At 60.2% G+C, this 57,671-nt stretch carries 48 protein-coding genes, 1 tRNA gene and 1 riboswitch (1 of these 50 running past the window's edge); of the genes, 27 read left to right on the top strand and 22 right to left on the bottom strand.

Features of this window, described 5'->3' with window-relative positions:
- From bioD to BUA15_RS13360, 6 genes are all read left to right on the top strand, one after another.
- Positions 1-351 carry the 3' portion of a dethiobiotin synthase gene (gene bioD, locus BUA15_RS13385; RefSeq protein WP_072716498.1) on the top strand. It extends 375 nt beyond the left edge of the window, so 351 of the gene's 726 nt are visible here — the last part of the coding sequence; its start codon lies off the left edge, out of view; its stop codon occupies positions 349-351.
- Between the two features lie 74 nt (positions 352-425).
- Positions 426-1,595 carry a serine hydrolase gene (locus BUA15_RS13380; RefSeq protein WP_072716497.1) on the top strand — a complete coding sequence of 390 codons (1,170 nt, stop codon included), beginning with the start codon at positions 426-428 and terminating at the stop codon, positions 1,593-1,595.
- A 226-nt stretch (positions 1,596-1,821) separates the two neighbouring features.
- Positions 1,822-2,742, top strand: a complete 921-nt coding sequence (gene prpB, locus BUA15_RS13375; protein ID WP_072716496.1) for a methylisocitrate lyase — start codon at positions 1,822-1,824, stop codon at positions 2,740-2,742.
- A gap of 13 nt (positions 2,743-2,755) precedes the next feature.
- Positions 2,756-3,889 carry a bifunctional 2-methylcitrate synthase/citrate synthase gene (locus tag BUA15_RS13370; protein ID WP_072716495.1) on the top strand — a complete coding sequence of 378 codons (1,134 nt, stop codon included), beginning with the start codon at positions 2,756-2,758 and terminating at the stop codon, positions 3,887-3,889.
- Positions 3,890-4,537: 648 nt separating this feature from the next.
- Complete coding sequence (locus BUA15_RS13935) at positions 4,538-6,523, top strand: M12 family metallo-peptidase (protein WP_072716494.1); 1,986 nt, start codon at positions 4,538-4,540, stop codon at positions 6,521-6,523.
- Between the two features lie 78 nt (positions 6,524-6,601).
- The gene (locus BUA15_RS13360; protein ID WP_072716493.1) at positions 6,602-7,309 is read left to right on the top strand and encodes a hypothetical protein; all 708 of its coding nucleotides are present in this window, start codon (positions 6,602-6,604) and stop codon (positions 7,307-7,309) included.
- A gap of 128 nt (positions 7,310-7,437) precedes the next feature.
- Here BUA15_RS13360 and BUA15_RS13355 read toward each other — a convergent pair whose 3' ends face one another.
- From BUA15_RS13355 to BUA15_RS13320, 8 genes are all read right to left on the bottom strand, one after another.
- Positions 7,438-7,905, bottom strand: coding sequence for a DUF2938 family protein (locus BUA15_RS13355; protein ID WP_072716492.1), 468 nt, complete (start codon positions 7,903-7,905; stop codon positions 7,438-7,440).
- A gap of 158 nt (positions 7,906-8,063) precedes the next feature.
- Complete coding sequence (locus BUA15_RS13350) at positions 8,064-9,317, bottom strand: hemolysin family protein (protein ID WP_072716491.1); 1,254 nt, start codon at positions 9,315-9,317, stop codon at positions 8,064-8,066.
- Complete coding sequence (locus BUA15_RS13345) at positions 9,317-10,114, bottom strand: enoyl-CoA hydratase/isomerase family protein (RefSeq protein ID WP_072716490.1); 798 nt, start codon at positions 10,112-10,114, stop codon at positions 9,317-9,319. Before BUA15_RS13345 ends, BUA15_RS13350 begins: the two co-directional genes overlap by 1 nt.
- A gap of 104 nt (positions 10,115-10,218) precedes the next feature.
- Positions 10,219-11,124 carry a hypothetical protein gene (locus BUA15_RS13340; protein WP_245772056.1) on the bottom strand — a complete coding sequence of 302 codons (906 nt, stop codon included), beginning with the start codon at positions 11,122-11,124 and terminating at the stop codon, positions 10,219-10,221.
- 14 nt (positions 11,125-11,138) lie between these two features.
- Positions 11,139-11,546 carry a hypothetical protein gene (locus BUA15_RS13335; protein ID WP_072716488.1) on the bottom strand — a complete coding sequence of 136 codons (408 nt, stop codon included), beginning with the start codon at positions 11,544-11,546 and terminating at the stop codon, positions 11,139-11,141.
- Positions 11,547-11,657: 111 nt separating this feature from the next.
- Positions 11,658-12,443: a PspA/IM30 family protein gene (locus BUA15_RS13330; protein WP_072716487.1), complete on the bottom strand. Its 786-nt coding sequence runs from the start codon at positions 12,441-12,443 to the stop codon at positions 11,658-11,660.
- 111 nt (positions 12,444-12,554) lie between these two features.
- A complete protein-coding gene (locus BUA15_RS13325; RefSeq protein WP_072716486.1) occupies positions 12,555-15,323 on the bottom strand; it encodes a M16 family metallopeptidase in 2,769 nt (922 codons plus the stop codon).
- Between the two features lie 105 nt (positions 15,324-15,428).
- Positions 15,429-15,617, bottom strand: coding sequence for a hypothetical protein (locus tag BUA15_RS13320; protein WP_072716507.1), 189 nt, complete (start codon positions 15,615-15,617; stop codon positions 15,429-15,431).
- Positions 15,618-15,724: 107 nt separating this feature from the next.
- On the opposite strand from BUA15_RS13320, the gene BUA15_RS13315 reads away from it, so the two are divergent.
- The gene (locus tag BUA15_RS13315) at positions 15,725-16,636 is read left to right on the top strand and encodes a 3-methyladenine DNA glycosylase (protein WP_072716485.1); all 912 of its coding nucleotides are present in this window, start codon (positions 15,725-15,727) and stop codon (positions 16,634-16,636) included.
- A gap of 62 nt (positions 16,637-16,698) precedes the next feature.
- A complete protein-coding gene (locus BUA15_RS13310; RefSeq protein ID WP_072716484.1) occupies positions 16,699-17,697 on the top strand; it encodes a potassium channel beta subunit family protein in 999 nt (332 codons plus the stop codon).
- Positions 17,698-18,082: 385 nt separating this feature from the next.
- Here BUA15_RS13310 and BUA15_RS13305 read toward each other — a convergent pair whose 3' ends face one another.
- The gene (locus tag BUA15_RS13305; RefSeq protein ID WP_072716483.1) at positions 18,083-18,400 is read right to left on the bottom strand and encodes a DNA-directed RNA polymerase subunit omega; all 318 of its coding nucleotides are present in this window, start codon (positions 18,398-18,400) and stop codon (positions 18,083-18,085) included.
- A 72-nt stretch (positions 18,401-18,472) separates the two neighbouring features.
- Positions 18,473-19,066, bottom strand: coding sequence for a MarC family protein (locus BUA15_RS13300; RefSeq protein WP_072716482.1), 594 nt, complete (start codon positions 19,064-19,066; stop codon positions 18,473-18,475).
- A gap of 169 nt (positions 19,067-19,235) precedes the next feature.
- Here BUA15_RS13300 and uvrA point away from each other — a divergent pair, with 169 nt between their 5' ends.
- Complete coding sequence (uvrA, locus tag BUA15_RS13295) at positions 19,236-22,184, top strand: excinuclease ABC subunit UvrA (protein WP_072716481.1); 2,949 nt, start codon at positions 19,236-19,238, stop codon at positions 22,182-22,184.
- Positions 22,185-22,362: 178 nt separating this feature from the next.
- On the opposite strand, the gene BUA15_RS13290 is transcribed toward uvrA, so the two are convergent.
- A complete protein-coding gene (locus BUA15_RS13290) occupies positions 22,363-23,415 on the bottom strand; it encodes an NHL repeat-containing protein (protein ID WP_072716480.1) in 1,053 nt (350 codons plus the stop codon).
- Between the two features lie 338 nt (positions 23,416-23,753).
- Positions 23,754-24,275 carry a hypothetical protein gene (locus tag BUA15_RS13285; RefSeq protein WP_072716479.1) on the bottom strand — a complete coding sequence of 174 codons (522 nt, stop codon included), beginning with the start codon at positions 24,273-24,275 and terminating at the stop codon, positions 23,754-23,756.
- A gap of 184 nt (positions 24,276-24,459) precedes the next feature.
- A riboswitch (TPP riboswitch) is annotated at positions 24,460-24,565 on the top strand.
- Between the two features lie 82 nt (positions 24,566-24,647).
- Here BUA15_RS13285 and thiC point away from each other — a divergent pair.
- The 3 genes from thiC (at position 24,648) to BUA15_RS13270 (ending at position 28,309) form a co-directional block, all read left to right on the top strand.
- Entirely contained in the window at positions 24,648-26,531 is a 1,884-nt protein-coding gene (gene thiC / locus BUA15_RS13280; RefSeq protein WP_072716478.1) for a phosphomethylpyrimidine synthase ThiC, read from the top strand.
- Positions 26,532-26,607: 76 nt separating this feature from the next.
- Entirely contained in the window at positions 26,608-26,862 is a 255-nt protein-coding gene (gene rpmE, locus BUA15_RS13275; protein WP_072716477.1) for a 50S ribosomal protein L31, read from the top strand.
- A gap of 88 nt (positions 26,863-26,950) precedes the next feature.
- On the top strand, positions 26,951-28,309 hold the full coding sequence (locus BUA15_RS13270; RefSeq protein WP_072716476.1) for a thymidine phosphorylase: 1,359 nt from the start codon (positions 26,951-26,953) through the stop codon (positions 28,307-28,309).
- A 300-nt stretch (positions 28,310-28,609) separates the two neighbouring features.
- Here the strand turns inward: BUA15_RS13270 and BUA15_RS13265 are convergent, their stop codons facing one another.
- On the bottom strand, positions 28,610-29,818 hold the full coding sequence (locus BUA15_RS13265; protein WP_072716475.1) for a threonine synthase: 1,209 nt from the start codon (positions 29,816-29,818) through the stop codon (positions 28,610-28,612).
- A gap of 98 nt (positions 29,819-29,916) precedes the next feature.
- Here BUA15_RS13265 and BUA15_RS13260 point away from each other — a divergent pair, with 98 nt between their 5' ends.
- From BUA15_RS13260 to BUA15_RS13215, 9 genes are all read left to right on the top strand, one after another.
- The gene (locus BUA15_RS13260; RefSeq protein ID WP_072716474.1) at positions 29,917-30,423 is read left to right on the top strand and encodes a PadR family transcriptional regulator; all 507 of its coding nucleotides are present in this window, start codon (positions 29,917-29,919) and stop codon (positions 30,421-30,423) included.
- Complete coding sequence (gene modA, locus BUA15_RS13255) at positions 30,401-31,198, top strand: molybdate ABC transporter substrate-binding protein (RefSeq protein ID WP_072716473.1); 798 nt, start codon at positions 30,401-30,403, stop codon at positions 31,196-31,198. The genes BUA15_RS13260 and modA overlap by 23 nt, the downstream gene beginning before the upstream one ends.
- A gap of 5 nt (positions 31,199-31,203) precedes the next feature.
- Positions 31,204-31,866: a molybdate ABC transporter permease subunit gene (gene modB / locus BUA15_RS13250; RefSeq protein ID WP_072716472.1), complete on the top strand. Its 663-nt coding sequence runs from the start codon at positions 31,204-31,206 to the stop codon at positions 31,864-31,866.
- On the top strand, positions 31,863-32,948 hold the full coding sequence (gene modC, locus BUA15_RS13245; RefSeq protein WP_072716471.1) for a molybdenum ABC transporter ATP-binding protein: 1,086 nt from the start codon (positions 31,863-31,865) through the stop codon (positions 32,946-32,948). The genes modB and modC overlap by 4 nt, the downstream gene beginning before the upstream one ends.
- A gap of 153 nt (positions 32,949-33,101) precedes the next feature.
- On the top strand, positions 33,102-34,217 hold the full coding sequence (locus BUA15_RS13240) for a 6-bladed beta-propeller (RefSeq protein ID WP_143149627.1): 1,116 nt from the start codon (positions 33,102-33,104) through the stop codon (positions 34,215-34,217).
- 545 nt (positions 34,218-34,762) lie between these two features.
- Positions 34,763-35,365 carry a hypothetical protein gene (locus BUA15_RS13235; protein WP_072716469.1) on the top strand — a complete coding sequence of 201 codons (603 nt, stop codon included), beginning with the start codon at positions 34,763-34,765 and terminating at the stop codon, positions 35,363-35,365.
- 1,298 nt (positions 35,366-36,663) lie between these two features.
- A complete protein-coding gene (locus BUA15_RS13225) occupies positions 36,664-39,042 on the top strand; it encodes a T9SS type A sorting domain-containing protein (RefSeq protein ID WP_072716506.1) in 2,379 nt (792 codons plus the stop codon).
- Positions 39,043-39,211: 169 nt separating this feature from the next.
- Positions 39,212-39,907, top strand: coding sequence for a class I SAM-dependent methyltransferase (locus BUA15_RS13220; protein ID WP_084660605.1), 696 nt, complete (start codon positions 39,212-39,214; stop codon positions 39,905-39,907).
- Positions 39,886-39,972, top strand: a tRNA-Ser gene (locus BUA15_RS13215). The genes BUA15_RS13220 and BUA15_RS13215 overlap by 22 nt, the downstream gene beginning before the upstream one ends.
- Positions 39,973-40,281: 309 nt before the next feature.
- Here BUA15_RS13215 and fsa read toward each other — a convergent pair.
- The 3 genes from fsa to BUA15_RS13200 form a co-directional block, all read right to left on the bottom strand.
- On the bottom strand, positions 40,282-40,950 hold the full coding sequence (gene fsa, locus BUA15_RS13210) for a fructose-6-phosphate aldolase (protein WP_072716467.1): 669 nt from the start codon (positions 40,948-40,950) through the stop codon (positions 40,282-40,284).
- A gap of 69 nt (positions 40,951-41,019) precedes the next feature.
- On the bottom strand, positions 41,020-43,068 hold the full coding sequence (gene tkt / locus BUA15_RS13205; RefSeq protein ID WP_072716466.1) for a transketolase: 2,049 nt from the start codon (positions 43,066-43,068) through the stop codon (positions 41,020-41,022).
- 15 nt (positions 43,069-43,083) lie between these two features.
- Entirely contained in the window at positions 43,084-44,757 is a 1,674-nt protein-coding gene (locus BUA15_RS13200; RefSeq protein ID WP_072716465.1) for a sodium:solute symporter, read from the bottom strand.
- Between the two features lie 647 nt (positions 44,758-45,404).
- Between BUA15_RS13200 and BUA15_RS13195 the strand changes: the two genes are divergently transcribed.
- A complete protein-coding gene (locus BUA15_RS13195; RefSeq protein WP_072716464.1) occupies positions 45,405-46,448 on the top strand; it encodes a LacI family DNA-binding transcriptional regulator in 1,044 nt (347 codons plus the stop codon).
- Here the strand turns inward: BUA15_RS13195 and BUA15_RS13190 are convergent.
- Together BUA15_RS13190 and BUA15_RS13185 are read right to left on the bottom strand one after the other, a co-directional pair.
- Positions 46,445-47,665, bottom strand: coding sequence for an alanine dehydrogenase (locus BUA15_RS13190; RefSeq protein WP_072716463.1), 1,221 nt, complete (start codon positions 47,663-47,665; stop codon positions 46,445-46,447). The genes BUA15_RS13195 and BUA15_RS13190 overlap by 4 nt on opposite strands.
- A gap of 124 nt (positions 47,666-47,789) precedes the next feature.
- Complete coding sequence (locus tag BUA15_RS13185) at positions 47,790-48,569, bottom strand: TrmH family RNA methyltransferase (protein ID WP_072716462.1); 780 nt, start codon at positions 48,567-48,569, stop codon at positions 47,790-47,792.
- Positions 48,570-48,666: 97 nt separating this feature from the next.
- Here BUA15_RS13185 and BUA15_RS13180 point away from each other — a divergent pair, with 97 nt between their 5' ends.
- From BUA15_RS13180 to BUA15_RS13160, 5 genes are all read left to right on the top strand, one after another.
- Positions 48,667-49,257: a hypothetical protein gene (locus tag BUA15_RS13180; RefSeq protein ID WP_072716461.1), complete on the top strand. Its 591-nt coding sequence runs from the start codon at positions 48,667-48,669 to the stop codon at positions 49,255-49,257.
- Entirely contained in the window at positions 49,241-50,899 is a 1,659-nt protein-coding gene (locus tag BUA15_RS13175) for an Ig-like domain-containing protein (RefSeq protein ID WP_072716460.1), read from the top strand. Before BUA15_RS13180 ends, BUA15_RS13175 begins: the two co-directional genes overlap by 17 nt.
- A 47-nt stretch (positions 50,900-50,946) precedes the next feature.
- Complete coding sequence (locus BUA15_RS13170) at positions 50,947-52,542, top strand: bifunctional ADP-dependent NAD(P)H-hydrate dehydratase/NAD(P)H-hydrate epimerase (RefSeq protein WP_072716459.1); 1,596 nt, start codon at positions 50,947-50,949, stop codon at positions 52,540-52,542.
- A 2-nt stretch (positions 52,543-52,544) separates the two neighbouring features.
- A complete protein-coding gene (locus BUA15_RS13165) occupies positions 52,545-52,895 on the top strand; it encodes a VanZ family protein (RefSeq protein ID WP_072716505.1) in 351 nt (116 codons plus the stop codon).
- Between the two features lie 95 nt (positions 52,896-52,990).
- Complete coding sequence (locus BUA15_RS13160) at positions 52,991-53,656, top strand: energy transducer TonB (protein ID WP_072716458.1); 666 nt, start codon at positions 52,991-52,993, stop codon at positions 53,654-53,656.
- Between the two features lie 77 nt (positions 53,657-53,733).
- Here the strand turns inward: BUA15_RS13160 and rpiA are convergent, their stop codons facing one another.
- The 4 genes from rpiA to BUA15_RS13140 all read right to left on the bottom strand — a co-directional run bounded on the left by rpiA (position 53,734) and on the right by BUA15_RS13140 (position 57,492).
- Positions 53,734-54,438 (bottom strand): ribose-5-phosphate isomerase RpiA, encoded by a 705-nt coding sequence (rpiA, locus tag BUA15_RS13155; RefSeq protein WP_072716457.1) that lies wholly within the window; start codon positions 54,436-54,438, stop codon positions 53,734-53,736.
- 3 nt (positions 54,439-54,441) lie between these two features.
- Positions 54,442-55,665, bottom strand: coding sequence for an ABC transporter permease (locus BUA15_RS13150; RefSeq protein ID WP_072716456.1), 1,224 nt, complete (start codon positions 55,663-55,665; stop codon positions 54,442-54,444).
- 3 nt (positions 55,666-55,668) lie between these two features.
- A complete protein-coding gene (locus BUA15_RS13145; RefSeq protein ID WP_072716455.1) occupies positions 55,669-56,907 on the bottom strand; it encodes an ABC transporter permease in 1,239 nt (412 codons plus the stop codon).
- 66 nt (positions 56,908-56,973) lie between these two features.
- The gene (locus BUA15_RS13140) at positions 56,974-57,492 is read right to left on the bottom strand and encodes a DinB family protein (protein ID WP_072716454.1); all 519 of its coding nucleotides are present in this window, start codon (positions 57,490-57,492) and stop codon (positions 56,974-56,976) included.
- Between the last annotated feature and the right edge of the window lie 179 nt (positions 57,493-57,671).

The raw sequence follows: 57,671 nt of genomic DNA, 5'->3' as shown, positions 1-57,671 counted from the left end.
CTGGACTATGCCGGTCTGGCCGCCCGCTGGAGGCTGCCCGTGCTGGTGGTTGCGCGTCCGGGACTGGGCACGCTCAACCATACCTTTCTGACCGTGCACTATGCCCGGAGCCAGGGCCTGCCGGTGGTGGGCGTGGTGCTCTGCGGCTATCCTGAGCATCCCGATGTGGCTACCCGGACCAACCCGGCTATGATCGAGGAGCTGTGTCATGTGCCCGTGCTGGGCCGTATTCCGCGTCGGCCGGCTATCCGCTCGGCCGACGAGGCCGCCTCGGCCGTGGCGGAAGGGATGACGCTCGACGCGCTGCTTACGCGTTACCGAACGCTACAACAGCGTATCGCCCACAATTGAGGAGACAGCGCGCGTAACCTTGCAGATACCTGTTCGTATCCCACGAAAAGCGCTTTCTAAGCTGCCAACCAACCATGCGACGCCTGGCCCTCCTGGGAGCCCTGCTATTGCTCCCGCAAGTGGCACTGACTCAGACGCCGACCGACTGGCTGCGGCTGCTGTTCACGCGAGATACCCTTGCCACCGAATGGTTCACGCCGCAGTTTCTGGAGCAGGTTTCAGCCCAACAGGTAGCCCGGATCGTTGCGCAGCTCAAGCAACAGCATGGATCCCTGTTGAGCGTTACGGGACATGGCCTCGAATACAAAGTGATCCTTGAACGGGCGCAGATTCCTACCCGGATTGTACTGGACGCTCAGGGGCGTATTGCCGGCCTCTTTTTCGGTCCGCCGGTGCCTCAGATCGTCAGCCTTGAAGCCCTGCTGGATTCTCTTCGGCAACTTCCCGGGACCGTCAGTCTGTTTGTGCAGAAGAACGGCCAGCCATTGCTGACCCTCCGAGCCGATACACCGCTAGCGGTCGGCTCCGCCTTCAAGCTGGCGGTTTTGCGGGCACTCCGAGAGGCGATCGAAGCCGGGCACCACCGATGGGACGACGTGGTTCGCCTGCGTCCCGAATGGAAAAGCCTGCCTTCGGGTTTTCTGCATACCTGGCCTGACGAGGCGCCCCTGACGCTGCACACGCTGGCAGCCTTGATGATCTCGCGCAGCGACAACACAGCCACCGACGCGTTGATTCATCTGCTGGGCCGCCCGGCCATTGAAGCCTACAGTCCCCGCAACCGGCCCTTCCTGACGACCCGCGAAGCCTTTTTGCTGAAGAATCCGGCCAACCAGGCCTGGGCGCGCCGATTTCTGGCGGCCGACACGGCAGATCGCCGCATGCTGCTGCCTCAACTGCAGTCCCTTCCCCTGCCGGACGAAGCCCTGTTTGCCGGTGGTCCCGTCCTGCTGGAAGTCGAGTGGTTCTTCACCACCCGCGAACTCTGTGAGCTGATAGCGACCGTTTACGATCTGCCCCTTACCCAAATCAATCCTGGACTGGCTCGCCGTGAAGACTGGCAGCTTGTTGCCTATAAAGGCGGCTCGGAGCCCGGCGTGCTGAACTTCACCACGTACCTGATTGACCATCAGAATCAGCACTATTGCGTCAGTGCTACCTGGAACCATTCGGAGCGTCTGGACCGCGCGCGCTTTATCGGACTGTATCAGCGACTGCTCCAACAGCTACGTTCCCATCCCTGAAGCAATCCGGGTCGGCTCAGCGCTGCGCCTAACCCGATAACGCCCGACCAGCCAGCAATCCGACTTGCCTGACAATTGAATTGTGTGTCGCTTCCGCTAATACCTGTTCCGGCCGCGCTGAAAACGCTTTTCTGAAAAGTTTCAGCGTTCGACTCCCTGTTCGGGAAGCATTTCTGCGACGCGTCGTTTAGCTTAACGATATCCAGGAACGCTCTCTGGACCAACCATGCTATTTGCCACCACATCGCCTGCCGAAAAACGGCGTGCCCTGCGCGAAGCGCTCCAGCGTGGACGATTGCTCCGTTTCCCCGGAGCGTTCTCGCCCCTGGTAGCCATGCTGATCGAGCGGCTGGGGTTTGATGGTGTTTATATTTCCGGTGCCGTGCTATCGGCCGATCTGGGATTGCCGGACGTGGGGCTTACCACGTTGACCGAAGTAGCCGGGCGAAGTCGCCAGATTGCCCGCGTCACCCGGCTGCCGGCCATTGTGGACATCGACACCGGTTTTGGCGAGGTGCTGAACGTTGCCCGCACTGTGCAGGAACTGGAAGAAATGGGGCTGGCCGGCTGTCACCTGGAGGATCAGGTCAACCCCAAACGATGCGGCCACCTGGACCACAAGGCGTTGGTCCCTGTCGAAGAAATGGAGCGTAAGGTGCGGGCGGCGGTGCAGGCCCGGCGCGACCCGAACTTTCTGATCATTGCGCGCACGGATGCCCGGGGCGTTGAAGGGCTGGAGGCCGCCATTGAACGCGCCCGGGCTTATGTAGCGGCAGGTGCCGACATGATCTTTCCGGAGGCGCTTCAGTCTGCCGAGGAGTTTGCAGCCTTCCGAAAGGCCCTGCCCGACGTGCCGCTGCTGGCCAACATGACTGAGTTTGGCAAATCGCCCCTGCTTTCGGCCGAGCAGTTGCAAGCGCTGGGCTACAATCTGGTGATCTATCCAGTCACCGGGCTGCGACTGGCCATGAAAGCCGTCGAGGACGGCCTGCGGCACCTGCTGGAGGCAGGTACCCAGCAAGCTCTGCTCGACCGCATGCAAACCCGCAAAGAACTCTACGAACTGCTGCAATACGAACGCTATACGGTCTTTGACCAGAACGTGTACAATTTCCGTCTGGAAGACGCACCCTCCGACCATCACTAACCGCAGCAAACCTATGGCTGAAACAACCGAAGTAAAGAAAGGGCTGGCAGGCGTTGTGGCCGACGAGTCGGCCATTTCGAACGTTATTCCAGAAAAGCGAGCCCTCTACTACCGAGGCTATCCGGTGCATGAGCTGGCCGAGCAATGCCGCTTTGAAGAGGTGGCCTACCTGCTGCTCTACGGCGAGCTGCCCACGCGCGCCCAACTTGAGGCTTTCGAGCAAGAGGAACGCCGCCAGCGCGAACTGGATGAGACGGTCCACCACCTGCTGCGCCTGATTCACACGGATGCCGCGCCGATGGATGTGCTCCGCACGGCCGTTAGTCTGATCGGCGCAAATGATCCGGAAGCGACCGGTGCGGACCTCGACACGATCCGACGTAAGGCTATTGGTCTGTTGGCCAAACTGCCCACCATTGTGGCTGCCGACCGCCGCCGCCGACATGGGCTGGATTTCATTCCTCCCCGCGAAGACCTGACCTTTGCCGAAAACTTCTTTCACATGTACTTCGGCGAGGTGCCGGATCCCGAGGTAGTCAAGGCCTTCGATGTTTCGTTGATCCTGTATGCCGAACATAGCTTCAACGCTTCCACGTTCACGGCCCGCGTGATCACGTCGACGCTCTCGGACTACTACAGCGCGATCACGGGCGCTATCGGCGCGCTCAAAGGCCCACTGCACGGCGGAGCGAACGAAGAAGTTATGCGCATGCTCAAACCGTTCCGCTCGCCTGACGAAGCGCGGCAATGGGTGCAGGACGCCCTGGCCCGCAAGCAGAAGATCATGGGCTTCGGGCACCGGGTCTACCGCTACGGCGACTCCCGCGTGCCCATCATGGAACGCTATACGCGTCGGCTGGCCGAACGCCTGGGCTATCAGGAACTGATGGCCATCTACGATGCCATCCAGGAAGTCGTCGTCCAGCAAAAGGGAATCCATCCGAACCTGGATTATCCGACCGGCCCGGCCTATTACATGATGGGCTTCGACATTGAGACGTACACGCCCATTTTCGTGATAAGCCGCATCACGGGCTGGTCGGCGCACGTGATGGAGCAGCTGGCCGACAACCGGATCATCCGGCCACTGAGCCGCTACGTGGGTCCGCCCGAGCGATCGGTTCCCCCGCTGGATGCACGAGGATAGGGGGCCGGTACACCTTTTCGTGTTCGTTGCAATACGGATAACGTCTCGCTCAAAACCGCCTCATGAAGGCGGTGTGGTTTTTCCTTACAGCAGGCACGCTCCGGAGAGAAAACCGCGCGCGGTCCGCCCACAAGTCCTTCCCCGCAGGGCTTTCTTCTGTTTCCCCCTCCCCTCCGGGGAGGGGGCAGGGGGAGGGGCCAACCTACCTGCCATGCCGACCCGGCCGCCAAGCCCTCTCCAACGATAACACCGCCTCCCAACAAACACCCCCTCAGCCCTCCGGGCTGCTCCCCCTCAAGGGGGAGCAGGTTCTTTTGTCTCCCCCTGCCAGACGCGCTATTGAACAGCACCGGCAGCCGCACCGAACCCCTACAGACTGCCAGAGCTTTCTTCTATTTTTTCCCCTCCCCAGAGGGGAGGGGGAAGGGGCCCAAACCCATGGAGACAAATTCTGGACTTGACAATCAAACCTTTGTTTTATTTAATATTATCCAAACCACGGCGACGTGGTGACCCTCTCCGTCACCAGCCGTTCTCGGTTGACTCGGAAGCCCTTTTCTCCCCAACCGAAAACGGAAGAAGCCATGAGACGCACACGGCTTACCCCCCCTTCTACTCCTGGGACTCTGGCTGGCGCTGAGCCCGGCGATGCTGCTGGGACAACCGATTACGCTATTTGAGGAGCCGGCCGTGTCGGTGGAGGCGCTGGGCACCCAGGCCCAACAACGCTGGCAGGTGTTGCAACGGCTGCCGATGGCGGTGCACCTGCAACTGGTGCGGCTGCCCGAAGAGCTCTGGCGTTATCGTTCCTTTACGCTGGCGGTGAACGCGGCGGGTCGGTTGGTGCCGGGCCGGGGCCAGGGCCTTGGCACATTGACGGTGCGGCGTGGGGAACTTTCGGTGCTTTCGGAGGAGGCGGTGGCCTGGAACGGGCGGATCTATGTGGGGGCGGACACCTCGGCAGTGGTGGGCGAGGTGTCGCTGGTGGTGTTGCGGACGGGTGCGGTGACGGGCCACGTGTTGTTGGGGGATTGGGAGTACTGGGTACGGCCGCTGGGGGGTGGGTTGCACGCTTTGGTGACGATCGACCCGCGGAAGTATCCGCGGGAGCGGCCGGCAAGTCCGTATTACGACGGGGGCGGTGTTTTTCGTGAGGCGGGCGTGAGCAATGCGGTGGGTTGGGGGCAGCCTGAGCAACCCGTGGAGCAAGCGAGGCAGGCGTCGGCGGCGGGAAGGTGCGTCCAGGAGGGTGCCGCGGTGGCGCGTGCGATGGATCAGGATCGATGCAGTCCGGAGGTGGTGCGGGTGTTGGTGCTGTACACGCCGAAGGCGGCGCAGGGTCGGGACATCGATGGGATCATCTACGCGGCCCTCAACGATGCGAACCAGGCTTATCGCAACAGCGCCATCAACAACCTCGAACTTCGCCTGGCTCATAAGCAACTGTTTAATTTTGAGGTAATGGGATATTATCCCGAAGATGATGTCAAAGCTCTTTCGCAGGATTCTCAGGCGCGGCTGTTGCGGGATCAGTATCAGGCCGACGTGGTGGTGTTGTTGATTGACTCGGATACCTTGTGGTGGGGGCAGGGTGTGTATGGATCGGTTGCGGACGAGTCGATTCCGCATGGGAGTTCGGGCGAGGCGGTGGTCAACGCGAGCCAGGTGAACCAGTACGCCTATGCGATTGTGCAGGTCGATTATGCCAGCGCAGGGCGTTACACGTTTGTCCATGAGCTTGGCCACATTCAGGGGGCGCAGCATCACCCGGCCGATGGGATTGACCCGCAGGGCATTCCCTATGCGCGAGGCCATCGGTTTTCGGCGTACAGTTGCGCGCCGGACTGTCGCACGCGCTACTATGCTACGGTCATGGCCTACACGCCCTGGCCGTATGTGCGCATCAAGCAATTTTCGGATCCGAACGTGACCTACCAGGGGGTGGCCACAGGGCAGCCGGACCGGCACAATGCGCGCGTATTGCGGGAGACAGCCGACATGGTGGCCGACTTTCGGTACTCGAACGATCTACGGGCGCGTTTTACCTACTCGTCGGCCAGTTTTCCGTTTGCGGGTCTTTATACGTTTGTGGCCATGCCCTGCGGTGGGGTAGCGCCTTTGAGCTACCAGTGGCGCAGCTGCTCGAGTCCGTTCAGTTGCGGTCCGGTGCTGAGCACGGGCGAGACGTTCACGACTTACCTGGAGGCTGGATCGCACTACATTCGGTTGACGGTGCAGAGCAGCGACGGGCAGGAGCACACGGTCACGCAGGAGGTGTATGTGCTGGATCCGGGATGTGAGGATGAGCTGGGGGGCTTTTGCAAGCGGGCTTTGGAGGATTCGGTGCGGGTGGTGCGGGGTCGGTTGCCGGAGGCGGTGGTGTTGGCGGAGGTGTATCCGAACCCGGCGCAGGATCAGGTGGTGGTGCGTTTTGGGTTGCCGGCGGCGCAGGAGGTGGAGCTCAGGGTGTATGATGTGCTGGGCCGGGAGGTGGTGCGTCGGCGGTTGGGTCGCATGGAGGCGGGCTGGCACCGGGAGGTGTTGTCGACGGGCCACTGGTCGGCGGGTCGTTATGTGGTGGTGTTGCGGGCTGGTGGTCGCACGTTGACGCAGTCGATCACGCGGGTTCGGTAGGTAGGGGCTGCGGAGGAGCCGGCGTGGGTTCCTCCGCGCTCGGTTTCGTCTGTTCTGAAGCCAAAGCTGAAGGAAGCGATGCGGAAGGGTTGGTTGCTGGTCGTGGTGATGGTTGGGGGGTGTAGCTTGCTGGAGGCGCAAAGTCCGGAGGATTTGCGCTGTCGCCGGCCGGAGCTGGTGGTGCCGCCGGAGGGACCTGTGCCCTATGCGTTCATCTGTCTGGACGGTCGGCCCTGGCGGCCAGATTCGGTGCTCGGCTTTATGTTCGACGCCGACAAGCGCTATATCTATCTTGGAACCAACTTTATTTTAAGCAATCCCACTGCCGATCTTCCCTTCTATGAAGCCCGACTCAGACTTGACCTCTACGAAAAACCCCTACAGACCACCACGATTTATTATCTGTTCAATTCCAACCCTTTTGAACGGGAGAAAGTGACGAATGGTGAACTACCAGAAATTTTTCTGGGACGTTCAGGAAGTTTAAGCGAGATCGATGGGGATTTAGGGATCAGTTCGTACTGGATTGCGCGGGAGGATTCGTTGCGGAGCTGGGTGCGCTTCAGCCGGATCGACACGGTGCAGACCGAGCCGTTTCTGCTGGTGTTTTACGAGGGGCGGTTTGAGATGGTGCTTTCGCCGTTTCACCGTTCCATTCGGAGTCGGTATCCGGACGCGAAGTTGCATTTTCAGGGGCGGTTTCGGGTGCCGGCCGTGACGTGGAACTATTTCCGTCGCTGCTGGCGGGAACGCAACTGCCTGCGCGTAGAGGTGCGCACCCTTTAGAACCTCCGGGAGATATCGGTCGGTGGGGGTGCCGCCATTCGTGCAGCCGTTTTTCTGAGAGAGAAAATGCCGCCTAAAAAGCCCGATCGTCCGGGCGATCGGGCTTTTTTAGGCGGGGTAGCATTTATTCAGGAGGCCGCCGACGGAGCGGCATCAGAGGCCGGTAGGCTGACCGATATCGGGATGAACAGGGCCAGTCCAATGGCGTAGACCCAGTGGCGCACCAGCGAGATCACGGCAAACAGGGTGCCCATCGGTCCGTTTACGCCGGCAATGCCCATCCCCAGCAGGGGAGCCATAAACAGCCACACCCCCAGCACGGTCTCAACGGTGATGTACGTCAGGGCCCGCATCCACTTTGAACCCCAGAGAAACGGAGCTACGGCTGCATAGATCACGGCCAGCACGATTCCGTTCAGGTAATGGGCCAGTACGCCGAAAAAGAGGGGCAGGCCTAGCTTTCCGGCCAGCAGGGCTGGAATGTCCCACCATGCGGGGTTGCCCATTATGGCGGAGACCATCAGTCCGAACACATCGAAAAACAGGGTGCCGGTTACTCCGGCCAGCAACGCACGCTTAATCGGGAAAGCTTTCATGGTGATCTCCTGTTAGATGGAGGGTGCTGCTACCGTTGTCGAACGCGCGATTCGGTTGGCTTTTAGTCCGTTTGCATACGGTCTGCCTGACGACAGGAGCGTCCGTGCCACAGATTTTTGATCGGCGTTGCCTGTATGTAACAGGAAGCGGGAAAACGTTACAGGCGCGTGATGCGGATGAGCGTAATGCGGTTTTGAGCTGCTTTTAGAATGGTAAAGCGGTAGCCATCCAGCTCGAACTCTTCCTGAGGGGCCGGGATCGTTCCCAGTTTTTCGAGTAGATAGCCGGCCACCGTGTCGTAGTCACCTTCTGGCAGTTTCAGACCGGCTTCCTGCAGTTCTTCGATTTCCACCCGTCCACTGACCAGCCAGGTACGGTCGTCGAGCCGTCGCAGCAGGTATTCTTCATCTCGGTCCACATCAAATTCGTCCTGAATATCTCCGATAAGTTCTTCCAGCAAGTCTTCCTGCGTGACGAGCCCGGCCGTTCCCCCATACTCATCAATGACGATAGCAATCGACGTGTTGGTTTGCAAAAATTCTTTTAGCAGCGCATGCGCGGGTTTCGACTCTGGAACAAAGCGTACTGGCCGAATCATCTGGGTCAGCGATTGCGGCTGACGAAACAGATCATAGGCAAAGACGACCCCGACGATCTGATCGATATGCTCCCGGTAGACAGGCAGGCGAGAGTAGCCGCTTTCGATAAAGCGCTGGCGTAGCGTTTCAAGGTCGGCCTGTTCTTCGATGGCTACGATGTCGGTGCGGGGCACCATGCAGTCCCGCACGCGCAGTTTCTCAAAGGCCAATGCATTGGCCAGCAATCGGCTTTCCGTCTCGTCCAGGTCCCGTGCAGGCGCTGTTTCCGTTTCGGCGGCCTGCACTTGCCAGGACAGTTCCCGCTGCATGAAGGCGGCAACTGTGTCGGTTTCTATAGTCAGTCGATGCGCCAGCCGCTCAGAAACAGCCTGGGCGGGCCGCACCAGTGGCCACAGCAGGTAAGAAGCAATGCGCAGCAGCGCTGCACCCGGTTGCACCAGGCGATTGGCCTGTTCTCGAGCGACCGCGGCAGGCACCAGCAATCCCCCCAGGTAAAAAGCGAAGCCCCCACCGAGTACCAGCAGCAACACTTGTCCCCAGACTACTCCTGGGGGCGAGAAGGCGTTGTCTGCAGACAGCAGCGGCCTACTGAGCCCGAGTGCCAGCAGCACCTGCGCCAGTGTCAGGCCGGCCAGGGTGGTTGTCAGCGGCCGGGCGGGTGCGGCCAGCAAAGCCTGCGCCAGGCGAGCTGTCCGGATCCCCTGTCGGGCCAGCACTTCCAGCCGGAGCCGGTTCGCTGCCACCAGGGCAGCTTCGGCTCCGGCCACCAGCATAGCCAGCACAAAGGCTCCGGTCAATAGCAGCACCGTCATCAACGTCCCTTGAAGGAAGGTTTGCGCCGATTCAGAAACGCGTCTACCCCTTCCTGGAAGTCTTCGGTACCGCAGGCCTGCCCGAACAGTGCAGCTTCCAGACGCAGTCCCTGTCGGAGGGGCAGGTCGCTCTGGCGCAAGGCTTCAAGCGCCAGCGCGACCGCCACCGGAGCCTTGGCCGTGATTTTGCGGAGCAGCTCCCGTGTGGCTTCCAGCAGATGCTCGATAGGCACCACGCGATTTACGAGTCCTATTTCAAAGGCCCGGCGGGCGCTAATGCGCTCTCCGGTTAGAATCAGCTCGGTAGCCAGTCCGCGTCCGACCAGGCGCGGCAGGCGTTGCGTGCCTCCGTAGCCCGGAATCAATCCTAAATTTACTTCTGGCTGCCCGAACACGGCGTGGTCGGCTGCTACGCGAAGATGACAGGCGATGGCCAGCTCGCAGCCGCCCCCCAGAGCATAGCCATTCACGGCTGCGACGACCGGTTTGGGCATCTCCTCAATTCGATTAAAAACCGCCTGTCCATACAACGCAAAGCGGTGGCCGCTATAGGCATCAAGTTCTTTGAACTGCTGAATGTCGGCGCCTGCACAAAAGCTCTTTTCGCCAGCGCCCGTAATGATAACCCCCTTTACTGCTTCGTCCTGCCGGGCCTGCCGCATGCACCAATCCAGCTCGGCCAACACCTGGCGGTTCAGCGCGTTGTGCTTATCGGGACGGTTAATGGTAACCAGCGCGATTCCGTCGCTGTCCACTTCGTAGCGGACGGTTTGCAACGCTGTCGTTTCGGTACTCATGGAGGCTCTGGCGTTTGGTTGCCGATTGTTTTTTTCAGACTCAGGCCAACGGATGCGTCCCCGGCAGGGTTTCAGGCTTCCGGGGTCGTGCGCGCTGACGGACGTCAGGAACGCTGCCGCTGGCGCCGAATGGCTTCCGGTTCGGTCTTTTCAGAGGATTCCGGCAACTCGGATTCCATGCGGGGTGGTTCCAGCTCAGTTGTTGAAAGTTCGCCCAGCAAGGCCGATGGTGAGGCAAAGACATCTTCAATTTCGGCCACGGCCGCTTCGGTTTCTTCCACTTCGCTAAGGAGCGTATCAAGCTGAAAGGTAATTTCTTCGGGGTTGCGCAGCGTCAGCGACTGCTCGTGGATGTAGCGTATCACATCATCGATGGTGTCCAACTGCGCCTCAATGATTTCCAGATTTTCCCGCACTTTTTTGATGCGTCCAAGCCGTTGCTCCAGGATGCGCCGGCGGCGTTCTTTGATGGCGCGCACTCGAGGCGTGTCGTCAGCCATGTCTTCCTGCAGGGCCTGCAGCGCTTCGACCAGCTCGTCCTCGGAAGTCTGCGTCAGATAAAACTCATAGCGCTCTTTCTGATAAAGCAGATTCAGGTAAGAGCGGAGCAGCTCATCAATCTTCTGAAGATGGCTTTCGAGCAGGCCCTGGGAAGCGTAGCTGAGTTTTTGATAGTTAGCGCGGATCTGTTTTTCCAGATTGCGAAGTCGCACGTAACGGCGCTGGCTGCTTCGGCTCAGCCACTGAAACAGTTCTTTCTGGGAGGGAGGGCGGGCATGTTCAGCTGCGCGGCGCGCCCGCACGGCGCGCCGGAATCGCTCCTGGCGCGGCATAATACCCAGGTAGAGCAATTCCAGCGCGGCTGTAAAGAGCAGTACGGCGTCGAACAGCCAGGGGGGATTATCCGTAAAGCTAATGCCCAGGGCGGTGATCAGGGCCGCGATCAGGAACGTGAGGTTCCAGGGATGTAGAAAGGCTTCGCGCGTGTAATTGATCGGTCGGTCGTTCATGCCCGTGGTTTCCATCACGATCCAGGAGGGCGGAGCCGTCCCAGTGTCTTTTCGGGGCGCTCTTTGCTTTGTGGAGACGAATCGGGTGCGGCTGAAGTTTCGGTTTCCTCGCGGAGCTGACGCAGCAGCTCCTGAGCCCGACGGCGAGTCTGCACAGGATCCACCTCTTCCGCAGACGGAGGCACGCGTCCAGCAAGCGCTAATTCCAACCGAGCCTCCTGGTAGGCCGTCTCCAGCGCCAAGCGCGCCAGGGCCTCATCGTGCGCTGTCAGCGTCTTCTCCGTCTGGCGTTCCAGGCGCGCCAGCGCCTCGTCAATAGCACGCCGGCGCCGAAGCATTCGCACGGCCTGCTTTAACTGACGCAACGCGCGCAGGTGTTCTTTTTCTGCCTCTTTAAGCCGCTGATAGTCTTCCGGATGCATATTTGAGCCCGTCTGGTCTGCTGCGCTCCTGGCGACAACGCCCAGCAGGCTGCCCGACGCACCAGCTGCCTCCCTGTTGTTTCAGGATTGCTTCATCGGGTGCGGTTGAAATCAACGCGTGCGCTGGCGGCCGATGGTTTTTGTCTCTTCCGTTTCACGGGCCTGCTCCGTTGCTTTCTGCTCTGACGCCTGCGCTGGAGCTTCCAGTGCCGGCTTCTGTTCGGGCTCCAGCAGTCCCATTTCCAGTTTGAACTGGCGCACCAGCTCGGCTGCTCGAAGCGCTTCGGCATCTGCCTCAATTTTCAGGGCATCGGCATCGACACTATCCAGCGCCAGTTCCAGGCGTGCTTCGCTCCGGGCCGTCTCTTCGCGCAGGCGCTGCACCATTTCCTCGTGCGTCTGGTCCAGGCCCCCTACTTCAAACTGCTCCAGCGCATCGGCCACCCGGGCCTGCCACTTGGCTCGCTCATGCGCCCGTAAGGCTTCTTTTGCTTCCTGGATTTTCCGTTCCTTCTCCCGAAGGAACGCCTGCTTTACCTGAAGCGCTTTTTCGTACGCTGCCTCGGCATACTGCAGTTGTTCTCGGGTGCGCGCTAGCGTTTCACGGGCTTTCTGGAGCTGGATGGCGTACTGCTGGGCAATATCGTCGCGGCCCGCTTGAATCGCCGCTTTAATGCGCGCCACCAGCCGTTCAATTTCCTGCTCGTTGCGCCGCACCTCTTTCTGGAGCAGCAGTACGTTCGCCTTTACCGTGGCAATATTCTCATTCATCTTCGGGATCTGATCGTTCAGCTCCCGAATGTTCTGCTCCAGAATGAGTCGAGGATCTTCGAGCGCAGCGATGGCTCCCCCGAAGATTGAGCGGATCCACCGTTTAAATCGGGCCCAGAGCGACATAGCATCGGGTCATTTTTAGTGAAAAAATCCTGTTTCTGTTCATTTTACCCCGTTAGTGGGGCCGGGTGCCCGCTTGATTACCGAGCGGGCACCCGGTCTGTTTACGCTGTTTTATTCGGAAAGGGAGGCTAGCAGGTTGCCTTCGGTGTCAATCAGATACACCGGTCCCAGACCGAGCTGGCGGATTTCCGCTTCGATCCGGCTGCGGTCGCCCACCACAACCCACACCAGCCGATCTGGATGGAGGATTTCGCGTGCGGCTGCGTTGACCTCGTCAAGGGTAAGGGCTTGAACCGCTTCCGGATAGGTCCGCCAGTAGTCCAGCGGCCATCCAAACTGCACCACATAGCTCAGGTCATTGAGGATGGCGTTAGCGGTCTCCCAGCGGCCGGGCAGCCGGAGCGTCAGGTTGCGCTGCGCCTTGTCCAGTTCTTCCGGCGTGATAGGTTTCTGGCCACTGACGATCCCATCCAGCTCCTTTTTGATCTCCAGCATAGCAGACGCCGTCTTATCAGTTTGCACAGGTGCATAGACGATAAACGGCCGCGGTCCCCGGGCGCTCATCAGCAGCGTTCGAGCGCCATACGACCATCCTTTATCCTCGCGCAGATTCATGTTGATGCGCGAGGTAAAGGCGCCACCCAGCACCCGGTTCATCACTTTGATGGCCAGTTCGCGCGGATTGGCCTCCGGCGGCGCGACATGTCCGGCAAAAATGATAGACTGCTCCGATCCTGGTCGGTCGATCAGATATACCACTGCCTGTTCCTTGTGCGGCACGTCCTGGATATTTTTTTCCGGGACTTCGCCTGGCTTCCAGTCGGCAAACAGGCGCTCCAGCCGGGGCAACAGTTCATCCATGGTAATGGCCCCTACCACGATCAGCGTGGCATGGTTTGGCTTGAACCAGGTCTGGTGAAAGCGCACCAGATCGTCGCGCGTAATCTGCTGGACCGATTCCAGCGTGCCTGACCCCGTAAGCGGCAAGCCGTAGGCGTGGCCTTCTCCATAAAGCAGACGGGGAAAGACGCGCAGGGCCATTTGCAGCGGCGAAACCTGCTCGCGCTGAATGGCGATGAGCTGTTGCTGCTTGAGTCGCTGGAAATCAGCCTCTGGAAAAGCGGGGCGCAGCACGACGTCGGCGAACAGCTCCAGCGAAGGATCCAGCCGGTCCCGAAGCGTCGAAAAATAGACGGTAGAGACATCCAGATCGGAGCCGGTTCCCAGCCGAGCCCCTAAACGATCCAGTTCGTCGCTGATCTCCAGGGCAGTCCGGCTGGTGGTACCCTCGTCCAGCATATTCATGGCAAGCGTGGCCGTACCGGGCCGAGCGAACTGGTCGGCTGCATAGCCAGCATCCAGAATGAGCTGGAAATTGACCACCGGTACGGCATGCCGCTCGACAAGCAGTACCTTCAGGCCATTCGACAGCGTAGCCTGCTGGACTTCAGGAAAAGACACTTCCGGGGGTGGACCGACCGGCGGCAATTGGGAGCGGTCCACATCCTCCCCGCTTGCCTGGAGTTTTGGATAAGGGTGCACTTCTAATACAAAGACGCCATCGCTCAGCCACTTGCGGGCGGCCTCCAGCACCTGCTGGGGGGTAGCCTGCTGCATGCGCCGCAGCGTTACCTTGTAGAGCCCGGGATCCCCACCGTACACCTCATACTGCGCCAGGATGTCGCTTTTGCCGCCAAAGCCCCCGATGCGTTCGACGCCGCGCACAAAACCCGCAATGAAATCGGCCTTCACCCGTTCCAGCTCGTCGGCGGTAGGTCCTTCCTGCAGAAAGCGCGTCAGCTCTTCATCGATCGCCTGCTCTACCTGCGCCAGGGGCACGCCAGGCCTGGCTGAGGCAATGATCATAAACTGACTGCCAATTTCCCCGGTGAAAACAAAGGCCCGGACGTCCGTGGCTATTTGGTCGGTATAGACAAGGCGGCGATACAGACGCGACGTTTTGCCGCTGGCAAGCACATCGGCCGCCAGATCCAGATAATCCCGTTCTGGATGGCCCCATTCTGGCACGTTCCATACCTTGTAGATTCGGGCCTGCGGCACGCGGTCTTCCATCCGCATGCGCTGCTCTCCGGTACGCTTGGCTACCCAGGTCCGTGGCTTGGCCAACGGCGGTCCGGGTGGAATCGCGCCAAAGTACTTTTTAACCTTTTCCAGCGCCGTCTGGGGATCAATGGCCCCGGCAATCACGATGGTGGCATTGTTAGGGCCGTAGTAGGTCTTGAACCACTCATGGACATCCTCCAGCGTGGCTGCTTCCAGGTCTTCCATGTATCCAATTACCGGCCACGAATAGGGATGCCCTTCCGGATACGTGTGCTTTGCAATAATATTCCAGACTTTGCCGTACGGTTGGTTTTCACCCTGGCGTTTCTCATTCTGCACCACGCCGCGCTGCTCGTCGAGCTTCGCCTGGTCAATAGCGCCGAGCAGGTGGCCCATACGGTCCGACTCCAGCCAGAGCACCAGATCGAGCGCGTTAACCGGTACGGTCTGGAAGTAGTTTGTTCGGTCACGGTTGGTCGTACCATTCAGGTCGGTAGCGCCCACGCGTTCCAGCGCCTGAAACCAATCATCGTTGAAGTGCTCCGAACCGTTGAACATCAGGTGCTCGAACAGATGCGCAAAGCCCGTGCGCCCGGGCTTTTCGTTCTTCGAGCCGACATGATACCAGATGTTCACGGCGACAATAGGCGCCTTGTAGTCTTCGCTGACAATGAGCGTCAGACCATTATCGAGCACAAACTTTTTATAGGGAATCTCGACAGGCAGCGTGGACGTGTCGGCGGGGGTCTGTCCGACGGCCGGCTGCATGCCCAACAAGAGAAGCATGCCGGCCAGGAGCAGTTGCAACGCCTTCATGGCTGAATCTCCGGTCTGGTTCTGGGAGGATGATCGGTTTACGGAAAAGCAGACGCTCGGTTGTAGCCTGCTCAGGCAAAGTAAGAAATCGACGCGTGCAAAATGCTATAGCATCCGCTCCAGCTCATCCAGAAGCCGTTCCTGCTCTTCGGGCGGCAACTGGTCGGCTTCTATTTCCAACGCAGTGCCGTTCGAACCACGCGGCTTTTTCCACAGCCCCCATCGCTGTAGTAACCAGGCGAAAACCCCGGTAGCCAGCGTCGAAAGCAAAAGTGCGCGGAGTATGCGGGTCATGGTTGTTGCGATGGCTTGTTTTTTAGGGCCAACGCCGGGATCCGAATCGAGTTCATGCCGCTTAAAGACGCCGAACGCATCCCCGAAACGCCTGCCAAGCATCTGAGATGCCTCCCATTCATACGACGCTGACGGAGGCAGAAGCCCGAGAGCGAGCCGCTGCCCACGAAGCGCGGCTGCGTCCGGTGCTCGATCCATATCTGGCCGCCCGCCGTCGCGGGGTGAAGCAGCCCGTCATGGATTTTCTGTTTGAATACTATACGTTTCGGCCGGGCCGGCTGCTGCGCTGGCGTCCCGGCCTGGGCATAGCGGTGCAGGGCGACGAAGCCCGCCGGTGGCTACGCGAACCGGGCTTTGTAGAGACGCCAGAAGGGGTTACGGTCGATCCTGCCCGCTTCCCTGCCCACCGCATTCCATCGCTGCGCTGGGTCGTAACCCTGCTGGAACGGACAGCCGCTCGTCGCCCCCATCTGGGCTGCTACGGCCTGCACGAATGGGCCATGCTCTATCGCACTGCCTGTCCTCGCCATGCTCATGTGCCGCTGCGCGTGAAGCCCGAGGCGCTGGCGCGCCTTGTGGAATCCCATCCGATCACCTGCACGCATTTCGACGCGTTTCGCTTTTTTACCGAAGCGGCCCGTCCCCTGAACCGCTTTCAACCCACCCGCGAAACCATCCACGAACTGGAGCAACCCGGCTGCCTCCACGCCAACATGGACCTCTATCGCTGGGCCTACAAGTTCTATCCCTGGGTAGGCAGTGATCTGATTGCCGACGCCTTCCTGCTGGCCTACCGCATTCGCATGCTTGATATGCAGGCCAGTCCCTACGATCTGCGCGCCTATGGCCTGGAACCCATTCCCATCGAAACACCCGAAGGCCGCCGCCACTATCGGCAACGCCAGGCGCAGTTTTACCAGGAAGCCCAACCCCTCCGCCAACGCCTGCTGCAGACGCTCCGCACGCTTCTTGAACTTGCTGTTATAAACGCACCGGAAACTACCGAACGGGTTGCATAAGTGGCAGCGCCGTTGCAAACTGGCTCAATCAGACCGTGGATTCATCAGCCCAGCAGAAAACAATGGAATACCGGCATCTGGGGCGCTCCGGACTGAAAGTGTCAGCGCTTTCCTACGGCGCCTGGGTAACCTTCGGCGATCAGATTGACGAAGGACGCGCCGAAGCATGCATGCACGCGGCCTACGAAGCAGGCGTAAACTTCTTCGACAATGCCGAGGTCTATGCCCATGGCAAGGCCGAAATCATCATGGGCAACATCCTGAAGCGCTCGGGCTGGAAACGCTCGGACCTGGTCATCTCTACGAAAATTTTCTGGGGCGGCCCAGGCCCCAACGACGTGGGCCTCTCCCGCAAGCATATCATCGAAGGCACCCAGGCCGCCCTGGAGCGGCTGCAACTTGACTACGTGGATCTGATCTTCTGCCACCGGCCCGATCCGGAAACTCCAATCGAAGAAACGGTCTGGGCCATGAATTACGTGCTCGACCGGGGCTGGGCCTTTTACTGGGGCACGAGCGAATGGAGCGCCGAACAGCTCCGCTATGCCTACGAATTCGCCCGGCGTGAACACCTGATTCCTCCCACAATGGAACAGCCCCAGTACAACATGTTCCATCGCACCCGCGTAGAGCGTGAATATGCACCGCTCTACCGCGACTATGGACTGGGCCTGACTACCTGGAGCCCGCTGGCCAGCGGTATCCTGACCGGCAAGTACAACGAAGGTATTCCGCCAGGCAGCCGCATGAGCCTGCCCGGCTACGAGTGGCTGCGCAAGCGCCTGGAAAGCGAAGAAGGGCGGCGGCAGATTGAAAAAGTGCGGCAGCTCATGCCAATTGCGAAGGAGCTGGACTGCACGATGGCCCAACTGGCTATCGCCTGGTGCCTGAAAAATCCGAACGTCAGCACCGTCATTACAGGCGCTTCTCGCCCCGAGCAGGTGCAGGAAAATATGGAGGCGCTGGAGGTAGCCCAGCGCCTGACGCCCGAAGTCATGGCCCGTATCGAGGCCATTCTCGATAACAAGCCTGAACCGGAAATCAACTGGCGTGAGCGATAATCTGTCTGACAGAGGCTTCCAGCAGCAGGAAAGGACCTGACGGCTCCAGAGAAAGTCGGGGGAACATCACGCTCTTTTCTAGATCAGATTGTCCGCAGACGGGAACGCATGGCGCCGCTTCCCCCGCACTCCTATCCGGAAAAACCGCCAGCGAAACGGCGGGGTCGGTTTTTTCGGAAAGCAGCTCTCTGCAGGCGGAAACGTTTTTTGCCTGCAATAATTGCACACGTGGCGCGTCGATTCTTTAATTCATCCAGCGTCATGCTCCGCTATTCAATCAGCCTGTTAGCGCCACGCCTTTATCAAGCCTCCGGCTAAAGAGGCTACAGAATAAAAAAAACGGGCATCCCTGAGGGATGCCCGCCCTGTGGCCGACGGGTATGGGTTAGCGAAGTTCTTCTTCTTCTTCAGCGCGCTCTTTCGAAGCGTCGCGGTAATAGATTTCGTCCCGCAAAAACTCCTCTACGGCAATCTCCGTGGGCTCCGGCTTCAGTTCGTACTCAATGGAAATGCGCCGCTGCTCTTCCTGATGCCGCGGGTCATCCTCCAGCCCCAGCCCTTCAAAGTAGGAAAGCTTTTCATCCAGTTCCTGCTTTACCTGGGTAGCAATCTGGCGGGCACGCTTTGAGAGGATGGCAACGGTCTCGTATAGATTGCCGGTCTTGGCAGCCAATGTGTCGATATCCAGGGTCTTCAGGGCCATGGCAAAAATTATTGATTGGTGCGGCCATACGCGATACCAAGTAAATGCAGGGTTTCGGGGAAGGTTCCGGTCTTATCCGCCCAGCATGCCGACCACACCTGCCCGAATCATGGCCACAGCAATGGCTGCCAGAAACAGGCTGGCTACCTTGGCCATGGCGCGCACAGCCACAGGTCCCAGCCTCCGCATCACCCCATGCCCTATGCTGAACGCCACGGTCACCAACAGCAGATTGGCGATCAGAGCCACAAGGGTAGGCAGATAGCCATAGGTCTGCTGCGCCACCAGAATCGTAGTGATCGCTGCCGGCCCAATGATTAGCGGAATGCCAAGGGGCACCACGCCCACATCGGCCGCATCAGCCCCATCGCGAGGGTCGCGCCGACGGTAGTCCGCAAACACCAGGTCGGCGATGCTCAGCACAAGCAGAATCAGTCCCCCACCCACCCGCAGATCGTTCAGCGTAATGCCCAGCGTCTGAAAGATGAGTTGCCCGGCAAACAGAATCAGCACGGCCACCACAAAGGCTGTCGCGACCGCCCGCACGAGCAGACGCCGCCGATCGGCTGCCGGCAATCCTTGCGTCAGGGCTATAAAAAATGGCAGGATTCCCGGCAGGTTAATGGCCACAAACAGGGGCAAAAAGGTTTCTAAATAGGCATGCATGGCTGGTGCCGACGCAAATATCGGCAGCGGTCAAAGCCCAACTATCCGTTTCGTTCCGTGCCATCTGCAACGCTCTTGCGAAAAAACCGGCGGAACGAACCCCGGCGGTCGCTGTTGGAACACGCTTGAACCTTCTGAGGCGCAACGCGTGGTCGGGCCTGGTCGCCGTATGCAGGAGTGTATTGTCATCCGGGGCGCACGAGAGCACAACCTGAAAAACATTGACCTGGACATCCCCCGGGAGCAATTGGTGGTCATTACCGGCCTTTCGGGATCCGGCAAATCGAGCCTGGCCTTCGATACGATCTATGCAGAAGGACAACGGCGCTACCTGGAAAGCCTCTCAGCCTACGCCCGTCAGTTCCTGGGCATGCTTGAGCGGCCCGATGTAGATTTTATTGATGGCCTCTCGCCGGTCATCGCCATCGAGCAGAAGACCGTCAGTCAGAATCCTCGCTCGACCGTTGGCACGGTCACCGAAGTGTACGACTTTCTCCGACTGCTCTACGCGCGCGTGGCAACCGCCTATTCGCATATCTCGGGCCGGCCTATGCGCCGCCAGACCGATGACGAAATCATCGACCAACTGCTGCGTTTTCCGGAAGGTACCCGGCTGCTGATACTGGCTCCTGTCGTACGGGGACGCAAAGGGCATTACCGCGAACTTTTCGAACAGATCGCCCGGCAGGGGTTCACGCGCGTGCGGGTAGACGGCGAGCTGCGTGAGATCACAGCAGGCATGAAGCTGGACCGCTACAGGACGCACGACATCGAAGTGGTGGTGGACCGCCTGGTGGTGCGACCCGACCTCCGCTCCCGCGTGCACGACTCGGTCCAGATCGCCTTGGGCATGGGAGGCGGGGTGCTCATTGCGCACGAGCTCCATCCCGACGGGACCGGCACCGATCATGTCTTCAGCCGCCATCTCTACTGCCCGGAAGATGGTGTCTCCTACGACGATCCCTCGCCCAATACCTTTTCCTTCAACTCGCCCTACGGGGCCTGCCCGGCCTGCAACGGCCTGGGCACCCGGCTAGAGATCGATCCGGCGCTCGTCATCCCGGACCCTGCGAAATCCATCAACGAAGGGGGCCTGGCTCCGCTGGGCAAACCCCGCGACGGATGGATCTTCAGCCAGCTTCGCGCTGTGGCCACCGCTTATGGCTTCGACTTCGATACGCCGCTGGGCAAGCTGACCGACAGGCAGCGACGCGTACTGCTCGAAGGCGCCGGCGATCAAGAGTTCGAGATCGAATACCGCTACAAAGACCGCACGCTGCACTACCGCCATCGCTTCGGGGGGCTCTACGAGTACCTGCACCACATGCGCGAACATGCCGGGTCGGTTTCTCAGCGGCGCTGGGCCGAATCGTTCATGCGCGAGATGACCTGCCGCGCCTGCGGCGGGGCTCGCCTGAAGCCCGAAAGCTTGGCCTTCCGCATCGCCGGCAAGAACATCGCCGAGCTGGCCCGCATGGACCTGGTCTCGCTGCGACGCTTCCTATCCACCGTAAAGTTCGATGGTCAGAAGGCCCTCATTGCCCGCCCGATCCTTAAAGAAATTCTGGAGCGCCTCGGCTTTCTGATTGACGTGGGCGTGGGATACCTGACGCTGGACCGCCCCGCCCGCACCCTCTCGGGCGGCGAAAGCCAACGCATCCGCCTGGCCGCGCAGCTTGGCTCTCAACTGACCGGTGTGCTCTACGTGCTTGATGAGCCCTCCATCGGCCTGCATCCCCGCGACCATCACCGCCTCATCGACGCGCTCAAGCTACTGCGTGATCTGGGCAACTCGATCCTGGTCGTCGAACATGACCGCGAAATGATCGAGGCAGCCGACTATGTGATCGATCTGGGACCCGGCGCAGGCGAACAGGGCGGCTATGTCGTGGCCACAGGCCCCCCCGACCGCCTGGAGCCCCGAAACGGTCATTCCAGCCTGACGGCGGCCTACCTGAAAGGCGAACGCTACATTCCGATCCCTCGCACGCGGCGCCGTGGCAACGGTCACCGGCTGGTGCTTCGCGGCGCCCGCGGCCACAACCTGAAGGGCGACCCGCTCGTGCTCCCGCTGGGCACGTTCATCTGCGTCACGGGCGTCTCGGGTTCGGGCAAATCAAGCCTGATCAACCAGACGCTGTATCCCATCCTCGCCCGCCACTTTCACAACGCCCGCCTGGTACCGCTGCCTTACGAACGCATCGAAGGCCTGGAGCATCTGGACAAAGTGATCGACATCGACCAGAAGCCCATCGGCCGCACGCCGCGCTCGAACCCGGCCACCTATACCGGCCTGTTCAGCTACATCCGGGACCTGTTCGCCCAGCTTCCAGAAGCCCAGCTGCGCGGCTACAAACCTGGCCGATTCTCCTTCAACGTAAAAGGCGGCCGCTGCGAGACCTGCAAAGGGGCCGGGGTTGTCAGACTGGAAATGAACTTCCTGCCCGACGTCCATGTCACCTGCGAGACCTGCAAAGGCCGCCGCTACAACGCCGAAACGCTGGAGGTGCGCTATAAGGGCCGGAGCATCGCCGACGTCCTGGAAATGACGGTAGAGGAAGCTCTGGTCTTTTTCGAGCACCTGCCGCGCATCGCCCGCAAGCTGCGCACGCTGCAGGCCGTTGGGCTCGGCTACATCCGGCTGGGGCAGCCGGCCACCACGCTCTCCGGGGGCGAAGCCCAGCGCATCAAGCTGGCCCGCGAACTGTCGCGTCCGGGCACCGGCAACACCCTCTACATCCTGGACGAACCCACCACGGGCCTGCACTTCGAAGACATCCGTCACCTGCTGGCCGTGCTCCGGGCGCTCGTGCGCAAAGGCAACACGGTGCTGGTGATCGAACACAACCTGGACGTGATCAAGACGGCCGACCATGTGATCGAGCTGGGCCCCGAAGGCGGCGACGCCGGAGGGCACATTTTGTTTGCCGGCACGCCGGAGGAACTGGCCCAGCAGGATACGCACACCGGCCGCTTCCTGCGCAAGGAACTGGCGCGTACGACCGCCCTGACCGACGGGGCCGACGAAGAATGGATCGACCTCGACCAGCTCGCCATCGAGGAGGAATCAACCGAAGAACTCCTGGAAGACGAACTGCTCGACGAAGAAGAAAGCTGAACGTCCTCACCGCCGCACTGCCACCCGGTAGCGCCCGATCAACCGACGATTCCGACACCAATCCGCCCAATCAGAAAAAAATGGCCGGACAATCCCACGGACTGCCACCGAACAGAAAAACCCTGGGGATTATGCGAGCTCCGGACGCCGCAATTCCCTCTGTCTCCGAAAAGCACGCTTACGGCCACAGATCGGCCGCTCGAAGCACTTCAGGCTTCAGGCGGCCGACCATCCAGTAGTTTTCCGTCTCATGAGCCGGGTGGCTGAAAAACATTTCGCCACGCTGCCCGTCCACAGCAAAAAGGCGAGGCGTATCACGCAGATCAAAGAGGAGCTTTCCCTCCAGGGTCACGGCCGCCAGATTCCATCGCACTGCTCTTCGCTGTAAGTCAATGGTGTCCGTATACTGAATCAAGATGACCTTTTCATTCAACCAGAATATATCGTTCATAGTAGAAAACGTTTTAAGAAACTCAAACCATTCTTCTCGTGACGCAATCTCTTTTTCAGGCTGCTTCACCTTGCGGAAGTGCGGTAACGATAGTAAAATTTTTTTCTTTAAGTTACCATTTAGATCGAAAAAGTATAACTCATCGAATAGCGCAAAAGCAGCCACAATCGTGCGATCCCGCACATCAGCCACAGCCAGAGGTGCTATCGTATAAAGCAAGCCTCCGTAGTCACCCAGGGCAACAGGGGCACTAAAGAAGCTCTGTACAATGCGCCCCTGTTCAATCTCAAATACGTGCAACAATCGAGGACGCGTACCACGGTTTATCTCCACAAGGCCGATCACCAATACCTTGTTTTCCAGCGGCAGATTGCGAAGGAAAACGGGACCCTGGATGATCCGAGAGTATCTTTTTACAAAATTTCCCTCGCTATCAAAAACGCTCACATTGCCGGTTGTTACTTCTGGAACCAAAATGTGCCCAGAGCTGACGCGCACCGGTTCATCAGGAGATTGGAGAGTCCCGGGCGCTCCCGGCGCCCCAGATTCTCCAAAACATACTTTCATCTTTCCTGAACGAGTATATGCACAGACTCTATCCCGATCGGCTACCAGAAATCCCCCCTCAGGATCGATGGTGACGTAAGGATTAATAATCCAGAAATTATCTTTTTCTTCCAGCGTGATTTCTTCAATCCATTCAATAACATCTGAAATGTCCTGCGCCTGAGCAGTTATTGTGAACAACAAACACACAACCGTCACCGGAAAGACTTTCATGATAGTGAGATGGCTTTAGTTTTTGAGACAAAAAAGGGATCAGTATCTATTACATTAATGCATAGATACTGATCCCTGTAAACCTCACTGCTGCTCACATATATCCAGACAGCAAAGTCGCGTCTCGCATGGCATATCAAAACAGGTAGGCACTCTGTCCCGTGATCCTAACTGTTTTTCACAGACATACGGATCTCCTTTGGCCTCTTCTGGCTGATACACCCACGGCAGCAGGCTCAGACCTATCGCCACCACCAGAAACAACGTCGCCAGCCGATCCTTCCAGCGTCTCATCGCTCACCTCCTTGCGTTTGGTTTTTGAAAAAATACAGAAAGCTCTATTGTTCATCGCGAAAAGAGTCGGTCAACAGCAACCGCACCGATTCAACTCCCCGCACCGTGCGCAACACCGCCGGCCCCAGTTCCGCCACTACCCGTCCCTCCCAACGAACCAGCGCCCGCGGCAACAACGCCGACCCATAATGTTGCCCGTACCATCCCAGCGAATCCCACCACACCGCAAACGGAAAGCCCATCCCCGCCGCATAGCGCCACGCCTGCGCCCGGCTCCGGTCTTCCAGAATCCCCACCACCTGAAAGCCCAGCGCCTGCGCCCCCTCGACCCAGAACGCCGCTGTGCGCGCCACCGTCTGCCCACAGTCGTCCGGGCTGAAAAACAGCAGCACCTCGCCCCGAGCAACGGCCGTTGCGCTCGCGGCTTCCCGAGGCGACCACACGGGCACAAACGCCTCGGACGGGAAGGGCACCTGCGGCAGGCGTCGCTGCGTTTGCCAGCCGTAGAGGCCCCAGCTCAAGGCGACGAGCAACAGGCCCAGGCCGATTTTCCAGGCCGCCGACATGGCCGAAACGCTTCAAAGGGACCCGTACCTCGGCTTTGAGAAGCTGCTGTTAAGATACACACACACAATCTGTCAAGGGCCTCATGCCAGTGAAATTGTAACTTTTATCGCTTCTGCATGAAGTGCATGCCCGTTTTTCGCTCATCCAGGGCGGGAACGGTTTGGTTTTCGTAACGTTGGCGAGGGCAGACCGTGGGGGTGCTCTGTCCCGCTGCGGGACAGGGCTGAGAGCATACCCTTTGAACCTGATCCGGGTAATGCCGGCGCAGGGAAACGGTCACCGATTGCACATGCTGCCGTTGGTGCCTTTCTCTGCGTGCCCCCGGGTTTGGACTGTCGGTCAACCGTCACCAAAAACCCAGGGAGGGCACGATGATTCCCAGACCACCTGCTGCGATTCGGCGCGTGTACGTTTCGGGCAGCCGCTACCCCGAGGTGCGCGTTCCGTTCAAGGAAGTCCAGCTTTCGCCCACGCGGCTGCCGGATGGAAGCCTGGAGCCCAACGAGCCGGTTTTGCTCTACGACACGCGCGGGCCGTGGGGCGACCCCGACTTTCACGGCGACATCCGCCAGGGCCTGCCGCCCCTGCGACGGCCGTGGATCGAGGCCCGCGGCGACGTCGAAGAATACGATGGGCGCCCGGTGCAGCCCCTCGACGATGGGTACCGCAACGAAGCTGAACGCCAGCGGGCCGAACAACGCGGCAAGCTGCACCGCTGGCCTGGCCCGCGACGGCGGCCGCTGCGCGGCAAAAACGGCGCTGCCGTTACCCAGATGCACTATGCCCGCCAGGGCATCATCACGCCGGAGATGGAGTTCATTGCCATCCGCGAAAACCAGCGGCGCGAGCGACTCCTCGAACTCCAGAAAGAACTGGGCGACCGCTGGTCCCTCGCTTTTCAGCATCCGGGCCAGGGATGGGGGGCCCAGATTCCCCCTGTCATCACGCCCGAGTTTGTGCGCGACGAAGTAGCCCGCGGCCGCGCAATCATTCCCTGCAACGTCAACCACCCGGAGTGCGAGCCGATGATCATCGGCCGCAACTTCCTGGTCAAGATCAACGCCAACATCGGCACCTCAGCCGTCTCCAGTTCCATCGACGAAGAAGTCGAAAAACTGCTCTGGGCCATCTACTGGGGCGCCGATACGGTGATGGACCTCTCGACGGGCAAAAATATTCACGAGACCCGCGAGTGGATCCTGCGCAACAGTCCGGTGCCCATCGGGACGGTCCCGATCTACCAGGCCCTGGAAAAGGTGGGCGGCAAACCCGAAGAACTGACCTGGGAAATCTTTCGCGACACGCTCATCGAGCAGTGTGAGCAGGGAGTCGATTACATGACGATCCACGCGGGCGTCCGGCTTGCCTACATTCCGCTGACCGCCCACCGTCGCACGGGCATCGTCTCGCGGGGCGGCTCGATCATTGCCAAGTGGTGCCTGGCCCACCACAAAGAAAACTTCCTCTATACCCATTTTGAGGAAATCTGCGAAATTCTGCGTCAGTACGACGTGTCGATCAGCCTGGGCGACGGGCTGCGGCCCGGCTCGATCCAGGATGCCAACGACGAGGCCCAGTTTGCCGAGCTCAAGACGCTCGGGGAGCTGACGCAGATTGCCTGGAAGTACGACGTGCAGGTGATGATCGAGGGGCCCGGCCATATCCCCATGCATCTGATCAAGGAAAACGTGGACCGGGAGCTGGCCGACTGCTACGAAGCGCCGTTTTACACGCTCGGGCCGCTGGTCACCGACATTGCGCCGGCCTACGACCACATCACTTCGGCCATTGGCGCAGCCATGATCGGCTGGTTCGGCGCGGCCATGCTCTGCTACGTCACGCCCAAGGAACATCTGGGACTGCCCAACAAGAACGACGTGCGCGAAGGTGTGATTGCCTACAAGATTGCCGCGCATGCGGCTGATCTGGCCAAAGGACACCCCGGCGCGCAGTACTGGGACAACGCGCTCTCAAAGGCCCGCTTTGAATTCCGCTGGGAGGACCAGTTCAACCTGTCGCTCGACCCCGAGCGGGCCCGGGAATACCATGACGAGACGCTTCCGGCCGAAGGGGCCAAGCTGGCCCACTTCTGCTCGATGTGTGGGCCAAAGTTCTGCTCCATGAAGATCACGGAAGAGATTCGGGCCCTGGCCGAGCAGAAAGGCGTGGACGCCCAGCAGATCATCGAAGAAGGCCTGCAGGAAAAGGCCCGCGAGTTCGTGGAAAAAGGTGCGGAAATTTACACAGCGCCCTGAAGCGGAACCGTCACCTTCCCTTTTCCGTTGCAGGAAATTCCGGTTCAAAGAATGCCAAAACGCGGACGGAATTGCCATGAAAAAGGGGCTGCATCCGGAATATAACCTGATTACTGTGCGGCTGGCCGACGGCACCGAGTTTCAGATTCGCTCGACGATGAAGGGCCCGGTTTACGTGTCCGACGTGGACGCAACGAACCACCCCTTCTACACAGGGGTGCGGCAGTTTGTGGACCGAGCGGGCCGCGTCGAGAAGTTCATGCGGCGTTATGGCAAGGTGACCTCCCAGGGCCACCAGAAGCCCGAAGCCTCTGACGAAAAGGGCACGTAACGTCAGGATTCTGTCAGGAGAACAGGGCCCGTCTGTCGTTCACGGGCCCTGTTTCTATTTGTACAGGTGCATTTTCCTTCTGCAACCAATGCCGAATGTCGTTGAACTGATTATCACGAAACGTGACGGAGGTGCGCTCGCGCCGGACGAGCTACGCTGGCTCGTCGCAGCCTACACACGCGGCGAGGTGCCCGACTACCAGATGAGCGCCTTTCTGATGGCTGCCTTTCTGCGCGGCCTCAGTGAAGCTGAAATGGACGCGCTCACCGAGGCCATGCTGCATTCGGGGCGCGTGCTGGACCTCTCGGACGTGCCCGGACGCACGGTGGACAAACATTCCACCGGCGGGGTGGGCGACAAGGTCTCGCTGATCCTGGCCCCGCTGGTTGCCGCCTGCGGCGTGCCTGTGCCGATGATCTCCGGCCGTGGGCTGGGCCACACGGGCGGCACGCTCGATAAACTGGAAGCGATCCCGGGCCTGCGCACCGACCTTTCCGTGGCCGCGTTTCGCCGCCAGCTTCGGGAACTGGGCGTGGTGATGATCGGCCAGACCGACGAGATCGCACCGGCCGATCGCAAGCTCTACGCGCTGCGCGACGTGACCGGCACGATTGAGTCGATTCCGCTTATTGCCGCCTCCATCCTGAGTAAAAAGCTGGCCGAAGGCGCCGAGGCGCTTGTGTTCGACGTCAAATGTGGCCGGGGCGCCTTTATGCGTCGGGAGTCGGACGCCCGACGCCTGGCCGAAACGCTCGTGGGCATTGCCACGCGGGCCGGCCGTCCGGCCGTCGCCTGGCTGACCGATATGAACGTACCGCTGGGCCGCGCTGTGGGCAACTGGCCCGAGGTGGTCGAAAGCCTGCAAGCGCTTCGCGGAGACTTTACAGGTATTGAAGATCTGATCGAGGTTACACTGACCCTAGCCGGCGAGATGCTCTGGCTGGGCGGCGTCGCCCAGACGCCAGAGGATGGCCGCCGGCAGGCGCGCCAGGCACTGCAGAACGGCCAGGCCTTCACGCGTTTCTGCGCCATGGTGCAGGCGCAGGGAGGCGACGTCCGCGTGCTCGAACGCCCCGACACGCGTCCCGATACTGAACCGGCCGGCGAGGTACGTGCGCCGGCAGAAGCGCAGGGGTATGTGGCCGACCTGGACGCTCGGGCGGTGGGACGCCTGGCCGTCCAGCTTGGCGCAGGCCGCCGCGTCAAAGAAGATCCAGTGGACCCCACCGCCGGCCTGGTGCTCCACCGGAAACCCGGCGACCCGGTGGCGCCCGGGGACGTGCTCGCTACGCTTTACACCCGCCAGCGCGACCGCCTGGCGGATTTTCAACGGGCCCTGCTGGCCGCCTATCGCTTTGCGGAAACGCCCCCGCCTCCCCGCTCCCTGCTCCTGGCCCGCTACGCCGAAAATCAATGGACCGGCGTGCAGCCGTCCGCTCCGTCCTGAAGCCAATTCGCTCCCGGGCAGGCTATTCCGTTATCTGAGGGCACTACAGGCCGGCACGCTAACCGTCCAAGCAAAAATCTTCCAAAAATATAGCCGCTGAAAAGAAAAAACAGGATCGGCCAAAAGGCAGTTATGGCCCGGAACTACCACAACCTGCCGAGCCTGTCTTCCTCTACCAGGCATTTCAGCCGCTGCGGATGGAGTTGTCATGTTGTTGTAGCGTCTTGCAGCGTACGCAAAGAGGGCAGCCGACGACTTCGTTGCCGCGCAGACTGTAGCTTTCGTGGCACGTGACGGGTGTCAGACAGGCCCTCCTGCCTGCCGGAGCACCTGGCGTACCACGGCTGGATACTTGTGCGCCGTGGCGGTATTGAAGAGCACGACCGTTTCCTCCGCATGTACCCATCCGGCCTCCTGTAACTGGATCAGCGCGGCCAGCGTGGCGGCGCCTTCCGGGGCAGCCAGTAGCCCCTCGGTCTGCGCCCAGCGCCGCATGGCAGCCTGTATGTCCGCATCAGAGACCGCCACGGCCGTTCCCTGGCTCTCCCGAAGCACGCGTAATATCAGAAAGTCGCCCAGTGCTTTCGGCACGCGCAGCCCGGCGGCGATGGTCTGCGCATCTTCCCAGTACGCCGCCGTTTCCCGTCCTTCCTGAAAGGCTCGTACGATCGGCGCACAGCCGGCCGCCTGCACGGCCACCATTCGGGGCCGTTCCGGTCCGATCCAGCCCAGCGCCTCCATTTCCTCGAACGCCTTCCACATGCCGATCAGCCCAGTGCCGCCTCCGGTCGGGTAGAGGATCACATCCGGCAGCCGTCCTCCCAGTTGCTCGAACAGCTCATAACCCATGGTTTTCTTACCTTCCACCCGATACGGCTCCCGAAGCGTGGCCACACTGAAAATGTCCGGGTGCTCCTGGCGGTAGGCTTCAAAAGCCGCTCCGGCTTCGGCTATCGTACCGGGTACCCGATGCACCTCAGCGCCTGCTATCTGGCATTCCCACACGGCCGGCTCCGGCGTTTCCTCCGGCAGAAACAGGACAGCCCGCAGTCCCAGGCGGGCCGCATACAGCGCCAGCGCACCGGCCGCGTTTCCGGCCGAGGCCACTCCTACCTGCTGCACGCCCCGCGCGGCCGCCGCCGCTACCGCCACCGCCAGTCCACGTGCCTTGAAGCTACCGCCTGGATTCAGGCTTTCATCCTTGACATACAGCTTCGGCAACCCCAGCGCACGCCCCAGCCGAGGTTGCGGCAGAAGCGGCGTCCACCCCTCTCCCAGACTCCAACGCGGATCAGGCGGCACGGGCAATACTTCCGCGTAGCGCCAGAGACTGCGCGCCCGGCCCGGCAGCACTTCCGGCCGAAACCGGCCGCGAAGCGCTTCGATCCGATACCGCACCAGCAACGGTTTGCCACAGTGGGAACAGGTCGTGTGCCGTTGCGCAGGCGCAAACGCAGCCCCACACGCACTGCACACCAGCGAATCGACGTACTCGGCAACCGACTGCATCGTACTTCCGGGTTTTGCGACCGGCTGCAAAATACGGGGTTCTGTCTTCTTTTGGAGGATGTGCTTTATATTCAAGCTGTGAATATTCGGACCATGACATGATCGACTTTGTACTGCTGGGACTGCTGGCGCCGGGGCCTCGCCATGCCTACGCGCTCTATCAGGAACTGCGGCGGCCAGATGGCCTGTGGTTGGTCTGGCGGCTGAAGCTTCCCCGACTCTATGCCATACTGGACCGCCTGGAACGGGCCGGCCTGATCCGTTCGGAGCTCGTGGCCCAATCCCGCCGACCAACGCGTCGGGTCTTTCACCTGACCCCCGACGGCGCCGCCCGCTACCAGCAATGGCGCACCGAACCCGTCCGACACGGCCGGGACATCCGGCAGGTATTTCTGGCCAAGCTTTATCTGGCCCGCCGCGACGGTCTGGAAATCGCGCGCACCCTGCTGGAAAACCAGCAGACGCTGTGCCGGGAGTGGCTGGCGACGCTGCGTGCGGCTTCGCCACCGCCCCATAGTTTTGCCGATGCGGTGTGGCGGTACCGCGTAGGGTATGTAGAAGCGTTGCTGAACTGGCTGCAGGATGTCAAAGCATCCCTGGTTTAAGCTGCTGCTCGGATTATTGCTGGCCCTCGGCGGGTGCCGGCGCGCAGAGCACCCGGCCGACGTGCAGGTGGCCGTAGCTTCCGACCTCCGCTACGCCTTTGAGGCGCTGCGCGCGCGTTTTGAAGCCGTCTATCCGAACATTCGGCTGATACCCAGCTATGGGGCTTCGGGCCAGCTTTTTACGCAGTTGCAAAACGGCGCCCCCTTTGATCTCTACTTTTCGGCCGACGCCGACTACCCACGCCGCCTGATTGCCGAAGGCCTGGCCGTGGATTCGTCCTTCTTTCAGTACGCCCTGGGCCAGCTGGTCGTGTGGGTTCCCGAAGACTCGCCGCTGACGCTAGCCTCCTGGGAGGAGCTGGCTGGTCCGCAAGTACACCGCCTGGCCCTTGCCAATCCGCGGCATGCACCGTACGGGCGGGCCGCCGTTGCAGCCCTCAAGGCGCTGGGACTCTACGCGCGCGTGCGCGACCGGCTTGTGTTTGGCGAAAATGTCGCGCAGGCCGCCCAGTTTGTAGCCAGCGGAGCAGCCGATGCGGGCCTCATCGCCCTGTCGCTGGCACGGGCGCCCGAAATGCAGGAGCGCGGTCGCTATCGCCCCCTGCCGCCGGAGACGTACCCACCGATCGAGCAGGGCGCCGTCGTGCTGCAACGGGCTGCGCACCGCCCGGAAGTATGGACCTTCTGGCGCTTCGTGCAACGCCCGGAGGGACGCGCCGTGCTTCGCCAGTATGGTTTTGCCCTGCCCGACGCGACCGACCATCCCGAGTCGTAAGCCCCATGGACTGGACCGCTGCCTGGGTAACGCTGCGCCTGGCTCTGTGGACCACCGGCGTGCTTTTCGTGCTGGGCCTGCCACTGGCTTACTGGCTGGCCACTACCCGCTTTCCCGGACGCGGCCTGATTGAGGCGCTCATCACCCTGCCCCTGGTGCTTCCTCCCACGGTGGTCGGCTTTTACCTGCTGGTGGCCACGGCCCCCGACAGTCTGATCGGTCGGATGCTGGCGGCCGTCGGCATCGACCGGGTAGCCTTTACGTTTCCAGGCATTGTGCTGGGTTCGGTGCTGTTCAACCTGCCGTTCGCCGTCCGACCCTTCACGGCAGCCTTCCGAAGCGTTGAACGTCGGCTCGTGGAAGCGGCCTGGTGCCTGGGCGTCTCGCGTTGGCGGACGGTTACGGGCGTCGTGCTACCGCTGGCCTGGCCTGGCATCCTGACAGGTCTGGTGCTCACCTTTGCCCATAGCCTGGGCGAATTTGGCGTCGTGCTCATGGTGGGCGGCAACATTCCCGGCATCACGCGCACGCTTTCCATTGCCATTTACGACGAAGTGCAGGCGCTCAATTATGAGGCGGCCGACCGCATGGCCGGAATACTGGTGGGATTGGCGCTGGGCGTACTGACGCTGGTTTACTGGCTGGAACGCAAGGGGAAGAGACGATGAGCGTTGACCTGCTGGTGCAGATCCGCCGGCGCTACCGGAGCGGCTTTGAGGTTGCGGCCGCCTGGCGCCAGTCCGTTGATCCCCCCAGCATTACCGTCCTTTTTGGCCCTTCTGGAAGTGGCAAAACCACGCTGCTGCGCTGCCTGGCCGGACTGGAACGGCCCGACGCAGGCCGCATCCAACTGGGCGACGAGCTCTGGTTTGATGCCGCCTGCAACCGCCACATGCCGCCTCAGCGGCGTCGCATTGGCTTGCTCTTTCAGGATTATGCGCTGTTTCCCCACCGGACGGTTGCCGAAAATATCGCCTTCGGCCTGGCGCACCAGCCCCGCCAGGAGCAACGCCGTCGCGTAACGGAACTGTTGCAGCTATTCGAGCTGGAAGGATTGGCCCATCGCTATCCCCATGAGCTCTCAGGAGGACAGCAGCAGCGCGTGGCCTTAGCGCGGGCGCTGGCGCCTCGTCCGCGCCTGCTTCTGCTGGACGAACCACTGGCTGCCCTGGACGGTCCCACCCGAGAGCGACTGCGGCGTAAGCTACGACGCTGGCTACAGACCTGGGGCCTCCCGGCCGTCATCGTAACGCACGACTGGCTGGAAGCCAGCACGCTGGGCGAGCACGTGATTGTGCTGGACCAGGGACGCGTCTTGCAGCAGGGCCCCCTCAATGAAGTCTTCTCGCGCCCGGCCAGCACGCGCGTGGCCGGCATTGTGGGGGTCGAGACGGTGGTGCCGGGCGAGGTGCTCGCCGTGGAAGGCGGCCTGGCGCGCGTGGCGGTCGGCTCCGCTACCCTGACCGCGGTAGCCCCTGCGGAGCTGAACGGACGCGTGTTTGTCTGCATCCGGGCCGAAGAGGTTACGCTGTTGCCGGCTCCGCCCGAGGCAACCAGTGCCCGCAACCGGCTGCGGGCACGGGTCGTGCGCGTGGAACCCGAAGGCGCGCTCGTGCGCGTAGAGCTGGACGCCGGGTTTCCGCTCGTGGCCCTGGTTACCCGCCCCTCCCGTGAGGAACTTCAGCTTGAACCCGGTCGGTCCGTCTGGGCCCTGATCAAGGCCCCGGCCATTCATCTGGTGCCCCGGTAATGAGCCTCCGATGATTATTTTGCGGCCGAGTGCTTGACGTGTTCTTGTTTTAGTTGTTGTTGAGGAAAAAGCGAATGGAAGAAACGCCTCATCTGTTGAGGCCGACGAGGATCCGATCTGTTCCGGGCTGGCCGAAGCGCTGAATGGTCCGCCATGCGGTGGTCCCGAGTAATAGGGGTTGTCCTGATGGTTGGCGGCAGCGTGGTCGCACGCTGCCGCCAGGCTCAGCCGCACGTCCTGGTAGGAGAACGCCAGCGGTTGCAACTGGTCTCGCAGCCGCCTATTCCACTTACCGGCGTACTGGTCGGAGATCCTCATCAGGTAGTGGCCCACCCGACCCGCGCGTTGTTTCTGGTAAGCGACCGGCAACCTCCCGGGCTTTACCTCTTCTCGGCAGAGGGGCGCCTGGTGCGGCGTGTGGGTTTCCGCGGCGAGGGTCCCGGTGAATTCATGGCCCCACCCCAGATTGCGGTCTGGGGCGATACGTTGCTGCTGCGGGGCGGCATGCGCGGTCGGGTGGCAGCGTACCGGATCTCGGACGGCCGCCTCCTGCGCGATCCGTTTCTTCCAGTGCTCCCGGCTGCGCTGCAGCACTGGCTGCTCCATCGCCAGCATCTCATCCTCTACTGGGCTGGTCGACGCCGCCCGGTCCTGGTCGAAGTATTCGACCTGAAGGCCCGGCAATTCACGCATGCGCTGGACCGGCCGCTTCTGACACCGGCGCACGAGGCGTTGCTGAGATACTATGCCTCAGGTGGGCTCGCGCTGCTGGGCAATTCGATCGTGCTGGCCACACCGGCCGACGCCCCTCATATCTACTTTCTGGATTTACGCTCCGGTCGACAGGGATCCTGGCGCCGGCTGGAGGACCCCGACTTTCAGGTGCGCCCTCCTCCTGACCTGGAAGCCCTGTTGCAACAGGGCAAATGGAAAGCGTACCGGGAGCAATGGGTGGATTATCTGACGACAAACAGTCGCACGAGGGGGCTGTTTGTGCTTCAGGATCGCTATCTGGTTGTGCAACTGGAGCACGGACAGGGCCCGGAAAAACGCTGGCTCCGCCTCCTTGTGATCAACCCCGCCACGCGCCAGGAAATCGACCGCATCCCGTTTCCGCTGCGGCTGCGCGCGCAGTACTCGTTGCATTACAGTTCTTTTGCAACGGCCCGAGATTCGTGCCTCTACCTCAAACGCTACCTGGAAGGGCAGGACCGCTGGGCGCTCTGGCCCTGGTGCCTGGAACCTGTCCCTTCCGACCGCTCCCCCTGACCCCCCTCCCAGAAACCCGGGTGCCTCCCCAGCGGCCCCTCCGGATGGATGCTTTGCCCCCTGGCGCCTTGAAGCCCTTCCTGAGGGAACGCTTCGTCCCACGCGCCCAGAAGCCATCCAATACGGCCCCGGCCTCCCTGCCTCCCCTCAACCTCGTGGTCCAATCCTTCCATCTCATCCGCCCACCCCGACCGAAGCCGGATCGTCGCTGCACGGGAAAGCGCTCCGTTCCACAAAGCAACCGATCACCATAATTTATTTTTCAAAACTGTTGCATAAATAGAAGCAATTTCACTCAGGCTAAACGCTTACCAATCAAAGGAAAACCGGCTATCATTCATGGAATCATAATACATGATCACTTGCTCTGTTAAAAAAATACCGTAGCGGTTTTGTGGCACATTTCCCACACCAAACCGGTCTATGTCCTGAAAGGGATGGCTCGTTTTGGATCCGGACGCCCTGTCGTTGCGATCGGGCTTTTCACGCTGCTGGTGGGCCTATCGGGGTGCGAGGGCTGGACACCAACGCCGAACTAGGAGGCGGTGCTGGATCCTTCGCGTTTTCGCCGAGCGCTGGTCGAAGAGCAGGAACGCCTGGCGCGTTTCGTGGTGCGCTATGTGCGGCGCCAGGAAGCGTTTCGGGCGGGCAAGCGGCTGGATCGTCAGGAAGTGGGTCGGTTGCTGGAGGAGGCGCTGGCAGCTTATGAGCGGACGCATGGGGTGACGGGTGTGCTGACGGGGTATCGTCGGGCGCAGTTGGTGTTGGGGGAGGCTCGCTCGGGGGATCGTCTGACGGCCTGGTGGGACAGTCTGGGGTTGGATGCGGAGCAGCAGGTGTGGATGGGGCGGTTGTGGGAGGTGTTTCGGACGTCGCACACGGTGGCGGAGTTGGACGCGCGGCTGGGTCGGTATGAGGCGGCGGTGGTGGCGGCGTTGGGGGCGGAGCGTTCGGGGGTGTTGTATAGTGTTGCGGTGTTGGTGTTTGGTCGGGAGGCGTGGGTGGAGGCGTTCTGGTCGGTGGTGGGGGATGGGAGTAGCTGGTGGCGCCGAGCTTTTAGTAAAAATTTTCCAATTAGCTACATCGCCAAGTGCGGGAGTAATGTGTGCGCTTGGAGGCGTAATTGTTGGATTATTCGCAGGAGCTGACTATTTAACCGCAGCTTATGATGAGTATTATCAAGACTTTTCTCAGTGGTGCAGACAAAACTATACAGATTGCAAGCGAAATGAGCATTACCTAAAAGCTTGTGGAGAAATTATAAAACCACAATAGCAAATCATCATGATCTTTCTGAGAACAATAAAAAATAAATATTTGATAACCTCTTTTTTTGTTGTATTCCTAATAATGGCTTTAACAAGCTTCTTTTTCAAGCTGTTTGAGCACAATTTTAACTTAGAAGAGATTAATATAGGAAGTATACTTTTTCAATCTACAGTATTTTCTGCAAAATTACTGATTTTTATCCTCGGATTTTTCGTTTTAGTGATCGGCAGCTTAAAATCGAGAGAATCAATTTACATATCAACGCTGTATTTATGGATAATTTCAGGATTTGCTCTGTTCGTCAGAGGTGAGAGTTTTATGAACAATCCTGTTTCATGGATTGCATTTTTGTTATGGCTTCCTTTTGTATTTGCAATATTGCTGCTATCAAAGAAATATATTAAGATAAAGGTAGATAAATAGAGACCATGGTATTGTCTTAGTCTGGCATATCACGGCCTCTTTCAGCAATACAAAAATTCTGTCGCCTTCCCGGTATGGCGTAGGCCAAGTGAAGTGCCAATTCGAAGTCCTCGCCTTTCCATAATTCCATTCCATGTCCAGAGTAAAGCATCCCCCAAGCATGACAAAAATCGGTGAGAGGGAGTCTGCCCACCAAAAACTCCTATACCTTCAACGTGCGGATTCTGGCGGGCCTGCCGGCATGGTAGACGCTGGCAAGCAGCGGGAACTGCGAAGCGAGGCCGCAGGGAGCAATAGCGCTACGCTTCCCGAGAAAAACGCCTGACGTGGGGACGTCCTCTCAGACCGAGCAAAATCAATTTTCATTGCAGATCGATCCGTCCATACGATGCGAACCGATGCAGGTGCAGCTTCTGGTCTTTCCACGGGGGAATCCCTGAAATTGTCCTGTTTCAGCTCGGCCTTCCCACCTTGAGGACGAGCGGACACATGCTGGCCTGACCACAGACGCGGGCGTTGGCTTCCAGGCGACGCACCCTGCGGCGCAGGGCACTCTGAACCCCTACAGACACTGCTTTTTCCGACACCAGAACGCATTTCTGAGTTGAAAAAATGATAAAGTTTCGAAGGAAAATTTGCAAGAAAGCGTTTACATCATTATAAATGTCTCTACACACTAAATCTTCATTGTTCATCCTAAAAAATGGAGAAAGCGATTACATATTTCCAGGTAAAACCAGGCCTTCGCTTCCCCATGTATCGGTACCTGTTTTTCCTGTTGCTGGCGGGCCTGGCGCTTCGGGCGCAGGCGCAGCACGACGTCATGATGCAGGCTTTCTACTGGGACGTGCCGGTCGATACCGCGGCCAAAAACGGCTTCTGGTGGGACACGCTGGCGGCCAAGGCGCCAGAACTGGCTGCCGCGGGCATCACGGCCATCTGGGTGCCTCCGCCCTCCAAGGGCAACTTCGGCATCTACGACATGGGCTATGGCATCTACGACCACTTCGATCTGGGCAACTACAACCAGAAAGGCACGGTCGAGACCCGCTTTGGCAGTCGGGATGAGCTGCTGAACATGGTTCAGACCATGCATGCCTACGGCATCGAAGTGTATGCCGACATCGTTCTGAACCACATCTTCGGTGGCCCCGACAACCTGGAGCCCAACCCGGCCGTCAAGCAGTATGTGTTTGATGAAGCCATTCGTGACCCGGACGGCGACGGCATCTACGACCAGTTCAGTCCCTATCCGACCAACGAGATCATCTGGCGCATCCCGAATGCCGAGCCCGGCGACTACTACATCAAAATCAAAGGCTACTGGCTCCCCTGCAGCGACCCGAAAGGCGAGCGCGGCTACGACCTCTATATCAACTGGGACGGCTCTCCCGACCAACCGAACACGCCCGGCAACGCCAACTGGGAGTATGAGCCCAATGATGGGAATGGCCAGTACAACGTGTTTCCCGGCTCCGGCCAGCACGTCTGGGGCCACATCGATCCGTGTGGCGACATCGACGAGTACAAGATTACCCTGACCACCTCTCATACCATTGAAATTCGTCTGGAGGCGCGGCGCGAAGTGTATAACCCCTTCGATTTTGTCCCCACCGACCAGCGACGGGGGTACTATCCGTTCGAGATCTGGCACAACGGGCAAAACCTGGCGCCCACTGCCCTGCAGGCCTGGACCTACACGGGCATCACCTATGTGACCCACACCGGTCCCGGCGAGGCCAACTGGAGCTGGAATTATAGTCACTTTCATCCCGTAGACGACCGGGACTACCTGGGATGGCCCGGTACCGACGAGGTCATTCCCAACACCAAATTCTTTGGGAACGACCTGAACACCTTCGACCCGGTCGTGCAGGACCGGCTGATCACCTGGGGCCAGTGGCTCACCAATACGGTCGGGTTCGACGGCTATCGCCTGGACTTTGTGCGTGGCTACCAGCCCGAATTCGCAGCCGCCTGGATCAACAGCATGCCCAAACGCAGCGATGGCAGCCAGCGCTTTGTGGTGGCCGAATACTGGGGCGGAAAGGCCGCGATCAAAAGCTGGGTGACGACGGTCGAAAGCCTGGGGGCCGACGCCGACGCCTTCGACTTTCCCCTGAAGTCTACGCTGACGGACATGGCCAACTGGAACGGGGCCGACTGGGACATGAGCTGGCTGAACCACGCAGGTCTGGTGCGCGACAACGGAGGCAACAACCTGTCGGGCATCCAGGTGGTCACCTTCGTCGAAAATCACGACACCGGCAAAGAAAGCGACAAGTGGCTCTGGCGCGACTGGGACATGGCCTATGCCTACATTCTCTTTGCCGAAGGGCGCCCCACCATTTTCTATCCGCACTTCTACAGCATCCAGCAACACGACCACCGAGACCCCAGCATTACGGTGCAGGCGCCGGCCTCGCTGCGCCAGGACCTGATCCGGCTGATCAACCTGCGCCGCAATTACCTGGGCGGTACCATGGTCGTGCTCAGCGAGGTAGGGAACCCCTGGCCGAGCACTGATGTGGCCGATGTGTTCGTGGCCCGCCGGGGCGGCAACGGCACCCGTTCAGGAGCCATTCTGGTGCTGAACGATCATGAGACGGATACCAAAGGCCTCTGGGTGGACAGCGCCCCCAACGGCTGGCCCAGCTGGGCGGGCAAAGACCTGATCAATCCGGCCACCGGAGAAACCACCCATATCTACAACGATGGCCGCGTGTATGTCTGGGCGCCGCCGCGCGGCTACGCCATCTGGGTCCTGGCAGAAGAATATGACCCTGCCCTGTTTGCTTCTGCTACCGCGAACCCGTCCGAATTGAATACTGCCCTGCATATAAAGGAGCAGCCACCCAGATTTGACTGGCAAGGACCTGCCCCCAACCCGTTCTTCGGCCAGACCCACTTCGAGCTGACGCTACCCGAAGAAGCACAGGTGCAGATGACCGTGTACGACCTGCTGGGACGGGAAGTCCGACAGCTCGTGCACAGGACGCTTGCCGCCGGCCATCATCAGATTGCATGGAATGCGTCCGGACTGGCAGGCGGCACCTATCTGGTGCGGCTGGACGTCCAAACCGCCGATGGCCGACGCTATGTGCGGCATCGCATCGTCACCCTGCAACGATAGAATAAGAGCGCGGCAGCTACCAGTCGGGGCATCACCAGCGGACGGTTTCCTCTTTCCCACCCAGGTGCCCTGATAGGCCCCGTCGGCCTTTAGAGCCGACGGGGTTTTCTGTTGACGAATCGTTTCCTTCGCCCCGGACGTTACAGCCATAGTCCTCCCGATGTCTCTCATGGCCCGAACAGCGGCTTTTGATCGGCATGCTCGCCGTTACGATGCCTGGTTTGCCCGGCATCCGGCGGCCTATGCCTCGGAGCTGGCGGCCGTTCGGGCGCTGTGGCCGCCGGTACGCGAAGCGCTGGAGGTGGGGGTAGGAACCGGACGGTTTGCCGAACCACTCGGAATCCGCTACGGGCTGGACCCCTCGCCTGCGATGCGCGCCCTTGCCCGGCGGCGGGGCATTCAGGTGATCGAAGGCGTGGCCGAGGCTTTGCCCTTTCCAGACCGGCGCTTTGAGGCCGTGCTGATGGTCACGACGCTGTGCTTCGTGGACGATCCGTCCCGGGCACTTCGGGAAGCGTACCGGGTCCTTCAACCCGGAGGCTTTCTGGTGATTGGCTTCATCGACCGGGAAAGTCCGCTGGGCCAACGCTATCTGGAACGCCAACATGCCAGCCCTTTCTATCAGGCAGCCCGGTTTTATTCGGCTGGCGAAGTAGCGAAGCTTATGAAAGCGGCCGGGTTTGCGCACCTGATCTGGCGGCAGACCCTTTTTTCCGATCCCGAGACGCTGCATCGTCCAGATCCTGTGCAGCCAGGCTATGGAAGTGGCGGTTTTGTGGTGGTGCGTGGCCAGCGCCCTTTGGATCCCGAAGTGCTGCAGGGCGTTAGTTTGGACGCTTCACCGGAGGGGTGGCAGAGTGGTTGAATGCACCGGTCTTGAAAACCGGCGTGCCCTTACGGGCACCGTGGGTTCGAATCCCACCCCCTCCGCACCAGCTTTGCAAGCTCATCCGGACTGCTTTCCGGATGAGCTTTTTTGTTTTACGAACTGCCGGCCATCCAATCGCACAGGGTTTGCAGGACGTGGCTCGTCGCGGGCGCGCGTGGCCGGTCGTCTCCAAAAGCCATGCGTCCGGCCTCGCAAAGTGCGAGGCCAGCGAATGCCCCCGGTTTTATGCGCTGTCAGGCAAGAAGGGCGGGGGCAGGCAGCGTCTGCGGACGCGTAGCTGTCCGGCGAGGATAAAAAAAGCTCCGACGCGCTCGCCGGAGCTTCAGGCGCATCAGGCTGCACCACAGGGATCAGGTAGTCTGCATCTGTTGCGCTTGCAGGTAAGCCTCCCAGTCTTTCAGGAAGCGCTCCAGCCCCACGTCCGTCAGCGGATGCTTGAGCAGTTGCATCATGACGTTGAAGGGCATGGTCGCCACATCGGCCCCCATAAGCGCTGCCTGCAACACGTGCATCGGATGGCGCAGCGAAGCAGCCAGCACCTGCGTCTTAAAGCCATAGTTTCGGTAAATCCGCACCACCTGCTCGATCACGCGCAGGCCGTCGGAAGATACATCATCAAGCCGACCAGCAAACGGACTGATATACGTGGCGCCCGCTTTGGCGGCCACCAGCGCCTGCGTGGGGGAGAAGCACAGCGTACAGTTCGTGCGGATCCCTTCAGCCGAAAGCGTCTTGATGGCCCGGATTCCTTCTGCAATCAGCGGGATTTTTACGACCACCCGCTCGTGAATGCGTGCCAGCGCCCGCGCCTCCTGCAGCATGCCTTCATAGTCGGTGGCCGTTACTTCAGCCGATACGTCACCTTCGACCAGTTCGCAGATCTGATAGATATGTTCGTGAAAGTCGCGCGCGCCTGCTTTCCGAATAAGCGTCGGGTTAGTGGTGACGCCATCAAGGATGCCCAGGCTTGCCGCTTCGCGAATTTCTCCAAGGTCGGCCGTATCCAGAAAGAATTTCATGACCGCTGCCGTGGTTTGAGTCTACACTTTCTGGGCGTACGCTTTCCGTGCCTCAAAGCTCCATCTGCATCAGGACGTCTGCTCCAGCAGAGCGCGCACTTCGCCGGCCACTCGTTCGGGCGTAAAGCCAAATTTTTCAAACAGAACGGTCCCGGGTGCCGAAGCCCCGAAGTGTTCGAGGCTGACGATTCGGCCCTGGCATCCCACCCATTGTTCCCATCCCTGTTCAACCCCGGCCTCGACAGCGACCCGCACCGTTACGTCTGGAGGCAGCACCGAAGTCTGGTACGCTGGTTCCTGCTGCTTGAAGAGCTCCCAGGAAGGGACGCTGACCACGCGCGTTCCGATCCCCTCCGCTTCGAGCTGTTCAGCGGCTGCCAGGGCTACATGCACTTCGCTGCCGGAAGCCAGCAGGATCGCCTGCAACGTGCCCTGGGCTTCTTTCAGCACGTAAGCGCCCCGACGAACCCCTTCAGCCGGTGCCAGCCGCTGCCGATCCAGTACGGGCACACTCTGCCGCGTCAGCACCAGGAGAGTAGGGCCTTCTTCGCGTTCCAGCGCCACCTTCCAGGCTTCTACCGTTTCGGTGGCATCGGCCGGTCGCAGCACGACCACATTGGGAATAGCGCGCAGGCTGGCCAGGTGCTCAACTGGCTGATGGGTAGGGCCATCTTCTCCCAGTCCGATGGAATCGTGCGTAAACACATAGATAACCGGCTGTTCCATGAGCGCACTCAGCCGCAGCGACGGCCGCAGGTAGTCGCTGAACACCAGAAACGTGCTGGCATAGGCTCGCAGTCCGTGCAGCGAAAGTCCGTTACAGATAGCCGCCATGGCATGTTCGCGCACGCCAAAGTGGAGATAGCCCCCTTTTCGATTGGTGCGGCTGAAAGCTGCGCGCCCTTTCGGGTGCGTTTTATTCGACTCGGCCAGATCGGCCGATCCACCGATGAGCTCGGGCAGACGCGTTGCCAGCACGTCAAGCACGGCGCCACTGGCCCGACGGGTTGCCACTGCTTTACCCGCCTCAAAGACCGGAAGTGCTTCATCCCATCCCTGAGGCAATTGTCGATGCAGCCACCGGGTTAGCTCGGCGGCTTCGGCCGGATACACTTCCTGGTAGCGCGTCCACAATGCTTCCCACGCAGCTTGCAACCGCTGTCCCTGAGCTACCGCCTGCCGCATATGACGATACACGGTTTCTGGCACGTAAAACGTCCGATCTTCCGGCCAGCCCAGGTTACGTTTGGTCAGGCGTACTTCCTCGGGGCCAAGCGGTGCGCCATGTGCTGCGGGCGAGTCCTGCTTGTTCGGGCTCCCGTAGCCGATATGCGTGCGCACAATGATCAGCGAGGGACGCGCTTCTTCCGCCCGAGCCTGCCAGAGCGCCGCGTCAAGCGCCGCGAGATCGTTGCCATCGTCCACGTGCTGCACGTGCCATCCATACGCCGCAAAGCGCGCCCCCACGTCTTCCGTGAAGGTGAGGTCGGTTGAGCCATCAATGGAGATGTCGTTATCATCATAGAGCACGATCAGCTTCCCCAGCCCCAGATGCCCGGCCAGAGAAGCCGCCTCGTGCGAGATCCCTTCCATCAGATCGCCGTCGGAGGCAATCACATACGTAAAGTGATCAAAAAGCGGGAAACCCTCGCGGTTGAAGTGCGCCGCCAGGTACTGCTCCGCAATAGCCATCCCAACAGCATTTGCGAAGCCCTGTCCCAGGGGTCCCGTCGTTGTTTCCACACCGGGCGTCAGCCCATACTCCGGATGGCCCGGCGTGCGTGATCCCCATTGTCGAAAGCGTTGCAATTCCTCAAGCGGCAGGTCGTAGCCGGTCAGGTGCAGCAGCGCGTAGAGTAGCATGGAGCCATGCCCGGCCGAAAGCACGAACCGATCCCGATTGGGCCATCTGGGATCACGCGGATTGTGCCGCAGATGCCGGGTCCAGAGCACGTAAGCCATCGGGGCAGCCCCCATAGGCATCCCCGGGTGGCCCGATTTTGCCTGTTCCACCGCATCAATCGCCAGAAACCGAATCGCGTTCACGCACAGCTCGTCCACTTCACCTGGCACAAACTGCGTCTCCGTAGGGATCTCCGTTGCCTTTTGCTCACACATGTGCATTGCTTCTTTTCACACCCAGAAGGAGAAATACAGATAGATGGTCAGCACCAGTCCCAGTACTACCAGCGTCAACGCCACATCCCGCCAGTCCCACGTTTTGCGGCTGTCTGCTCGGTCTTCGGCCGACACGGTCCGGAAGGTCAATCCCCGGACCTTCTCCTCAGGCGGCGCCTCGGTCAACAGCGACACCCCCACAATAATCAACACACTGATCAGGAAGAGGATACCGGCAAAATAGTATCCGTTAAAATCCCCTATCGCCCCTAGCCACGTCGAACGGTCCAGCACGCCGTTTTGCACCATCGACTGCAACGTTAGCTTCACCATCCCCAGCACAAAGCCAACTCCCAATCCCCAGACTGCGCCGCGGGCATTAATTCGGCGGCTCATGATGCCCAGCAGAAAGACAGCCGTGATGGGCGGCGCCAGGAATCCCTGCACGTTCTGGAGATAGTCGTAGAGCCCCGCCTTCGACTCGGCCATCACCTTCATAATCGGAATCCATAGGAGCCCCAGGCCTACTACTACGGCCGTCGCAATGCGTCCCACGCGCACCAGTTCCGCCTCCGGCCGCCCGGGACGCAGCTTTTCATAAATATCCACGGTAAACAGCGTCGCACACGAATTAAACAGCGACGATAGCGACGACATCAGCGCCGAAAGCAGACCGCCCACCACCAGCCCGCGCAATCCCAGTGGCAGCAACTCGGCCACCAGCGTCGGGAAAACCATATCTCCCTGCACGCGCCCTGCAGCGTCGGTTGGAATCTGAATGATGCCCTTTAGATGCAGCGCGTAGCCGATCATGCCCGGCACCAGGAAGATAAAGACGGGCCAGACTTTTAAGAATCCCCCCCAGAGTGCCCCTCGGCGCGCGTCCTGCAGCGAGCGAGCTGCCAGCGTTCGTTGCACAATGTACTGGTCGGTGCACCAGTACCAGATGCCCGTGATAGCCGACGCAATCATCACCCCCAGCCAGGGAAAGTTCGGATCCTCGTTCGAGCGCCACAGGGCCCACTGCTCGCCCTGCAGGCGGGCCACCTCGCGCAGCTCACTCCATCCGCCCAGCGCTGACAATCCAAACACCGTGATAAACGCACTGCCCAGAATCAGCAGAGCCGTTTGCAACACTTCCGTGTAGACCACTGCCCGAAGCCCTCCGAGAATCGTATAGATGCCAGTTGCTAACACTGTTGCGATCGCACCCACCCAGAAGGCCTGATCCGGGGAGCCGAATACGTCGGCCAGCAGCGTCCGAAACACCAGGGCTCCCGCATAAACCGTTACCGACACCTTTGTAAAGACATAGGCCACCAGCGACACCACCGAAAGGATCCACCGTGCCCGGCTGCTAAAGCGCCGCTCTAGAAACTCGGGCATTGTGAAAACCCCCGATCGGTAATAGAACGGCACGAATACCCAGGCCAACAGCACCAGAATCCAGGCGTGCAACTCCCAGTGAGCCTGCGCTAATCCGTTGGCGGCTCCACTGCCCGCCAGCCCGACAATGTGCTCAGAACCGATGTTTGACGCAAAAACCGAAGCGCCGACCACAAACCAGCCCACATCACGGCCCGCTAAGAAATAGTCTGTCGAAGTTTTGACGCGGCGCGAGGACCACCAGACAATGGCTGCCAGAATCCCGAAATAGGCCGCAACGATGAACCAGTCGAGTACCGTCATACGTCCAGCAGGTTAAGCTGTTAACGAATCAACCCCTTGCTATGCGCTCAAAACTCGGCCTGGAGGCCGATAAAGATCTATACCGCAAACCCAATCGGCTCACTTTTGCCCGGTCGGCCAGGAAAAACAGCTCCTCAATCAATGCAGCAGCTATCCTGCTTGAAGTCCCCCTGATGGCGTGCAATCCTCCCAGTTTTTCGAACAATCACCGGCTGGCTTCGGCATATTGGCACCACAACCGCCTGACAGTTTTATGGTAGCAAAGCTCGTCGTTGAAGACTAAATATCTATTTGATTGCGCAATACTCCAAAGGCATCACGCAAATTCTTATAAAGTATAAAAAATCCTGCTGCATAAGGCCGCCACAAAAGGCTTTAATGCACTCCCTGCCGATTTTGAACGCCTCACACCTCATCGGTAACGAACACTAATAAAGACATCTCCACCATTAGTACTTCGCATCTCCAGTCAACAGTCTGCAAGCCGCAGGATTTGCAAGATATCGGCCTGATGGATCGAAGTTCATAGAACTGCTGAACTCGGCGTTTGTCACTCATTGAAATTAGCAAACGCGCGCTATTATATTTTAGTAGAATTTAAACCGATTTAGTGACACAGTTTATTGGGCAGGAACCGCAATCCTCCTATGCAACCCCACCGTAACCCGACGATTTCAGACGTAGCTCGCCTTGCCGGCGTCTCCAAAGCTACGGTATCAGCCGTTCTAAACAACCGGGATACGGTTAGCGCAGCCACCCGGGCCAAAGTATTGGCCGTAATCCGTGAACTGAACTATCGTCCCCGCGAGTTCGCTCGGCATCGATTCCGCTCCGATAGCGAACGCAGCATAGGCTTCATTATTAAAGAAGGCGATAATCCATACTATGCGGAATTAATCGCCGGAGCACGGCAGGTAGCCGAAGCCCAGGGATATACCATTCTCGTTGCCAGCTCTGAGGGATCGCTTCAGGCAGAGCAGCAGATTATCCAGCTTATGATCGCCCAGGATGTCAATGGTTTTATTATCACGCCGGTTTTCAGTGACGAAGCAGATCTATCCCACCTCTTTGAACTCAAGCGCCGCAACATCCCGTTCGTGCTGCTGGAGCGCATTCCTGGACTGCAGGCTAACCTCGTAGACATTGATAACACATACGCCGCTCAGGCAGCGATTCAATACCTCATTGAGCAAGGACATGCGCATATTGTTTACTTTGCCGGACCGCAATACTCGCCGCATGCAAAAGAGCGGCTCGAAGGCGTTCGCCGCGCCTTCAGCGCTTTCAACCGATCCCTGTCGGATGATCAGGTTATCTATGCAGGTGCCCGCGCTCGGGATGGATACGAAGCGGCTCAGGCCTACTTTGCGCGGCGACCTTCTCCCAGGCCGACGGCTATCGCCTGTTATAACGACCTTGTAGCCCTTGGGGTACTTCGGGCGCTGCAAGAACGGGGCATTCGAGTTCCCGACGACGTATCAGTGATGGGGTTTGACGACCTGGAATTCCTCCGCTATACCCCGTGGTTGCTTTCAACGGTGCACGTCCCTAAAAAAACCATGGGAGAGAAAGCAACGGAAATGCTGATCCGTCATATTGAAGCGGACCGGCCCGTTTCTATTGAAAAAATCCATCTGCATTCTGAGCTAGTCCTCCGCGCCACCACCCGTCCGCTACACCTGCCCGCTTAGAGTCCTGAGGCGATCAGCAGCTCAATGTCCCGGTAGGGCAGCCCAAACATAGTAGCCAGACTTTTTTTGGTCAGATGGCGGCGGTAAACGTACGTGCCATTCCGCAACCCTACATTGCGCCAGAGGGCCTCATGGATGGAGCCACTCTCGCCAATTTCAATCAAATAGGGGACCAGCACGTTATTTAGCGCATAGGTAGCAGTTCGCGCTGCGTTGGAGGGCATGTTTGGCACGCAGTAGTGGATCACCTCGTACTTTCGGAACACAGGATTGGAGTGCGTGGTGGGGCGACTGGTCTCAATACACCCGCCCTGGTCGATCATGGTGTCCACAATGACCGAACCGGGCTGCATTTCGGCGACCATGTCTTCGGTTACCAGAATAGGCGCGCGCTGTCCTTCGCCCATCTTGGCCCCAATGACCACATCAGCCGACCGCAACGCCTTGCGAATATATTCAACCGAGGCCATCGCGGTGGTTACCCGTCGATCCAAGAAATGCTCAATGGCCCGCAACGCCCCCAGGTCGGTATCCAGCACTACAACATGCGCCCCAAAGCCCAGCGCCGTGCGGGCAGCCCACTCTCCAACAACTCCGGCCCCGATAATCACCACCGTAGCAGGCGGCACGCCTGAAATACCTCCCAGCATAACACCCTTGCCCCCTTCGTTGCTCTCCAGATAGCGCGCCGCAATCTGGACCGCCATGGAGCCCATGATCTCATGCATCATGCGCACAATGGGCAGCGTGCCGTCTGAATCGCGAATGAATTCAAATCCGATCCCAGTAATGCCCAGTTCCATAAGCCGCCGGAAGAAGTCCGGCGTGGCCGACCCCAGATGCAGCGCCGAGATGAGCACCTGGTTTTCCTGCAAGAGCTTGAGTTCTTCTTCGGTCGGCCGTCCTACTTTGACAATGAGCTCACACTGACTGTAGAGATCCTCTGGTGTCGCCACGATCTGGGCCCCGGCTTCCATGTATTCAGTATCGGGAAAGTTTGCCAGCACGCCGGCTCCTTGCTCCACGTAGACTTCGTGCCCGTTGGCAATCAGCGTCGCCACACCGCTGGGCGCCAGGGCCACCCGCCGCTCTTCATTTGCCACCTCTCGGGGCACTCCAATGCGCAGTGAGCGGTGCTGCTCACGTAACCGCAGCGGTTTTTCCATCGGCAGGAGGGCCTGGCCGATGGTCATCCCTTGAAGGGCAGGAATCTCCATAGGAGACGCTTAATCTATGACTACAGTTTTTTAAATATACGATGAGCACCCTTACAGATAGAAGCGTAAGCCTGTTATAGGTTGCTTGAAAATTCTATCCTTTGAAGAGGATCGCCCCGAATCTTTACCATTGCCTGCAACGTCCCAGCCACTCATAGAGCAGCACTGTGGCCGCCATAGCAACGTTCAGCGATTCGGTAGCTCGTCGGCGTACCGTTCCCGGTACCATGACCCGTTCCGCCAGTTGCTTTTGCACGGCTGGGCGCAGCCCATGCGCTTCGTTGCCCAATACCAGCACGGCAGGAGAACGGGGCTGCCATCGAGGAGCCGGAATGCCTTCCAGATCGGCCCCGTAGCAACTGAAGCCCTTACGCTGGAGGTGCCTGAGTAATGCCGCCAGGTCGCCTGCTCGCACCAGCGTCAGATCCCAGTGGCTTCCCATGGCGGCCCGTACTACCTTGGGATTGTACAGATCTACCGTTCCGGCACCTGCCACTACTGCTTCTACCCCGAACCAGGCCGCCGAGCGCAGGATAGTCCCGGCATTTCCGGGATCCTGCAATCCATCAAGCGCCAGAATGCAACGACAGCGCATCAGGTGCTCCGGGGCCTCCCACCGCAGCCGCGCCACCGCCAGCACCCCCTGACTGGTTTCTACGTCCGACAGACGTGCCATCACCGGCTCCGACACAACGGCAACCGGCACCGAAACCCGCGCCACCAGCTTTCGCACCTCAGGACGGCGGCGCGCTTCCTCGGTCACTAAAACTTCCACCAGAGGAGCCTGACTCTCCAGAGCGGCTTCCAGCAGCCGAACCCCTTCGACCAGATATTGCCCCAGCGCTTCCCGGTATTTACGCTGATGCAACCGAGCCAGCTCTTTCAGGCGACGCCGCGTCAGCATGAAGCGAGTTTCAGCTTACTGAAAGTTTTTACAGAACGCCCCTGGCTGACTTTGGCTTCGGGATTTCAGATCTTTGAGCGTAAAAGCACAGGGTTGCATGCGACGCCTTTTGCTTCTGCTTAGCCTGTTCTTCTGGAGCAGCCGCACGCCGGCCGCAGCCCAACCTACTAATCTGGAACGCTTTCAGGAGCTGGCGCGCACCTGTCTGGCGTTGCCCGATACGCTACAGGCGTTTCGCCTGGAGGCGCCCGATACCCTCCCCTACCTGCGCGTTCATCTTGAAGCCCACTGGCTACAGGAGCAGCGGCAGGTGTACTTCGGCGATACCCTGCGTCTTCCTACGCTACGTTACCGGATCGAAGCCGCTCGTGTCGCGTATGCCCGCCTCGATGCGCAGCATCTACAGCGAACCGTGACGCTGGCCCTGCGCTATGAATTGCTAAGTCCGGATGGGCGCCTGCTGGACGTGTGGTCGTGCCAGCCGGTAGCCGTAGATACTGTTGCGCAGCGGCTACTTCCTCATCTGGAACACCCGGCCTTCCCGGAGACCCAGGCGCCTCTGCCTCCCGAGCGTCCGGGTCTCCTGGAGCGCTACGTGCTTCCTGCAGTCGCACTGGTAGCCACTACCCTGAGCATTTACTTGCTGTTCACCTTGCGAAGTCGCTCCGGTGATGCGCCTCGTCCATAAAGGGCTGGTTCTCCTGATAGGGTTAACAGCCTGTGCTAACCCGGTTCCGCCTTCTGGCGGTCCTCCGGACCGTACGCCGCCAGCGCTGGTGGAAAGCACCCCTCCTCCCAATGCGACCAACGTGCAGGATCCACGGATCCGGCTGGTTTTTTCAGAGGGAATCGATCCGGCTTCCGTAGCCCGTGCGCTGTCGATCACTCCAGCGCCAGAACGTCCGCCCAAGGTGCGCGTTCGGGGCCGAACCGTTACCTTTTCGCTGCCCACTCCGCTGCGCTCCAATACGACTTACGTGCTGACGTTCGATACAGACCTGCGTGATCTGCATGGCGTCTCTCTTCGTGAACCCATCGTGCTGGCTTTCTCTACGGGTCCTACAATCAACCGAGGCCAACTGGTCGGGCGCGTGCTCGACGCAGCTTCTGGTCAACCTGTTGCCAACATCGACGTGTACGCCTACGCGCTTACCGACAGCCTCCCTCTGCGCACCTGGCCTCCCAGTCCAGATTATCGCACTCAGACCGATCCAGAAGGGCGTTTTCAATTTGCTTACCTGAGTGACCAACGCTACTTCGTAATTGCACTGGCAGACCGCAATCGCAACCGCCAGCCGGATCCCGGCGAAGCCTTTGCGGCCCCACCTCACCCTGCCCTCCAGCCGGACACCAGCGGTCAGCTCCTGCCGACCCCCTGGCTGATAACGCACCTGGACACGCTCCCGCCCATCCTCCGGCAGGTTCGACCGCTGTCTAACCGACGCCTACAGGTGCGCTTTTCTGAACCGGTTCGGCTGCAAACACGTGACCCCTCTCGGTGGCTCTTGTTTACCCCCGAGACAGCCATACCCATCCAGGCTGTTTACCAGGTGCCAGCGCGTCCGTTCGATGTGCTGCTCTACACACCTCCCCTTCAACCCGTTACGCACTGGCTGCGCGCTGGCGGCGTAGTGGACACCGCCGGGAATCCGGTCCGGCCCGACACGGTGCGTTTTACAGGCCTTGCGCGCCGCGACACCCTTCGTCTTCGCTTCCTGGGGTTCATTCCAGGTGCGCAGGCCCGACTGCTGCCGAATCAATTGCTGCAGCTCCGGTTCAACCTGCCACCACCTGACCTGGCCGCTTACCTGACCCTGACCGATACCACCGGTCGTCCCCGCGCCTTCCGGCTAGAAAGTGCAGATGGCACCACCTATACCTTGATTCCCGATCCGCCCCTTCGTCCGGGTGAGCAGTTGCACCTGACGCTGGAGGGACGCATAAGCGGCCACCCCGATACGCTCTGGCACGCTACGCTGACCCTCATGCCAGCCGCGATGCTGGGCAGCCTGAGCGGAGTGGTGCAGGCAGCCGACACCACGGCTCCGGTGATTGTCGAGTTGCTTCCGGAAACTCCTGCTCTGCCGGTCCAGAAGCAAAGATTACCGCCTGGAGGAGGCACGTTTCACTTCGAGTCTCTGCCCGAAGGACGCTTCCGCGTCCGCGCCTTCCTGGATTACAATGGTAACCAGCGCTGGGACGGTGGCCAGCTCCTTCCCTATGCTCCTCCGGAACCCCTGAGCTGGCTCCCTGAACCGCTACAGACGCGCCCCCGCTGGGAAATTGCAGCCGGCGATACGCTGCGTTTTTCAAGGCTTCATTTGCCTTAGACGCCCTGATATACTTTTTCTTTGCAAAAAAAAAACTGCGCAGACCTATGAACCCCCTTTTGGAAGCCCACCCTGAACCCGTACTTACGGCCCGGGCGATGCGCGAAGCCGATCGGCAAACCATTGAGACGCTGGGACTGCCCGGCCGCGTGCTGATGGAAACGGCAGGACGTGGCGCTGCCGAAGTGGCTGCCCGCATGCTGGGCACCGTGGCAGCGCGAACCGTTGTGTGCCTGTGCGGGCGAGGCAACAACGGCGGAGATGGCTTCGTACTGGCGCGCGTGCTGCACGCCCGGGGCGCTCACGTACACGTGGTGACGCTGGCAGACGCTTCGGCCATGAGCGATGATGCTGCGGCCAACTACCGACTTCTGGAGCACCTCGCCGAAGCAGACCCAGCCCACCGCCTGCACCTGCATCGGCTGACAGATCTGGCCGAGCTGGATCATCTGCCCCGGGCCGATCTGTACGTCGATGCGCTGCTGGGCACCGGGCTTTCCAGTCCGCTTCGCGCTCCCATCCGAGAACTGGTACAATGGCTGAACGAACACCCGGCCCCCATTCTGGCTATCGACATACCCACAGGACTGGACAGCGATACCGGCCAGGTCCTGGGCGCTGCCGTTGCAGCAACCCGTACTGTCACCATGGGCGCGCTCAAAGTAGGGCTGTTGCTGGGTGAGGGACCCCGGCTGTGCGGCACCGTTGATGTGATCGACATTGGTATTCCACGACACGTACTGGAGCAGGCAGCGCGCCAGCCAGGTTGTGCCTGGCGCGCCTCCGATGCCCTCATACGCCAGTGGCTGCCCCGGCGTGCGCACGACGCTCATAAGTACAGTGCAGGGCTGGCCCTTATCGTAGCTGGATCGCGAGAGTTCACCGGAGCCCCTGTGATGGCCGCCACCGCCGCTGCACGAATCGGCGCAGGCTACGTGCTCTGCGCCTGCCCTTCGGATGTGCGGCCAGTTCTAGCGACCAAGCTAACCGAAGTCGCCCTGCTGGGCCTGCCCGAAACCGAACGGGGCGGTATCGACCAGGAAGATGCCTTTGACGTGCTGGACGGCTGGCTCGAACGCGCCCGCGCACTGCTTGTCGGCCCCGGTCTGGGCCGCCATCCGGACACGCAGCGTTTTGCCCGTACGCTTCTGGAACGCACATCGCTTCCTGCTGTGATCGACGCCGATGGCCTGAACGCGCTGGTCGGATTTACCGAGTTGATCCCACGGCATGCGCAGGGACGCTGGATCCTCACGCCACACCTCGGCGAATTCCGCCGCCTGGCAGGCGACGTAGACCTGACCCACCGCATCAAAGTCGTGCAGGAGTACGCGCAACAATGGCATTGCGTACTCCTGCTAAAAGGTATGCCCAGCGTGGTGGGCTGGCCTGACGGAACGGTCTGGATTAACGCAACAGGAAATCCGGCGCTTGCGACCGCCGGAACAGGCGATGTGCTGGCCGGCCTGTGCGTAGGATTGCTGGCGCAGGGCTTGCCCCCCACGCAGGCCGCCGTGTGCGCCCTGCATGTGGGCGGCGCTGTTGCCGATCACTACGCCGCCCATTACGGAACGGCAACCATGATGGCATCCGACTTGCTGACCTACTTGCCCGCTGTACTTCGAACGCGTTTTGACCGATGACCATGCGGCTGTTTCGCCTACTGGCCGTGGGATGGACGCTGGGCGTGCTGGTCGCCTGCTTTGCGCCCGGCGAGCTGGTCGAACCCATCGTTTTCCAGTGGATCGACAAAATTGCTCATTTTGTTCTTTTTGCCGGCTTTGCTGGCTTCTGGCTGCCAGTGCTTTCCGGAAAGCATCGTCTTGCATGGGTGTTCATCACGGGCACCTTGCTGGCCTTTCTCACCGAAGCCGGACAATACCTGCTGCCAATAGGCCGCTCTGCCGAGTGGTTGGATCTAGTAGCCGATGGTCTCGGCCTGCTGGCCGGCTACTTTCTGGATCGCTGGCTGGCCCCTTATCCTACCGACAGTTGAGTCGGAACTTCAACAATCCTTCATGCATAAGCGTGGTTGCTCGAACGTTGAAAACGACGTATCTTCGCTGCTACACCAACCAGTAGCCATCGGTCATGGGAATCGTTCGGAAAACGGAGGAGGCTGATCTGCGAAAGCGTTACCCGCTGTACATTGAGATCGGCCTGGTTGTTACGCTGCTCCTCCTGATTGTGGCCTTCCGGGTCGAATGGCGGCCTAAGCAGGAGATCCAGTTCGTGATGGAGGAGCAGGAAGTGGTGCAAATGGAGGAGATCATCCAGACCAAGCAAGAAGTCAAGCCACCGCCTCCTCCACGGCCGCCCGTACCTGTAGAAGTGCCAGATGAAACGATGCTGGAAGAGGAAGATCTGAATCTGGACGCCGCCCTGGACATCAACGAAGCCATTACCAATGTGCCGCCGCCTCCGCCGCCGCCCGAGGAGGAAGAGGAGCCGGAGCCGGAGGTGTTTGTGATCGTAGAGGAAATGCCTCAGCTTATCGGAGGCATGCGGGCCCTCTATGAGTGCATCCGCTATCCTGAGATCGCCCGGAAAGCCGGGGTTGAGGGCCGCGTAGTGGTGCAGTTTGTGGTAGATGAGAATGGTAATGTAACCAATCCGCAGGTGCTGAGCGGTCCGGGTGCCGGCCTGAATGAAGAAGCTCTTCGGTGCGTCAGCCAGCTTAAATTCAAGCCAGGTCGGCAGCGCGGGCGTCCCGTGCGGGTGCGTTACACTCTGCCGGTTGTTTTCCGCCTCCAGTAAGCTTTACGTGGCGCATCTGTGCGAAAAAAAGGCGCAGCCGAAGGGCTGCGCCTTTTTTCTACTTTTTTGAGAACGGTTCAGGATCGCTGCATATGGCGGATCTGTCCGTTGGCCTCGCCTACCAGCACATCGGTAGCCATGCCCAGAAATAGCCCGTGGTCCAGCACGCCGGGTATCGTGGAAAGCGTCATTGCCAGCGCCTGCGGATCGTCGATCCCTTCCGGGAAGTGCGCGTCGATTACCCAGAACCCCTGATCGGTTACCACTGGTCCGTCTTTGGCTTTCCCCATGCGTAGAACAGGCTCGGCCCCCATACGCCGAAGCTGCCGCATCACGGGCGCAGCCGCCATGGGAAGCACCTCGACCGGCACCGGGCAGCGCGTGCCCAGCCGATGCACCAGCTTTGACGCATCTACCAGCACCACAAACCGCCGCGCTTGCGTAGCCACCACTTTTTCCCGGGTATGCGCCGCCCCTCGGCCTTTGATCAGATCTAACGCGGGACTGACCTCATCGGCCCCATCAAAAGCCAGATCCAGTTCTTCCACGTCTGCGAGCGTAACCAGCGGAATGCCTTCAGCCCGGGCCAGTTGTTCTGCGGCATAGGAAGTGGGAACCCCAACCACCTGCAGTCCTTCCTCTCGCACCCGCCGCCCAATTGCACGAATGGCCCATGCAGCCGTTGAGCCGGTTCCCAGTCCCAGCCGCATGCCTGATACCACCAGGGCTGCTACCTTTTCGCCAACCGCCTTTTTCGCCTGTTCTGTTGCCGATAATGGCATAGGCTATTCGTAGCGTAACGCGTCAATAGGATTCAACCGAGCGGCTTTGTATGCCGGATAGCTCCCAAACACCACAGCTACCAGCGTAACCAGAAGCATGCCCCCCAGCGCCCAGTTCCAGGGAAAGACGGCCGAAATGTCAAAATACACCGCCACCAGATTCCCTCCGAGCGCTCCCAGTAAAATACCGACCAGCCCGCCAATCTGGCACAAGAAAAATGCTTCAAGCAAGAACTGCCGCAGAATGTCGCGACGCCGGGCGCCTACCGCCTTGCGAATGCCGATCTCCCGCGTGCGCTCGGTAACCGATACCAGCATGATGTTCATGATCCCAATGCCAGCAGCCAGCAGCGCGATCAATCCAATCCCGGCCCCTCCAATGGAAAGCGTGCGCGTGAACGCCTCAAAGACGCTGCGCATCGAATCGTTCGTGCTAATCTCGAAATCATTGGGCTGGCCCGGCGCTACCTTTCGAATAATGCGCAACTTGCTGATCACCTCGTCCATGGCGGCCCCCAATCGCTCCGGACTGCTTACGCGCACGCTGACCAGCGCCAGGTCCCGTTCCGGCAATCCATAGCGCGCAAAAGCCGTCGTAATCGGAATCAGCGCCCGCCGGTCCTGGCTAAAGCCCAGAAAACTACCTTTTGTTTTGAGCACCCCGATGACCTCGTAGCGATGCCCCCCGAAGCGGACCACCTTGCCCAGCGGCGTTTCGTTGGGAAAGAGCTCTTCAGCAATCACCGACCCCAGTACAATGACGGGACGAACGTAGTGCACGTCCTGCGCTGTGATGAAACGGCCTGCGTCCAACTCATAGCTGAAGTTCTCCAGGAAGTTTTCATCGGTGCCAATGAGCTGCACGTTCGGCTCCGTTTCCCGATCCTGATAGCGCACAGCCCCGAGATCAAACGACTCCATAATGCTGATGAATACCGGCTGCGACAGACTGCGCTTGAGTCGTTCGACCTGGGCGTAGGTGATGGGCCGGCGGTATGCAAACCGTTCGTTGCTCACCCGAATGCTTGGGTAGCGACTAATGGTGAAGGTAGAGGAGCCCAGAAAGTTCATCGAGTCCCGAAAGTACACATCAATCACTTTGACGGCCGTTACCGAGCTGATGATAGCAAACACGCCGATCACCATGCCCAGCAGGGTCAGTCCTGACCGCAGCCGGTTGGTGCGGAGGGCTGTCCAGGCCATACGGAAGGCTTCGACAAATTCCATAGCTCACTCGTAGCGCAAGGCTTCAATGGGTTGGGCGCGGGCGGCCGTCCAGGCCGGTGCCAGGCCAAATGTGATGCCGGTCAGCACGCAGATCAGAAAGGCCAAAGCTACCGTGGTGGCCGGAAGATACGCCTCAATGAACAGGTTGACCACGCCCGTGAGCATCATGGCCAACAGCACACCGATCACCCCGCCAATCATGCACACCAGAATGGCCTCAATCAGAAACTGCACCAGAATGGCCCGGCGGGTAGCTCCCACGGCCTTGCGGATGCCGATCTCCCGCGTGCGCTCCTTCACCGACACAAACATAATGTTCATGACCCCGACCCCGCCCACCAAGAGCGACAACCCCGTCAAGAACAGTCCGACACCGTAGATCGCCGCTTTGACCGGCGCCAGTTGTTCCCGCAGGGCCTGTTGCTGATTGATCTCAAAGTTGTTTTTTTCGAGCGCGTCCAGTTTGCGCGCTGCTCGCAGAATGCCGGTCAGTTCGTCCTGCGCTAGTTCTATCAGTTCCGGATCTACTACCTTGACGTGAATGGAGACGCTTCGATGGCGCACGCCAAAGAAACGTGCATAGGTGCGAAACGGGAGAAACACCCAGTTGTCTGTCGAGGCCGGGCTGTCGGGTCCGCTACCTTTGCGCACTAGCACGCCGACAACCTGGCAGCGATGGCCGCTGAGTCGAATAAACTTACCCAGGGGTTGTTCAACGGGAAACAGTCGGGCCGCCACCTCGGCTCCCAGCACACACACTGCGCGAGCGCTTCGTTCTTCCACCTCGGTGTAGAACCGTCCCAGTGCCAGGTCCACGGCATGCACCCGGGGATAGTCGGCCGCAGCCCCTACGATGGTCAGCGACGAGACGGTCGTCCCCCCATAGCGGGCCGTTCCCCTTCGATCCAGCACAGGCACCGCAGCTACCACGTAGCGCGCCCGCGCTTCAATGATGTCGGCCAGCTCGGGCGTGATGTCCGGTCGGTTGATGTATTCCCACCAGCGTGAGCCGGGTCCTACAATCCAGGGCCACTTTTCCACATACAGCACATCGGTCCCCAGCTCCGAAAGCGACGCATTGAAATCGCGCTCAATCCCGTTGATCACCGTGGCCATCAGGGTAACGGCCACGATGCCTATGATGATGCCCAGCGTGGTCAGGACGGCCCGTAGCTTGTGGGCAGCTATCGCCCGCAGGGCGGCCATCAGGCCTTCCCAGATTTCGAATAGCAAAAGCGACATACGCGGTCGACCTCCCGAACAGCGACTGTTGTAGCCTACGAGCAGAAACCGATGGGGTTGCGTCTGTTAACCTGCTGAAGACCGGTGGCGGTAGAGACGAGCCAACAGGATTAATTGGCCGCTATGGTGCGCGGCGTGCTCGATCAGATGGTGCAGGATGGTGGCCCGCCGCACAGGTAGCCGCCGCCGGCCTACGTATCGGATTTCGTCCAGGGCGGCGTCGGAAAGCGCCTCGATACGTCGCGCCAGCTCCTCAAATTGCTGGCGCAACTCCTGCCGAAGCGGTGCCAGCGCGATCGCCCGGGGCAGCCAGTCCAGGCGGGCCTCAGCAGCCAGGGCTTCCGGATCCGGTGCTGGATCCAGCGCATACGCAGCCAGCCGTCGGCTGGCGCGCAAAATGTGCTGCACGCGCGCACCGATCGACGGAATGCCTGGCGCCGGCTCCCACCACAGCGCTGCTTCTTCTGGAAGCTGGTCCAGCGCCGCTTCGATCCAGACCCGCACCTGTTGCAACCCTTTCAGCAGATCCGCCCGCCGGGCGTCCGGCCCCTGCCGCTCATCCGGAATAAGCCATGGTTCGGTCATCGTCCATCCCGTTTTTTGCAGGCTGCCCCGCCCAACAGCATATTCTAAAACAAGATAAAAGTTACAATTTCACTGGCATGAGGCCCTTGACAGATTGTGTGTAACTTAACAGCAGCTTCTCAAAGCCGAGGTACGGGTCCCTTTGAAGCATTTCGGCCATGTCGGCGGCCTGGAAAATC

The organism is Rhodothermus profundi, from assembly GCF_900142415.1.
GTDB lineage: Bacteria > Bacteroidota > Rhodothermia > Rhodothermales > Rhodothermaceae > Rhodothermus > Rhodothermus profundi.
Note: the sequence above shows the minus strand (reverse complement) of the source record. Positions and strands in the feature narration are given on the sequence as shown.

What these genes read in the sequence shown, in the direction of transcription:
- BUA15_RS13260 (WP_072716474.1), top strand. Translation starts at nt 29,917, where the DNA reads ATGATCGACTTTGTACTGCTGGGACTGCTGGCGCCGGGGCCTCGCCAT.
- tkt (WP_072716466.1), bottom strand. Translation starts at nt 43,068, where the DNA reads ATGTGTGAGCAAAAGGCAACGGAGATCCCTACGGAGACGCAGTTTGTG.
- BUA15_RS13325 (WP_072716486.1), bottom strand. Translation starts at nt 15,323, where the DNA reads ATGAAGGCGTTGCAACTGCTCCTGGCCGGCATGCTTCTCTTGTTGGGC.
- BUA15_RS13220 (WP_084660605.1), top strand. Translation starts at nt 39,212, where the DNA reads ATGGCCCGAACAGCGGCTTTTGATCGGCATGCTCGCCGTTACGATGCC.
- BUA15_RS13315 (WP_072716485.1), top strand. Translation starts at nt 15,725, where the DNA reads ATGCCTCCCATTCATACGACGCTGACGGAGGCAGAAGCCCGAGAGCGA.
- BUA15_RS13175 (WP_072716460.1), top strand. Translation starts at nt 49,241, where the DNA reads ATGCGCCTCGTCCATAAAGGGCTGGTTCTCCTGATAGGGTTAACAGCC.
- prpB (WP_072716496.1), top strand. Translation starts at nt 1,822, where the DNA reads ATGCTATTTGCCACCACATCGCCTGCCGAAAAACGGCGTGCCCTGCGC.
- BUA15_RS13180 (WP_072716461.1), top strand. Translation starts at nt 48,667, where the DNA reads ATGCGACGCCTTTTGCTTCTGCTTAGCCTGTTCTTCTGGAGCAGCCGC.
- BUA15_RS13150 (WP_072716456.1), bottom strand. Translation starts at nt 55,665, where the DNA reads ATGGAATTTGTCGAAGCCTTCCGTATGGCCTGGACAGCCCTCCGCACC.
- BUA15_RS13335 (WP_072716488.1), bottom strand. Translation starts at nt 11,546, where the DNA reads ATGCATCCGGAAGACTATCAGCGGCTTAAAGAGGCAGAAAAAGAACAC.
- BUA15_RS13265 (WP_072716475.1), bottom strand. Translation starts at nt 29,818, where the DNA reads ATGCAGTCGGTTGCCGAGTACGTCGATTCGCTGGTGTGCAGTGCGTGT.
- BUA15_RS13935 (WP_072716494.1), top strand. Translation starts at nt 4,538, where the DNA reads ATGCTGCTGGGACAACCGATTACGCTATTTGAGGAGCCGGCCGTGTCG.
- fsa (WP_072716467.1), bottom strand. Translation starts at nt 40,950, where the DNA reads ATGAAATTCTTTCTGGATACGGCCGACCTTGGAGAAATTCGCGAAGCG.
- BUA15_RS13140 (WP_072716454.1), bottom strand. Translation starts at nt 57,492, where the DNA reads ATGACCGAACCATGGCTTATTCCGGATGAGCGGCAGGGGCCGGACGCC.
- BUA15_RS13300 (WP_072716482.1), bottom strand. Translation starts at nt 19,066, where the DNA reads ATGCATGCCTATTTAGAAACCTTTTTGCCCCTGTTTGTGGCCATTAAC.
- BUA15_RS13305 (WP_072716483.1), bottom strand. Translation starts at nt 18,400, where the DNA reads ATGGCCCTGAAGACCCTGGATATCGACACATTGGCTGCCAAGACCGGC.
- BUA15_RS13185 (WP_072716462.1), bottom strand. Translation starts at nt 48,569, where the DNA reads ATGCTGACGCGGCGTCGCCTGAAAGAGCTGGCTCGGTTGCATCAGCGT.
- modB (WP_072716472.1), top strand. Translation starts at nt 31,204, where the DNA reads ATGGACTGGACCGCTGCCTGGGTAACGCTGCGCCTGGCTCTGTGGACC.
- BUA15_RS13310 (WP_072716484.1), top strand. Translation starts at nt 16,699, where the DNA reads ATGGAATACCGGCATCTGGGGCGCTCCGGACTGAAAGTGTCAGCGCTT.
- BUA15_RS13200 (WP_072716465.1), bottom strand. Translation starts at nt 44,757, where the DNA reads ATGACGGTACTCGACTGGTTCATCGTTGCGGCCTATTTCGGGATTCTG.
- rpiA (WP_072716457.1), bottom strand. Translation starts at nt 54,438, where the DNA reads ATGCCATTATCGGCAACAGAACAGGCGAAAAAGGCGGTTGGCGAAAAG.
- BUA15_RS13285 (WP_072716479.1), bottom strand. Translation starts at nt 24,275, where the DNA reads ATGTCGGCGGCCTGGAAAATCGGCCTGGGCCTGTTGCTCGTCGCCTTG.
- BUA15_RS13145 (WP_072716455.1), bottom strand. Translation starts at nt 56,907, where the DNA reads ATGTCGCTTTTGCTATTCGAAATCTGGGAAGGCCTGATGGCCGCCCTG.
- uvrA (WP_072716481.1), top strand. Translation starts at nt 19,236, where the DNA reads ATGCAGGAGTGTATTGTCATCCGGGGCGCACGAGAGCACAACCTGAAA.
- BUA15_RS13345 (WP_072716490.1), bottom strand. Translation starts at nt 10,114, where the DNA reads ATGAGTACCGAAACGACAGCGTTGCAAACCGTCCGCTACGAAGTGGAC.
- BUA15_RS13370 (WP_072716495.1), top strand. Translation starts at nt 2,756, where the DNA reads ATGGCTGAAACAACCGAAGTAAAGAAAGGGCTGGCAGGCGTTGTGGCC.
- BUA15_RS13380 (WP_072716497.1), top strand. Translation starts at nt 426, where the DNA reads ATGCGACGCCTGGCCCTCCTGGGAGCCCTGCTATTGCTCCCGCAAGTG.
- BUA15_RS13360 (WP_072716493.1), top strand. Translation starts at nt 6,602, where the DNA reads ATGCGGAAGGGTTGGTTGCTGGTCGTGGTGATGGTTGGGGGGTGTAGC.
- BUA15_RS13290 (WP_072716480.1), bottom strand. Translation starts at nt 23,415, where the DNA reads ATGAAAGTCTTTCCGGTGACGGTTGTGTGTTTGTTGTTCACAATAACT.
- thiC (WP_072716478.1), top strand. Translation starts at nt 24,648, where the DNA reads ATGATTCCCAGACCACCTGCTGCGATTCGGCGCGTGTACGTTTCGGGC.
- rpmE (WP_072716477.1), top strand. Translation starts at nt 26,608, where the DNA reads ATGAAAAAGGGGCTGCATCCGGAATATAACCTGATTACTGTGCGGCTG.
- BUA15_RS13320 (WP_072716507.1), bottom strand. Translation starts at nt 15,617, where the DNA reads ATGACCCGCATACTCCGCGCACTTTTGCTTTCGACGCTGGCTACCGGG.
- BUA15_RS13165 (WP_072716505.1), top strand. Translation starts at nt 52,545, where the DNA reads ATGCGGCTGTTTCGCCTACTGGCCGTGGGATGGACGCTGGGCGTGCTG.
- BUA15_RS13240 (WP_143149627.1), top strand. Translation starts at nt 33,102, where the DNA reads ATGCGGTGGTCCCGAGTAATAGGGGTTGTCCTGATGGTTGGCGGCAGC.
- BUA15_RS13225 (WP_072716506.1), top strand. Translation starts at nt 36,664, where the DNA reads ATGTATCGGTACCTGTTTTTCCTGTTGCTGGCGGGCCTGGCGCTTCGG.
- modC (WP_072716471.1), top strand. Translation starts at nt 31,863, where the DNA reads ATGAGCGTTGACCTGCTGGTGCAGATCCGCCGGCGCTACCGGAGCGGC.
- BUA15_RS13170 (WP_072716459.1), top strand. Translation starts at nt 50,947, where the DNA reads ATGAACCCCCTTTTGGAAGCCCACCCTGAACCCGTACTTACGGCCCGG.
- BUA15_RS13270 (WP_072716476.1), top strand. Translation starts at nt 26,951, where the DNA reads ATGCCGAATGTCGTTGAACTGATTATCACGAAACGTGACGGAGGTGCG.
- BUA15_RS13160 (WP_072716458.1), top strand. Translation starts at nt 52,991, where the DNA reads ATGGGAATCGTTCGGAAAACGGAGGAGGCTGATCTGCGAAAGCGTTAC.
- BUA15_RS13330 (WP_072716487.1), bottom strand. Translation starts at nt 12,443, where the DNA reads ATGTCGCTCTGGGCCCGATTTAAACGGTGGATCCGCTCAATCTTCGGG.
- BUA15_RS13195 (WP_072716464.1), top strand. Translation starts at nt 45,405, where the DNA reads ATGCAACCCCACCGTAACCCGACGATTTCAGACGTAGCTCGCCTTGCC.
- modA (WP_072716473.1), top strand. Translation starts at nt 30,401, where the DNA reads ATGTCAAAGCATCCCTGGTTTAAGCTGCTGCTCGGATTATTGCTGGCC.
- BUA15_RS13355 (WP_072716492.1), bottom strand. Translation starts at nt 7,905, where the DNA reads ATGAAAGCTTTCCCGATTAAGCGTGCGTTGCTGGCCGGAGTAACCGGC.
- BUA15_RS13350 (WP_072716491.1), bottom strand. Translation starts at nt 9,317, where the DNA reads ATGACGGTGCTGCTATTGACCGGAGCCTTTGTGCTGGCTATGCTGGTG.
- BUA15_RS13190 (WP_072716463.1), bottom strand. Translation starts at nt 47,665, where the DNA reads ATGGAGATTCCTGCCCTTCAAGGGATGACCATCGGCCAGGCCCTCCTG.
- BUA15_RS13340 (WP_245772056.1), bottom strand. Translation starts at nt 11,124, where the DNA reads ATGAACGACCGACCGATCAATTACACGCGCGAAGCCTTTCTACATCCC.